This window comes from Marinobacter sediminum (assembly GCF_016820575.1).
GTDB classification, from domain to species: domain Bacteria; phylum Pseudomonadota; class Gammaproteobacteria; order Pseudomonadales; family Oleiphilaceae; genus Marinobacter; species Marinobacter sediminum.
Map to the genome: position 1 here is coordinate 515,756 of NZ_JAEMQH010000001.1, position 57,671 is coordinate 573,426.

At 60.4% G+C, this 57,671-nt stretch carries 52 protein-coding genes and 1 tRNA gene (2 of these 53 running past the window's edge); 29 read left to right on the forward strand and 24 right to left on the reverse strand.

All coding sequences use genetic code 11. The annotated features are described in order from the left end of the window. A protein-coding gene (locus FGO67_RS02335) for an alpha/beta hydrolase (RefSeq protein ID WP_238942139.1) crosses the window boundary here: on the forward strand, positions 1-634 show its 3' portion. The gene continues 269 nt to the left of window position 1, outside the view; the window shows 634 of its 903 coding nt (coding positions 270-903); its start codon lies beyond the left edge, outside the window; the stop codon is at positions 632-634. A 6-nt stretch (positions 635-640) separates the two neighbouring features. Here the strand turns inward: FGO67_RS02335 and FGO67_RS02340 are convergent, their stop codons facing one another. Then, entirely contained in the window at positions 641-1,003 is a 363-nt protein-coding gene (locus tag FGO67_RS02340; RefSeq protein WP_203299121.1) for a DUF6164 family protein, read from the reverse strand. An 87-nt stretch (positions 1,004-1,090) separates the two neighbouring features. Here FGO67_RS02340 and FGO67_RS02345 point away from each other — a divergent pair, with 87 nt between their 5' ends. Genes FGO67_RS02345 through FGO67_RS02360 form a run of 4 tightly spaced genes read left to right on the forward strand, consistent with a single transcriptional unit; the run spans position 1,091 to position 5,624 of the window. After that, positions 1,091-2,539, forward strand: coding sequence for a DUF2868 domain-containing protein (locus FGO67_RS02345; RefSeq protein WP_203299122.1), 1,449 nt, complete (start codon positions 1,091-1,093; stop codon positions 2,537-2,539). Next, on the forward strand, positions 2,536-3,966 hold the full coding sequence (locus FGO67_RS02350; RefSeq protein WP_203299123.1) for a GTPase/DUF3482 domain-containing protein: 1,431 nt from the start codon (positions 2,536-2,538) through the stop codon (positions 3,964-3,966). The genes FGO67_RS02345 and FGO67_RS02350 overlap by 4 nt, the downstream gene beginning before the upstream one ends. A gap of 50 nt (positions 3,967-4,016) precedes the next feature. Continuing rightward, a complete protein-coding gene (locus tag FGO67_RS02355; protein WP_138439788.1) occupies positions 4,017-4,412 on the forward strand; it encodes an ectoine synthase in 396 nt (131 codons plus the stop codon). Positions 4,413-4,421: 9 nt separating this feature from the next. Next, positions 4,422-5,624, forward strand: a complete 1,203-nt coding sequence (locus FGO67_RS02360) for an MFS transporter (RefSeq protein ID WP_203299124.1) — start codon at positions 4,422-4,424, stop codon at positions 5,622-5,624. A 135-nt stretch (positions 5,625-5,759) separates the two neighbouring features. On the opposite strand, the gene FGO67_RS02365 is transcribed toward FGO67_RS02360, so the two are convergent. Further along, entirely contained in the window at positions 5,760-6,935 is a 1,176-nt protein-coding gene (locus FGO67_RS02365; RefSeq protein ID WP_203299125.1) for a type III PLP-dependent enzyme, read from the reverse strand. 218 nt (positions 6,936-7,153) lie between these two features. Between FGO67_RS02365 and FGO67_RS02370 the strand changes: the two genes are divergently transcribed. Beyond that, positions 7,154-9,505 carry a fatty acid cis/trans isomerase gene (locus tag FGO67_RS02370; RefSeq protein ID WP_203299126.1) on the forward strand — a complete coding sequence of 784 codons (2,352 nt, stop codon included), beginning with the start codon at positions 7,154-7,156 and terminating at the stop codon, positions 9,503-9,505. A gap of 26 nt (positions 9,506-9,531) precedes the next feature. On the opposite strand, the gene FGO67_RS02375 is transcribed toward FGO67_RS02370, so the two are convergent. After that, on the reverse strand, positions 9,532-10,350 hold the full coding sequence (locus tag FGO67_RS02375) for an ATP-grasp domain-containing protein (protein ID WP_203299932.1): 819 nt from the start codon (positions 10,348-10,350) through the stop codon (positions 9,532-9,534). Between the two features lie 151 nt (positions 10,351-10,501). Here FGO67_RS02375 and FGO67_RS02380 point away from each other — a divergent pair, with 151 nt between their 5' ends. Further along, positions 10,502-11,344 (forward strand): eIF2B alpha/beta/delta subunit family protein, encoded by an 843-nt coding sequence (locus tag FGO67_RS02380; RefSeq protein WP_203299127.1) that lies wholly within the window; start codon positions 10,502-10,504, stop codon positions 11,342-11,344. Here FGO67_RS02380 and hrpB read toward each other — a convergent pair. The 6 genes from hrpB to FGO67_RS02410 form a co-directional block, all read right to left on the reverse strand. Then, a complete protein-coding gene (hrpB, locus tag FGO67_RS02385; protein ID WP_203299128.1) occupies positions 11,310-13,808 on the reverse strand; it encodes an ATP-dependent helicase HrpB in 2,499 nt (832 codons plus the stop codon). The two genes, FGO67_RS02380 and hrpB, sit on opposite strands and share 35 nt — an antisense overlap. Before the next feature lie 182 nt (positions 13,809-13,990). After that, entirely contained in the window at positions 13,991-14,656 is a 666-nt protein-coding gene (locus tag FGO67_RS02390; RefSeq protein WP_203299129.1) for an SCO family protein, read from the reverse strand. 148 nt (positions 14,657-14,804) lie between these two features. Further along, positions 14,805-15,716 carry a heme o synthase gene (gene cyoE / locus FGO67_RS02395; protein WP_203299130.1) on the reverse strand — a complete coding sequence of 304 codons (912 nt, stop codon included), beginning with the start codon at positions 15,714-15,716 and terminating at the stop codon, positions 14,805-14,807. Further along, positions 15,713-16,720, reverse strand: coding sequence for a COX15/CtaA family protein (locus FGO67_RS02400; RefSeq protein ID WP_238942231.1), 1,008 nt, complete (start codon positions 16,718-16,720; stop codon positions 15,713-15,715). Before FGO67_RS02400 ends, cyoE begins: the two co-directional genes overlap by 4 nt. 112 nt (positions 16,721-16,832) lie before the next feature. Further along, a complete protein-coding gene (locus tag FGO67_RS02405) occupies positions 16,833-17,477 on the reverse strand; it encodes a hypothetical protein (RefSeq protein ID WP_238942140.1) in 645 nt (214 codons plus the stop codon). After that, on the reverse strand, positions 17,458-18,195 hold the full coding sequence (locus tag FGO67_RS02410; RefSeq protein ID WP_203299131.1) for an SURF1 family protein: 738 nt from the start codon (positions 18,193-18,195) through the stop codon (positions 17,458-17,460). Before FGO67_RS02410 ends, FGO67_RS02405 begins: the two co-directional genes overlap by 20 nt. 80 nt (positions 18,196-18,275) lie before the next feature. On the opposite strand from FGO67_RS02410, the gene FGO67_RS02415 reads away from it, so the two are divergent. Then, positions 18,276-18,482, forward strand: a complete 207-nt coding sequence (locus tag FGO67_RS02415) for a twin transmembrane helix small protein (protein ID WP_203299132.1) — start codon at positions 18,276-18,278, stop codon at positions 18,480-18,482. Between the two features lie 24 nt (positions 18,483-18,506). On the opposite strand, the gene FGO67_RS02420 is transcribed toward FGO67_RS02415, so the two are convergent. From FGO67_RS02420 to coxB, 4 genes are read right to left on the reverse strand one after another with little or no spacing between them, the layout of a single operon-like run. Then, the gene (locus FGO67_RS02420) at positions 18,507-19,394 is read right to left on the reverse strand and encodes a cytochrome c oxidase subunit 3 (RefSeq protein ID WP_203299133.1); all 888 of its coding nucleotides are present in this window, start codon (positions 19,392-19,394) and stop codon (positions 18,507-18,509) included. Positions 19,395-19,410: 16 nt separating this feature from the next. Continuing rightward, positions 19,411-20,013, reverse strand: coding sequence for a cytochrome c oxidase assembly protein (locus FGO67_RS02425; RefSeq protein ID WP_203299134.1), 603 nt, complete (start codon positions 20,011-20,013; stop codon positions 19,411-19,413). A gap of 12 nt (positions 20,014-20,025) precedes the next feature. Further along, complete coding sequence (gene ctaD / locus FGO67_RS02430; protein ID WP_138439775.1) at positions 20,026-21,609, reverse strand: cytochrome c oxidase subunit I; 1,584 nt, start codon at positions 21,607-21,609, stop codon at positions 20,026-20,028. 57 nt (positions 21,610-21,666) lie between these two features. Next, positions 21,667-22,791, reverse strand: a complete 1,125-nt coding sequence (gene coxB / locus FGO67_RS02435) for a cytochrome c oxidase subunit II (protein ID WP_203299135.1) — start codon at positions 22,789-22,791, stop codon at positions 21,667-21,669. 204 nt (positions 22,792-22,995) lie between these two features. On the opposite strand from coxB, the gene FGO67_RS02440 reads away from it, so the two are divergent. The 7 genes from FGO67_RS02440 to FGO67_RS02470 all read left to right on the forward strand — a co-directional run bounded on the left by FGO67_RS02440 (position 22,996) and on the right by FGO67_RS02470 (position 29,994). Then, positions 22,996-24,321, forward strand: a complete 1,326-nt coding sequence (locus FGO67_RS02440) for an MATE family efflux transporter (protein WP_238942141.1) — start codon at positions 22,996-22,998, stop codon at positions 24,319-24,321. 199 nt (positions 24,322-24,520) lie between these two features. Next, entirely contained in the window at positions 24,521-25,171 is a 651-nt protein-coding gene (locus FGO67_RS02445) for a hypothetical protein (RefSeq protein WP_203299136.1), read from the forward strand. A 16-nt stretch (positions 25,172-25,187) separates the two neighbouring features. Next, positions 25,188-25,823 (forward strand): methylamine utilization protein, encoded by a 636-nt coding sequence (locus FGO67_RS02450; RefSeq protein WP_203299137.1) that lies wholly within the window; start codon positions 25,188-25,190, stop codon positions 25,821-25,823. Further along, positions 25,823-28,186, forward strand: coding sequence for a putative bifunctional diguanylate cyclase/phosphodiesterase (locus FGO67_RS02455; RefSeq protein ID WP_203299138.1), 2,364 nt, complete (start codon positions 25,823-25,825; stop codon positions 28,184-28,186). Before FGO67_RS02450 ends, FGO67_RS02455 begins: the two co-directional genes overlap by 1 nt. Further along, entirely contained in the window at positions 28,183-29,058 is an 876-nt protein-coding gene (locus FGO67_RS02460; protein ID WP_203299139.1) for a DUF3034 family protein, read from the forward strand. The genes FGO67_RS02455 and FGO67_RS02460 overlap by 4 nt, the downstream gene beginning before the upstream one ends. Position 29,059: 1 nt before the next feature. Beyond that, positions 29,060-29,545 carry a group I truncated hemoglobin gene (locus tag FGO67_RS02465; RefSeq protein WP_203299140.1) on the forward strand — a complete coding sequence of 162 codons (486 nt, stop codon included), beginning with the start codon at positions 29,060-29,062 and terminating at the stop codon, positions 29,543-29,545. Positions 29,546-29,607: 62 nt separating this feature from the next. Beyond that, positions 29,608-29,994 carry a DoxX family protein gene (locus tag FGO67_RS02470; protein WP_203299141.1) on the forward strand — a complete coding sequence of 129 codons (387 nt, stop codon included), beginning with the start codon at positions 29,608-29,610 and terminating at the stop codon, positions 29,992-29,994. Positions 29,995-30,000: 6 nt separating this feature from the next. Here the strand turns inward: FGO67_RS02470 and FGO67_RS02475 are convergent, their stop codons facing one another. Next, positions 30,001-31,800 (reverse strand): sensor domain-containing diguanylate cyclase, encoded by a 1,800-nt coding sequence (locus FGO67_RS02475; RefSeq protein ID WP_238942142.1) that lies wholly within the window; start codon positions 31,798-31,800, stop codon positions 30,001-30,003. 162 nt (positions 31,801-31,962) lie between these two features. Between FGO67_RS02475 and FGO67_RS02480 the strand changes: the two genes are divergently transcribed. Both FGO67_RS02480 and FGO67_RS02485 read left to right on the forward strand, forming a co-directional pair. Continuing rightward, positions 31,963-32,193: a DUF1653 domain-containing protein gene (locus tag FGO67_RS02480; RefSeq protein ID WP_203299142.1), complete on the forward strand. Its 231-nt coding sequence runs from the start codon at positions 31,963-31,965 to the stop codon at positions 32,191-32,193. A gap of 114 nt (positions 32,194-32,307) precedes the next feature. Continuing rightward, positions 32,308-33,630 carry a Na+/H+ antiporter family protein gene (locus tag FGO67_RS02485; RefSeq protein ID WP_203299143.1) on the forward strand — a complete coding sequence of 441 codons (1,323 nt, stop codon included), beginning with the start codon at positions 32,308-32,310 and terminating at the stop codon, positions 33,628-33,630. Between the two features lie 366 nt (positions 33,631-33,996). On the opposite strand, the gene FGO67_RS02490 is transcribed toward FGO67_RS02485, so the two are convergent. Beyond that, positions 33,997-34,251 (reverse strand): YheV family putative zinc ribbon protein, encoded by a 255-nt coding sequence (locus FGO67_RS02490; RefSeq protein WP_203299144.1) that lies wholly within the window; start codon positions 34,249-34,251, stop codon positions 33,997-33,999. A gap of 57 nt (positions 34,252-34,308) precedes the next feature. Beyond that, entirely contained in the window at positions 34,309-36,354 is a 2,046-nt protein-coding gene (gene prlC, locus FGO67_RS02495; RefSeq protein WP_203299145.1) for an oligopeptidase A, read from the reverse strand. Positions 36,355-36,560: 206 nt separating this feature from the next. Here prlC and FGO67_RS02500 point away from each other — a divergent pair, with 206 nt between their 5' ends. Together FGO67_RS02500 and FGO67_RS02505 are read left to right on the forward strand one after the other, a co-directional pair. Then, a complete protein-coding gene (locus FGO67_RS02500) occupies positions 36,561-37,103 on the forward strand; it encodes a gamma carbonic anhydrase family protein (protein WP_203299146.1) in 543 nt (180 codons plus the stop codon). Between the two features lie 175 nt (positions 37,104-37,278). Then, positions 37,279-37,731: an Hsp20/alpha crystallin family protein gene (locus FGO67_RS02505; protein ID WP_203299147.1), complete on the forward strand. Its 453-nt coding sequence runs from the start codon at positions 37,279-37,281 to the stop codon at positions 37,729-37,731. A gap of 33 nt (positions 37,732-37,764) precedes the next feature. On the opposite strand, the gene FGO67_RS02510 is transcribed toward FGO67_RS02505, so the two are convergent. The 8 genes from FGO67_RS02510 to FGO67_RS02545 all read right to left on the reverse strand — a co-directional run bounded on the left by FGO67_RS02510 (position 37,765) and on the right by FGO67_RS02545 (position 44,558). Next, positions 37,765-38,082 (reverse strand): PA4642 family protein, encoded by a 318-nt coding sequence (locus tag FGO67_RS02510; protein WP_203299148.1) that lies wholly within the window; start codon positions 38,080-38,082, stop codon positions 37,765-37,767. Between the two features lie 158 nt (positions 38,083-38,240). Next, positions 38,241-39,074, reverse strand: a complete 834-nt coding sequence (locus tag FGO67_RS02515; RefSeq protein WP_203299149.1) for a flagellar motor protein MotB — start codon at positions 39,072-39,074, stop codon at positions 38,241-38,243. Between the two features lie 4 nt (positions 39,075-39,078). Then, positions 39,079-39,852 (reverse strand): motility protein A, encoded by a 774-nt coding sequence (locus tag FGO67_RS02520; RefSeq protein ID WP_203299150.1) that lies wholly within the window; start codon positions 39,850-39,852, stop codon positions 39,079-39,081. A 54-nt stretch (positions 39,853-39,906) separates the two neighbouring features. Next, positions 39,907-40,734: a shikimate dehydrogenase gene (gene aroE, locus FGO67_RS02525; protein WP_203299151.1), complete on the reverse strand. Its 828-nt coding sequence runs from the start codon at positions 40,732-40,734 to the stop codon at positions 39,907-39,909. Next, positions 40,724-41,653 (reverse strand): oxygen-dependent coproporphyrinogen oxidase, encoded by a 930-nt coding sequence (gene hemF / locus FGO67_RS02530; protein ID WP_203299152.1) that lies wholly within the window; start codon positions 41,651-41,653, stop codon positions 40,724-40,726. The genes aroE and hemF overlap by 11 nt, the downstream gene beginning before the upstream one ends. An 8-nt stretch (positions 41,654-41,661) precedes the next feature. Further along, the gene (gene tsaC / locus FGO67_RS02535; RefSeq protein WP_203299153.1) at positions 41,662-42,234 is read right to left on the reverse strand and encodes an L-threonylcarbamoyladenylate synthase type 1 TsaC; all 573 of its coding nucleotides are present in this window, start codon (positions 42,232-42,234) and stop codon (positions 41,662-41,664) included. A 45-nt stretch (positions 42,235-42,279) separates the two neighbouring features. Then, positions 42,280-43,473, reverse strand: a complete 1,194-nt coding sequence (gene dprA, locus FGO67_RS02540; protein ID WP_203299154.1) for a DNA-processing protein DprA — start codon at positions 43,471-43,473, stop codon at positions 42,280-42,282. A 68-nt stretch (positions 43,474-43,541) separates the two neighbouring features. Then, entirely contained in the window at positions 43,542-44,558 is a 1,017-nt protein-coding gene (locus FGO67_RS02545; protein ID WP_203299155.1) for a LysM peptidoglycan-binding domain-containing protein, read from the reverse strand. 448 nt (positions 44,559-45,006) lie between these two features. On the opposite strand from FGO67_RS02545, the gene def reads away from it, so the two are divergent. The 10 genes from def to FGO67_RS02595 all read left to right on the forward strand — a co-directional run. Further along, positions 45,007-45,510: a peptide deformylase gene (def, locus tag FGO67_RS02550; protein WP_041339780.1), complete on the forward strand. Its 504-nt coding sequence runs from the start codon at positions 45,007-45,009 to the stop codon at positions 45,508-45,510. 95 nt (positions 45,511-45,605) lie between these two features. Further along, positions 45,606-46,541, forward strand: coding sequence for a methionyl-tRNA formyltransferase (gene fmt / locus FGO67_RS02555; RefSeq protein WP_203299156.1), 936 nt, complete (start codon positions 45,606-45,608; stop codon positions 46,539-46,541). 1 nt (position 46,542) lies between these two features. Next, positions 46,543-47,844, forward strand: a complete 1,302-nt coding sequence (gene rsmB, locus FGO67_RS02560) for a 16S rRNA (cytosine(967)-C(5))-methyltransferase RsmB (protein ID WP_203299157.1) — start codon at positions 46,543-46,545, stop codon at positions 47,842-47,844. Further along, a complete protein-coding gene (gene trkA, locus FGO67_RS02565) occupies positions 47,841-49,244 on the forward strand; it encodes a Trk system potassium transporter TrkA (protein WP_203299158.1) in 1,404 nt (467 codons plus the stop codon). The genes rsmB and trkA overlap by 4 nt, the downstream gene beginning before the upstream one ends. Before the next feature lie 125 nt (positions 49,245-49,369). Further along, a complete protein-coding gene (glyQ, locus tag FGO67_RS02570; protein ID WP_138439743.1) occupies positions 49,370-50,395 on the forward strand; it encodes a glycine--tRNA ligase subunit alpha in 1,026 nt (341 codons plus the stop codon). Between the two features lie 2 nt (positions 50,396-50,397). Next, positions 50,398-52,479 (forward strand): glycine--tRNA ligase subunit beta, encoded by a 2,082-nt coding sequence (gene glyS, locus FGO67_RS02575; protein WP_203299159.1) that lies wholly within the window; start codon positions 50,398-50,400, stop codon positions 52,477-52,479. 30 nt (positions 52,480-52,509) lie between these two features. Beyond that, entirely contained in the window at positions 52,510-53,067 is a 558-nt protein-coding gene (gmhB, locus tag FGO67_RS02580) for a D-glycero-beta-D-manno-heptose 1,7-bisphosphate 7-phosphatase (protein ID WP_203299160.1), read from the forward strand. A 35-nt stretch (positions 53,068-53,102) separates the two neighbouring features. Then, positions 53,103-53,179: transfer RNA gene (locus FGO67_RS02585), tRNA-Pro, on the forward strand. A gap of 707 nt (positions 53,180-53,886) precedes the next feature. Continuing rightward, a complete protein-coding gene (locus FGO67_RS02590; protein ID WP_203299161.1) occupies positions 53,887-55,440 on the forward strand; it encodes a methyl-accepting chemotaxis protein in 1,554 nt (517 codons plus the stop codon). A 29-nt stretch (positions 55,441-55,469) separates the two neighbouring features. Continuing rightward, a protein-coding gene (locus FGO67_RS02595; RefSeq protein WP_203299162.1) for a sensor domain-containing phosphodiesterase crosses the window boundary here: on the forward strand, positions 55,470-57,671 show its 5' portion. It continues 174 nt past the right edge of the window; 2,202 of the gene's 2,376 nt are visible here — the first part of the coding sequence; its start codon is at positions 55,470-55,472; its stop codon lies off the right edge, out of view.

Below are 57,671 nucleotides of genomic sequence, written 5' to 3' on the forward strand. Positions count from 1 at the left end.
GGAGGACATGGACTGGATCGCCGAGGAGCTGGCCAGTCATGGCTTTGCGGTGCTGAACATCGACTACCGTTTTGCTCCCGACTTTACCTTCCCAGCCCAGTTGCATGATTTGCAGGTAGCTCGGACCTGGCTAAACCAGGCCGCCGACCGATACCGCCTGGACACCTCGGCAGTCAGTGGCTTTGGTTTTTCCTCCGGCGCGCATCTGGTGGCGCTGCTGGCCGTGGTTGCCAGCAGCGACAGCGAACTGAACCAGCCCTATGGCGGGCCGGACACCGCGCTGGAAGCGGTGGCGGTGGGCGGGTTGCCTTCTGATCTGATGGCTTTCGACTCGGGCCGTTTGATCCGTCAGTTCCTGGGTGGCAGTGCCCAGGACATTCCGGAGACGTACCGCAAGGCGTCCCCCATCACTCACGTCTCGCGCCAGGCACCGCCGTTTTTCCTGTTCCACGGCACCATGGATTCACTGGTGCCGATCCGGCAAGCAGAAGCCTTTCGCGACACCCTGGCCGAACACAGCGTCGACACCGAACTGTTCCGGATGCACCTGCGCGGCCACATCACCAGCTTTCTCACCGCCGGTGATGCCGTGGACGCGGCTATCCGTTTCCTGGCGAAGAAAGGCGATAGCTAACCTGGATCAGCCCAGGCGCACGAACGGCAGCAGGCTGACCCCGGCAATCACCACGATGGCAATCACCGCCGCCAGGGTGCGGACCGGGCGCCGTCGGATCATCGCCCAGATGCCACCGGTTTCACCGGCGGCCAGACTGGCCTCATAGGCTTGTCGCTGGGTCTGCAGACGCTGGCGCTGGTATTCATCCAACAGCTCCCGGGCGCGGGCAGCCTCGTCGTCATCATGAACCCAGAAGCCCCCCATGCTGATGCCCCACTTGCTCGGCGGGGTCTCGTAGTAGCGAATCTCGTGGTCTTCAAACAGCGCCCGGATTTCGTCGGCCTCGTCGTCGGGCACGTGACGCAGGTTCATCAGGTGATGGGGCATGGCAGCTCGTAAATTGGTATCGGTGGGCGGAATCCCTATATCCTAACATCAACGGATGAGACGCCGAATTCACCACCGGGATACTGCATGACAGACAGCCCCCTCCGACTGCTGCTGGATTTCGATGCCCGCAGCCAGCGAGACCAGGATCAGCCACCGGCCTTCCTGCACCGCCGCGATCGCAAATTCGCCCTGACCTGCGCGGAGCAGGGCCAGGCCCCGAATGCCCGGCGCTGGCTCGAGCACATGGCGCGTCTGAGCGGCCCCGGCAGCATAGCCAGCGCCGGCCAGAAAACCCTGCGTCTCTGGCGCCGGATCAATGCCGGCTTTGCCCTGGGAGGTGCCGTGTTCGGCTGCCTGACCATGCTCGGACTGCTGTTCTACGAGGGCGGCCAGCGCATCAACATCACCGTCATCCTGGCGTTTGTCGCGCTCCAGTTGCTGCTGGCCCTGTTCACCACCGCCCAGTCCCTGGCCGGCTGGCAGCCCTGGCGCTGGCTGGTGCGTCGGCTTGCATCAGAGCGCCACTCCGAAACCGCGTCCCGGCTTCAGCCCATGCTGATGACCCGGGCTGCCCACCTGGGCGGCATCTGCTTCGCGGCCACCGGCGTACTGACGCTGCTACTGATGGTGGCGGTGCAGGACCTGGCCTTTGGCTGGAGTACCACGCTGGATGCCGGTGCCAGCGGCTACCATCAACTGCTCACTACCCTGGCTACGCCCTGGGCGGCGCTCTGGCCAGCCGCGGTGCCGGATCTGGCCCTGGTGGAGGCAACCCGGTTCTTTCGGGCCGGGGCTGGCACCGGTGCCATTGCACCTGAACGCTGGGGCCATTGGTGGCCCTTTGTCACCATGCTGTGGATTAGCTGGGTGCTGATCCCGAGACTGCTGTTGTTCCTGGCATCAATCCTTTTGCTGCGGCGCAAGGCACGCCAGCTCCTGGCCAACCATCCGGGCATGCACGCGCTGCTGTACCGGATGGAAACGCCAACCCTGGATACCGGCAACCACCACAACGATGCCGCCGACCTGCCCGACACCGACACCCACACAAGCCTGCAGCCACTGCCCGACAGCAATCTGCTGCTGTGCTGGGCCGGCGCTGGCGAACCGGCGCTGCCGCAGACCCTGGTCGGCGAGCACACCCGCCTGTTCCGGGCCGGTGGCCGAGCCAGCCTGGCTGAGGACCAGGCGGCACAGACCGACATTGCCAATCAACTCGCCGCAAGTCCGGAACCCGCAGTGATTGTAATCACCCGCAGCTGGGAGCCGCCCACCGGTGAACTTGAGGACTTTCTTGCCAACGCCCGCGAGCTCTGGCCCACCGGAACCCGGGTCGCACTGGTGCCGCTGAGTCTGGACAGCGAACGGGAACCGGAGCCGCACCAGCTCAGCCAATGGCTGCGCTTTGCCGATCGGCTGGGCACCGGCTTTGCCAGTGTCAGTGTGCCGCGCCTGCACTGGCGGGATCCGCATACCGAATTGCTCCCCGAACCAGGCTTCGAGCCAGGTACAGAATCGAGGAAACTGCCGTGACGGCCGCCCCAGTCTTTGCCGTCGTCGGTCACCCCAACAAGGGCAAATCCAGTGTCGTGGCCACCCTGTCCCAGAACGATGCCATTGCCATTGCCCTCGAACCCGGCACCACCCGCCAGCGCCAGGCCTACCCATTGAGCGTAGACGGCCACACCTTGTATACCCTGGTGGACACCCCCGGTTTCCAGCGCCCGCGCCGGGTCCTGGAGTGGCTGCAGGCCCACAGCGTGTCGGCTTCCGATCACGCCCAGACCGTGCAGGCCTTTGTGACTCAGCACCAGGGCGATGGCCGGTTCACCGACGAATGCGAACTGCTGACGCCATTGGTAGACGGCGCCGGCATCATCTACGTGGTCGATGGCTCGGTGCCCTACAGCGCCGAGCACGAGGCCGAAATGACCATCCTGCGCTGGACCGGTCGCCCCAGCCTGGCGCTGATCAACAGTATCGGCAGGGACGACTACAGTGACACCTGGCAGGCTGCGCTCGGCCAATTCTTCCAAGTTGTGCGGAAATTCGACGCCGTTCGCGCACCTTTCGAACAACATCTCGGACTTTTGCGCGCGTTCGGACAACTGGAGCCGGACTGGGAAGCGCCCCTGGAGCAGGCCACGGATTTCCTCTCAGACCAACGTCTGAAACGCCGCGGTCAGTCAGCGGCGATCATTGCTCGTGCTCTGGAAGACCTGATGGCGTACCAGGAGAAACGCACCCTGACCCAGAACCAGAGCGCCGGCACCAGTGACGACTCCCTGGCCGAGCAACTGCGCCAGCGCTGGTACCGGCATCAACGACAACGGGAACAGTCCCTGCGCATCGACATCGAGCACCTGTACCAGCATCAGCGAATCCAGCGCCAGGAAGCGGAACTGGAGTGGCACAACGAGCACGACCTGTTTTCCGAGGACAGCCGCCGAGCCTGGTCGGTCAGCAAGCGTTATCTGGCGACCGCCGGCTTCGGTGCCGGCGCGGTCGGTGGAGCCGGCCTCGACGCCCTGACCCTGGGCCACTCCCTTGGCGCCGGGGCCTTGGTCGGAGGGCTGATCGGCGCCGCCGGCAGTTATTTCTACGGCGACCGGCTGATGCTGCCGGCCCTGCACATCGGGGCCCTGCAGGATGGCCTGAAAACTGCCACCTTCGGACCTGTACAGGACAGTCAATTCGGCTATGTTGTACTGGGTAGGGCAGTGGATCACTGGTGGCACATCAGCCAGCGCAACCATGCCGGACGCGAGCTTCTGGATCTGGAACCAGCAGACCATCACTGGCTCGAACACCTCGACAGGAGCAGCCGTCAGATCATTCAGCAGGTCTTCGACAAACGCCGAAAACGGCGGCCACTGGACGACCGTCAGCGACAGAAATTCATCACTGCCATCGAGCAAAGCATGGCCGCCTACGACCACTGGCGGTTGAATCGGGCGTAACAGGGATGTTTATACTGTTAGGCTGTTCCATCACACAATGGGGAATGTGAATGAAAATTGTACGAGTGCAAGACATCATTGGTACCGAACGCGAAGTTACCGGACCGGGCTGGACCAGCCGCCGGATGCTGTTAAAAAAAGACGGCATGGGTTTCTCATTCCACGAGACGATCATTCCTGCCGGTGCCGTACTGAACCTCTGGTACAAGCACCACCTGGAAGCGGTCTACTGCGTCGCCGGTAACGGCAAGATTCTGGACAAGGCCACCGGTGAGACCCACGAAATCACCGACGGCACCCTGTACGCACTCGACAAGCACGATCAGCACACCCTGTACGGCGGCACCGAAGACATGCGCCTGATCTGCTCCTTCAACCCGCCGGTTACCGGCCGCGAAGTGCACGACGAAGACGGCGCCTACCTGCCGGATACCAGCGAAGACTGATCTTTAACTGTGGCTGAAACACACGCCACAACCACACCGCCACCGCCAGCGCGACTGCTGCCGGTGGCGGTGCTGCTTTGGTTGGCCGGAGTTTACCTGCGCGTTCCGGTGTTAGTGGCGCCGCCGCTGGCACCCTTCATCAGCGACGAACTGGCGCTGTCCCAGGCTCTCACCGGCGCCCTGACCACCCTACCTATCCTGATGCTGGCCGTCGGCTCCATGCCCGGCTCGCTCTCCATCGCCCGCATTGGCCCCCGCAACACCCTGGCCCTGGCCATGGTAATCATGGTCATCGGCTCCGCCGGCCGCGGCCTGGTGCCCGACACCCTGAGCCTGATGATTGCCAGCGCCGTGATGGGCTTCGGAGTATCCATGATGCAGCCGGCACTGCCGGCCTTGCTGCCACGCTGGTTGGAACCGCATCATCTGGCGCTGGGCTCGGCGATCTATATGAACGGCATGCTGATGGGCGAATTCATCGGCGCCGGCATTACCCTGCCGGTACTGATGCCGCTGCTCGACAACAGCTGGCGCGCCACCCTGGTGGCCTGGTCATTACCGGCCCTGCTGGTGGCCGCCGCCCTGTTCCTGCCCAAACGGGACCGCGCCCGACCGGTACGGAAACCGGCCTGGCTACCGGACTGGCACAACCGACTCACGCTCCGGCTCGGCCTGCTGCTGGGCCTGTCCGGTAGCCTGTTCTTCGGCCTCAATGCCTACATGGCCAACCTGCTGGAGTCCCAGGGCCAGCTCGACAAACTGTCCGAGGCCCTGTTCTGGTACAACCTGGCCCAGGTCGCCGCGTCCCTGATCATGCTCAAAATGGCCCGACGCTGGGTCGGCCGCCGGGAAATCATCGCCACCCTCGCCAGTCTCGCCATCCTCGGCGCCATCGGCGCGGTTATCGCCAGCGGCTGGTGGTCCATCATCAGCGCCACCCTCATGAGCCTGGTCGCCGGCATGCTCCTGATCCTGCTGGTTGCGATCCCACCACTGGTGGTCTCCGCCGCCGAAACCGGCCGCCTGTCCGCCGGCACCTTCCTGGTCGGCTACACCGTCGCTTTCGTTGTCCCCATGACCGGCGGCCTCGTCGCAGACTGGACCGGCGACGCCCGCCACGCCCTGCTGATCATGATCGGCTACGGCCTGCTGGTGCTACCGCTGGCCTTCACTCTCGACCTGGAACGAAAAAAGGGCCAGCCTACAGGCTGACCCTTTTTTCGAACCTCACCTCCAAGGCTTGAAAGCCGTGGGGCGGGGTGCTTTTCCGCCGGGAAAAAGATGTCTGAGCGAAGCGAGTTGTTTTTCCCAGAGGAAAAGCACCCCGCCTCGCGGCCACCCCCAACTTTAGATGTAATAGTCCTTCAGCGGAGGAAAGCCATTGAACTCCACCGCACTGTAAGTGGTGGTATAGGCCCCAGTCGACAACCAGTACATCCGATCCCCAATCGCCAAGTTCAGCGGCAACGGGTACTTGTGATGCTCGTACATGATGTCCGCGCTGTCACAGGTCGGACCCGCAATCACACAGTCCTCGCCTTCACCCACCTTGTCAGTCCAGATCGGAAACTTGATCGCCTCATCCAAAGTCTCGATCAGACCGGAGAACTTACCAACATCGGTAAACACCCAACGGTGCAGGGCAGTGCGCGACTTACGGGAAATCAACACCACCTCACTCACCAACACACCGGCGTTGGAAATCAGCGAACGGCCTGGCTCAATGATGATCTCCGGCAGCTCGGCACCAAAATCCTCGTGCAGGAAGCGGGCAATCTCCTCCGCGTACACCTTCAGCTCGTTGGTTCGGGTGATGTAATTGGCCGGAAAACCACCACCCATGTTGATCATCTTCAGCTCAATGCCGTCTTCTTCGCGCAGACGCTCGAAGATTACCTTCACCTTGTTCAGGGCCGCGTCCCAGGCACCGATTTCACGCTGCTGCGAACCAACATGGAACGACACACCGTAAGGCACCAGGCCCAGATCACGAGCCAGGATCAGCAGATCCATGGCCATATCGGTCTGACAACCAAACTTACGGGACAGCGGCCAATCTGCCGTCAGCGTGCCTTCGGTCAGGATACGCACATACACCTTGGAGCCCGGAGCCGCCTTGGCAATGTTGCGCAGATCCGCTTCCGAATCAGTGGCAAACATACGCACACCTTTCTCGTAGAAGGTACGGATGTCCTTCGACTTCTTGATGGTGTTGCCGTAGCTGATGCGATCACCGGTCACGCCCAGAGCCAGAACCTTCTCCAACTCGTACACCGACGCGATATCAAAACTGGCACCCTTGTCCCGCAGCATGGTCAGTATCGGCTGAGCCGGATTGGCTTTTACCGCGTAGTACACTTTGGCGTACGGAAAGCCTTCCACCAGCTCGTTGTACTGACGATCAATAGTGGCGGTGTCGATCACCACAAACGGTGTTTCCTTGCCGTCGGCAAACGATTTGATGCGGTTAAACGTTTCGGCGTCGTAGTAATCGGCGATGTTGGCGTTGGCTGACTCAGTCATGGATAGTGTTTCCCTCCAATGGGCACACAGACATAAAAAAGGGGCACCACAGCATGGCTGCAGTCCCCCGGAATTGGCGCGATCATCGGGCTTTTTTAGGGTTCCGGATATGAGCATATCTACCCATAACCGAGCGCTTCCGGCACACTGACCGAGATCACCGGGCAAAGCGGTAACACCAGATTACTAACAAGCTGATTTAGAAAGGGAGTTTGAGCGTGGCAAAAGCATTTGCATTGGTATTTCTGGGCCTGATTCTGCTCAGTGGCTGTGCTGAAACGGTCGCCCCGCCCGAGACTCAGGCCCTGCCGACGCCCACCCAAACCCCGGTCAGTTTTAACGAAGACGTCCGGCCGATCCTGGAAACCAAGTGCCTGGCCTGCCACAGCTGTTTCGACGCTCCCTGCCAGCTGAAAATGGAATACGCCGATGGCCTGATCCGGGGCGCCCACCCGCAAGGGGTGTACAACGGCACCCGGCTGAACAAACAGGCCACCACCCGCCTCGGGATCGACGCCGAAACCGAACAACAGTGGCGGGACCTGGGCTTCTATTCCGTGCTGGCCCGGGGCGACCAGACTCGCAGCCTGTTCGAGAACATGATTCGCCTGGGCAAGCGCCACGCCTTTGCCCCCAACAGCAAGCTGCCTGAAGACATTGAGCTGGGCCTGTCCCGGAGCAACCAGTGCGTCAGCAACGACAACTTCGCCGACTACGCTGACGACCACCCTTACGAAGGCATGCCCCTGGCCGTGGCTGGGCTCACCGATGACGAGTACGCCACCCTGACCGGCTGGCTCAGCCAGGGCGGCGCCATCAGCCCCGTCAGCCCGGAAACCAGCACCCAGGAACAGGCACACATCGAGCGCTGGGAAACCTGGCTTAACGGTAAGTCCGATCGCCAACAGCTGGTCAGCCGCTGGCTGTACGAGCATCTGTACCTGGCGCACCTGTACTTCGAGGATGCCGGCGCCGACACCCGGTACTTCGAGCTGGTGCGTTCGCACACCCCGCCGGGACAACCGATCGACGTGATCGCCAGCCGTCGGCCCAACGACGCGCCCAATGGACCACTGCACTACCGGATCCGACCGGTGGCCGGCAGCATTGTGCACAAGCGTCACATCACCTTGGCCTTGGGCACCGAGGCATTCGAACGCACCCGCAGTCTGTTCGACACCGGCAACTGGCAAGTCGGCAGCCTGCCCGACTACAGCCGAAGCAGCCGCGCCAACCCCTTCGCCACCTTCAGCGCCATCCCGGCCCGGGCCCGCTACCAGTTCATGCTGGACAACGCCGAATACTTCACCCGCACCTTCATTCGCGGCCCGGTGTGCCGGGGCCAGATCGCCACCGATGTGATCCGAGATCATTTCTGGACGGTGTTCCACGATCCCGAAGACGACCTGTTCATCACCGACGCCGACTACCGGGACTCGGTCACCCCCTTGCTGGCACTGCCCGGCCAGGATGACGACCTGCTCGACCTGGGGGACAACTGGAGCCTGTACCGGGACAAGCGCAACCGCTACACCGAGCTGCGGAACCAGGCTTACCGTAACGCCTATCCTGAGGGTGCGGCACTGGACCACGTCTGGGACGGCGATGGCAGCAACACCAACGCCCTGCTGACCATCTTCCGGCATCACGACAATGCCTCGGTCCAACGCGGCCTTATCGGCCAGGTTCCGCTCACCAGCTGGTGGATGGATTACCCGCTGTTTGAGCGCACCTACTACGAACTGGTGGTGAATTTTGACGTCTTCGGCACGGTCGCGCACCAGGCCCAAACCCGCCTGTACTTCGATTTGATCCGCAATGGCGGCGAGCAAAACTACCTGCGACTGATCCCCCCGGGCGAACGGAATCAGGTCCTGCAGCGCTGGTACCAGGGCGCGGGCGACCTGAAGCTGAGCTTCAGCTACGCGGACATGGAGAACTCCGCACCATCCCAGGTGCCTTTCGCAACCAGCGCCTACAACGAAGAACTGGGCGCCCGCCTGCTGCTGAATTTCCGCCAGCTCAACGCCGAACGGGACGACCCGATTAACCGCTGCGGAGGCAAAGAGTGCGGGCGTAAAAACGAGGCACCGTGGATTCAGCGGGCTGATCGCCAGCTTTCAAGCCTGGCTGCGACCCGCGCCGAGTTCCTCCCAGGTATCCACTACCTGCCTGACGTCACTTTCGTTCGGGTCTGGAATAGCCAGGGCGAGCGCACGGTCTACACCCTGATCCGCGACCGTTCCCACAGCAGCGTCGCTTTCCTGTTTGGTGAAGACCTGCGTTACCAGCCCGAAAACGATCAGCTCACCATCTACCCGGGCGTGATTGGCAGCTATCCGAACTTCATGTTCGATGTGCCGGCGGATCAGCTCGGGCTGTTCACCGATCGTCTGGCGGCCTTAACCTCAGACCAGCAGGACAAGTTTGACCGCCTGGTGAGCCTCTGGGGTGTTCGTCGCACCCACCCCAGATTCTGGGAGACCCTGCACGACATCACCCAATGGCAGCGCGAACACCAGCCACTGCAGGCCGGCATCTTCGACATCAATCGCTACAAGAACCTGTAACCGGCTTTGGCGCGCCTGGCCCGGGCTCAGACCGCCGTTGGCCAGGCCGGTCTCGGGTCCGAGGGCTCCCGGGGGTCCGAAGGCTCACTGGACTGGCGCAGGTAGCCGAGGATGGCGTCCTGCAACTCGTGGCCGGCCGCCAGCCCCTTATTGCCGAACAGGCGATTGAACTCCAGGACATAGGGGTAGCCGTCAACCAGGGCGATATCGAAACCGGCGTGATCCACCCCCAGTTCCTTGGCCAGACTAAGGGCCAGGTCAGTCATCACCGCAGGCACCGGGCTGGTGTCGATGCGCCCACCCCGAGACACATTGTTGTAAAAACCTTGGTCGGCCTGAGTTCGCCAGTAGGCAGTCAGCACCTGATCACCAATCACCACCACCCGGGCGTCCCGGTCAATGGGCAGGTATTCCTGGGCGTAAAGTACATCGGTCACTTCGCAATAGCGTTGCCAGTCGGCCCGGGATTCGATCAGCCACACACCCTCACCCATGCTGGCTTTGGGCAGCTTGGCAACAAACGGATGCGGCATGGCCTGCCAGATTCGCTCCCGCTCGACCGGGCCATTGGCCTCGATCAAGGTCCAGGGCGTGTGTGCCGGTGCAACGGTCTGGAATGCTCGGGTCATCTCCACCTTGTCGTGGCCGATGTGGTAACTGGCCAGGCTTGGAAACACCCGGCATTTGAGGCCATGCACCAGGGCATTGAGCTGCCAGTATTCCGGGAACAGCACCCAATCCGCCTCTTGCAGCAGCTGTCGGTGTTGCAGGAACTGGTCTGGTTTTAGAACGGTGGTGTTGGGCAGGCCCAGGGTACGAAACACATTGAACGAAACGAGGTGCATGGTTACCGCCGCACGGTGGAAAAGTGAGCGCATTTTAACCAGTCCGGCCCCGCTGGCAAGCGTTTTATCAACACTTCGGTTCAGCCCCGCAATCGTCGCGAATTGGCGTTAGCCTGCTAAGCTTTGGATATAGCCACCGCGGACCGCGACCATGGCCAGACTCGATCCTGCTGCCCAAGCACTGCTCGATTCACTTCATGCCGATCACCAGTCGGGCGCTACCGAACTCACGCTGAAAATCCTGCGCGACTTGGCCGAGTATGTCCGCCTCGAACGTCCCAAACCTGGCAAGCTGACCGCCCTGCTAGACAAACTCCGGGACGCCCGGCCGAGCATGGTGGTCATCGCCAATGCCATGGCCCGGGTACAGGAGCGATTACAGGCACACAATAGTGAGCCGGTAACAGCCATTGAGGCGGTGCATGAGGAGCTTACGGTCGCCACGGACACCCTCATTAATCATGCCCGCAGCCATATTCCCGAAGGCGCAGTGATCATGACTCACAGCGCCAGCTCGGTACTGGAGCGGTTATTCCAACGCCTGATGGAGGAGCACGTTGGATTCTCGGTAATCTGCACCCAGAGCAGTCCCGGTCATGAAGGGCACCAGTTGGCCAGCGTGCTGAACAAGCTCGGCGTACCGGTAACCCTGGTCACCGATGCCCAGATGGGCATATTCGTCGCCACCGCGGATCTGGTGCTGACCGGTTGCGACAGCTGGCTGACCGATGGTCATTTCGTCAACAAGAGCGGTACCCGCTTACTGGCGTTGGCAGCCCGGGAACGCAGCGTTCCGTTCTGGGTCCTGGCCGACACCTTCCGGGACAGCAACGAGAGCAGCGATCGGGTCGTGCTGGAAGAGCTGCCAGCGGAGCAGCTCGGCGCCCCCAAAGGCCCGTTGATCATCGTGCGCAACGTCTACTTCGAGACCATTCCGCAACATCTGGTGACCGGGCGGATCAGCGAACAGGGCGTTTTTTCGTACCCTTTTTAGTACCCCGTTGCGCCTCCGCAGTGAACGGATCCTCGGGCCAGGGGTGCTTCGGGTAACGCCCGCGCATGTCCTTACGCACTTCAGGGTAGGCATTGCGCCAGAAACTGGCCAGATCGGCGGTAACCGCCAGTGGTCGCTGTGCCGGTGACAACAGATGAATCACCACCGGCACCTGACCACCAATCAGCGTAGGTGTTTCAGTCCAGCCAAACAGGGCCTGGAGCTTGGCAGCCAGCACCGGGCCATTGTCGGTGGTGTAATTGAGGGCCACCGACTGACCGGTGGGAATCGTCAATGCCTTCGGGGCCAGCGCCTCCAGCTGCTGTTGCTGATCGTAATCCAACAGACTTTGCAGCGCTTGTTGCAGATTCAGTCCTTGCAGGTCAGACCAGCGCTGCAGCCCGGGCAGGAAAGGGGCTAACCAGGATTCCAGACTGACCAGCAGGGCTTCGTCACTGACATCGGGCCAGTCATTGGGCCGCGTATTGGCCAACAACCGCACCCGTGCCTGCCATTGTCGGGCCGACTTGGTCCAGGGCAAGCTGGCCAGACCCTTTTGCCGCACGGCATTGAGCAAACCCTGCTGGATCAGTACTGGGTCCGGTTGCTTCAGCGCCTGCTCTGCCAGCACCAGCTCCCCCAGTTTGCGAACCCGGCGCGCAACCACCGTGCCTCGCTTATCATCCCAGACCGCTTCCTCGCGCTCATGGATATGGCTGGCGAGATCCTGTTCCAGATCCGCCAGGTCTACGGGTGCGGCCAGATAAATCATGGCTTCCCGCGCCTGGCCGTCCAGCTCGGCCGCCACCAGCCAGTCATGACGGGCGAAGGCATCGTCGTCCCGCAGGCTAGCGCCTCTGCCATTGCTAAGCTGGTACCGGGGCGCCTGACCGGCCCGACGCCGTCCGATCCGGTCCGGGTAGGCCTGGGCCAACAAGCGCCCGACTTCGGCTTCTGTCGAAAGCTGGTCGGCGCGATTATCTCTGACAGTAAGACGCTTGGCAGCCTGACGGACCGACTGCAGTCGCGCCGGATCGACACCGCCATGCCCACGCTCACCCTGAATCAGCCGGACCCGCTCGTGCAAATCCGCTCCCGCACCGGGCCGCAACAGATCCCGATCCCCCAGCAATGCCGCCAAATCGGCCGCCAAGGCGCCCAGCCCCAGGGCCCGGCCCCGCAAGACCATGTGCGCAAGGCGCGGATGCACCCCCAGATCCCGGGCCGCCTTGCCATGCTCGGTAATGGCACCGTCGGGCGCCAGCATATCCAGCCACTGCAACAACGCCACGGCCTGATGCCAGTGCGCCTGGGGGGGCGTATCGATCCAGGCCACCTGATCCGCTGAGCGCGCGCCCCACTGGGCCAGCTCGAGCACCAAGGGTGCCAGATCCGCCTCCTGGATTTCCGGCGGGGTAAAATCAGCCAGCCCAAACTGCTCGGATTCACTCCACAGCCGGTAACAGACACCCGGTTCAAGACGACCGGCTCGGCCCTTACGTTGCTCCGCCGAAGCCTTGGACACCCGACCGGTGATGAGCCGGGTCATACCACTGTTCGCATCGAACACCGCCCGGCGCTGCTGGCCGCTGTCGATCACCACCCGTATCCCCTCAATGGTCAGGCTGGTCTCGGCAATGGCGGTCGCTAACACCACCTTGCGCTGGCCTGGCATGGCCGGAGCAATGGCTCGATCCTGCTCGTCTGATTTCAGGTTGCCGAACAACGGTGTCACCACCACGTCGTCCGGGACCGCACCCTGCAACTGCTGAGCAACCCGACGAATTTCCCCGGCCCCGGGCAGGAATACCAGCACCGATCCGGTTTGCTCCTGCAGCGCCTCGTGAATGACCGCAACCACCCGATCAGCCATCCAGACCCGCCGAGCCTGAGCCGGCGCCGGCCGGTACAACACCTCCACCGGAAACGCACGGCCTTCGCTGCGCAGCACCGGCACCTCGCCAAGCACCCGGACAATAGGCGCGGTATCCAGCGTCGCCGACATCACCAGCACCCGCAGATCCTCCCGCAACGCCTGCTGGGATTCCCGCACCAGCGCCAGCCCCAGATCTGCCTGCAACGAGCGCTCATGGAATTCATCAAACAACACGGCGGCGTAATCTTCCAGCATCGGATCGGCCTGAATCAGCCGGGTCAGAATGCCCTCGGTCACCACCTCAATCCGGGTGGCTGACGACACCTTGGTATCCAGCCGAGTCCGATACCCAACCGTTTGCCCTGCCTTTTCGCCCAGCTGCTTGGCCATGAACCGAGCCGCCGACCGAGCCGCCAGCCGCCGCGGTTCCAGCATCAGAATAGTCTTTTCATTCCGCCAGGGCGCATCCAACAGCGCCAGCGGCACCCGCGTAGTCTTACCGGCACCAGGCGGCGCCTGCAGCAGCGCAGTGGTGGACCGTTCCAGGGTTTGCTTGAGTTCGGAGAGGATTTCGTCGATTGGGAGCATTTATTAGTTTGTGATTGAGGCCAGAATTGTCTTTACCAGCGATATCGGTTTCGTCAGCTAGAGAGGGATGGCGGGGTATTTATCCGCCAGAAATGGATGTCTGAGCGCAGCGAGTTCCATTTCCAAGGAAAAATACCCCGCCACCCCGATCAATCCCATACCCAACCAGTCCTAAAAAAGAATCAAGACCCCAACCGCTCCCGATTCTCCCTCGCCCACTCATAAATCCGCTCAAACGCCTCAGCCAGATCCTCAGGCTTGTGCGGCGGCTGCAGCACCGCGGCCAGCTTGCCATCGGGATTCAACAGCGCGAAGTGGCCACTGTGGTCCACCAGTAGCTCACCATCCACATCACGGTGAATGAACACCGCATTCAAGCTCTTCGCCAAAGAACGCAGAGTATCCAGATCGCCGGTCAGGCCGTGGAAGTTGTCCCCGAAGAAGTCGGTGTAGGCTTGAAGCTTCTCAGGAGTGTCGTGTTCCGGATCGGCGGTGACCAGCAGATAGTCCGGTTGCGGCAGCTCGGGTGACAGCAACTGGTCGGTGCGGCGCAGGTTGGCCATGGCCGCCGGACAGATGTCCGGACAATTGGTGTAGCCCACGAAGGCGAAGGTCCAGCGGCCCCGGAGACTTTCCCGGGTGACCGTTTCGCCCTGTTCATTGGTGAGGGTGAACTCCACCAGCTCCCGGGGCTGGTCATAAACATAGGTGTTCAGCTCGGCCAATACCGGCGCCGGCTCAGGTTCCTGGCCGCCGACCATGTAAACCTGACGCCCGATCACCAATCCAAAGATCAGAATAACCAGGAGCAGAAGCAGAAACAGTGTCAGGCGAATAGAGCTGTTCATTGGGGTTCCAATACCGAAGTCAGAGAAGCAGGCGGGAAGCGCCATCCGAAACCGTGCGGAGCCATGGATGGCGGAGCCGAGCGTACACGGACGTATTCACAGCGTGTTTCGGATGGCGCTTCCCGTTTGCGCAGGCACGGTGCCTGCGTCAGAAGAATACAAAATGATCGACAAGCAAGACCACAAATAGTGCCATCAGATAGGTAATCGAGTACTTGAAGGTCTTAAGCGCTACCCGGCGATCGTCGCCTTTCCAAAGGCGGATGGCATAGTGCAGGAACCGCAAGCCCAGCACCAGGGCGCCGATCAGGTAGATACCACCGGACATGCCGGTCACAAACGGCAGCAGGCTCACTGCCAACAGCATGAAGGTGTACAGCAGGATGTGCAGCTCGGTGAAGTGGTTGCCGTGGGTTACCGGCAGCATCGGAATGCCGGCCTTGGCGTATTCTTCCTTGCGGTGAATCGCCAGGGCCCAGAAGTGCGGCGGGGTCCAGGCGAAGATGATCAGCACCAGCAGCAGGGCATGGCCTTCCACCTGACCGGTGACCGCCGTCCAGCCCAGCAACGGCGGCATGGCACCGGCAAGACCGCCAATGGTGATGTTCTGTGGGGTCGCACGTTTAAGGAACAGGGTGTAAACCCCGGCGTAACCCACCAACGATGCCAGGGTCAGCCAGGCGGTCAGGGCGTTTACCTGCCACATCAACACCACCATACCCACGCAGGCCAGCAGGGTGGCGAACAGCAGGGCGTCCACCGGGGCAATCTTGCCAGTCGCTACCGGGCGTTTACGGGTACGGGCCATCACGGTATCGATCTTCTGGTCCACCACATGGTTTACCACCGCGGCAGCACCGGCCAGCAGGGCAATACCCAGGTTGCCATACAACAGCACCTCCCAGCCCGGAACCCCGGGGGCCGCCAGCAGCATGCCGATCACCGAGGTGAGGATCATCAGCGCTACGACTCTAGGCTTGGTCAGCTCCAGAAAATCGCGCCAGGTAATGGATTCGTTTGCAGTTGTCTGGGCCGGCAATGCTTCCACTCGTTCACTCATGCCGTAACCTCCCGGTTAATTGTTGTTGTGTGTATTGCACTCGCGGTGTTCAGTTCCGGTAACCGATGGTGGCGCCAGATCAGGTGCACCACCGTCACCAGCAGCCCCGCGCCCATCGCGTTGTGGGCAACGGCAATGGCCAGGGGGATATGCAGGATCACGTTGGCCAGCCCGAGCAGGATCTGCACGCCAAGTGCCAGCGCCACCAGGGCGATGGCCTGGGTCAGGCCCGATGCCTGCCGCTGGCGCCACATCAGTGCCAGCAAGACAGCGAAATAACCCAGGACAACCATGGCGCCAATGCGATGGGTCATATGAATAGCCACCCGGCCATCGGCGGTCAGCTGGCCACCCAGATAGTTGGGGCCAACCTGCTGGGTCACATCAAAGCCGTGCTGGAAGTCCATGCCTTCCGGCCACCACTGGCCCTGGCAGGTGGGCAGATCGGTACAGGCCACGGCGGCGTAATTGGCGGCAGTCCAGGCACCAAAGGCGATCTGCATCACTACCAGCAACAGGCCGCCATAGAGCCAGGGCCGGAAGCCTTGCCGCGGTGCGCCGGTGGTCCGGGGTTCCGGAGTTGCCTTCGTATGTCGGAGCCGAAGGGTGAGCAGGGCCAGCAGACTGAGGGTGGTGAAGCCGCCTAGCAGGTGCATGGCGACCACCTGGGGCCAGAGTTTGAGGGTAACGGTCCACATGCCAAAGGCGCCCTGAAGGACAATAAAGCCGGCAATGAATAGCGGCAGTTTGACCGGAACACCGAGCTTACGATGACGAAACGCATAGGCCGCCAAGCCAAACACCACCAAGCCGAGGGTGCCGGCGGCATAGCGATGAATCATTTCCGGCCAGCCTTTCTCGACATCCACCGGGGTGTCCGGGAAGCGAGCATTGGCAATGGCGATACTGGATTCGCTCTGGGGAACAGTGAGAAAACCGTAGCAGCCGGGCCAGTCCGGGCAACCCAGCCCGGCATGTACCAGTCGGGTCCAGGCGCCAAGCATGATCACCACCACAGCCAGCAGGGTGGCAAACAGGGCCCAGTTAAACAGGCGCCGGGCCTGGGGCGAAGAAGCTGACGACTGCTGATTCACACGCGAGTCCTCCACGGTGCGGTCATCCGATCTGGGAAATCTTGAGCAGGTGCTTGAGGTCCTTGAGCAGTTCTTTGCCGGTATTGTCGGAGCCGTAATGCATCATCAGATTGCCAAACGGGTCGACCAGCAGAATGCGCGGCTGGGACTTCGGATCAATGCCCTTGGGCCAGGCTGGCGTGGTGCCGGGCGCCGGAACCAGCCGTTCCATCAGGCTGTACTCCTTCTGCCAGCGGGCTCCCAGCTCCGCCGGGACACTGCCCAACACCGCTGCGCGAGACACCCGGTTGGCGTTCTTACCCAGGGCAATGTTGACCTGTCGTGCCAGATACAGCAGTTCCTCGCACTCGCTGGTGCAGTCGCCCGCGGCTACCAGCAGCAACCACTCGGGCTCGACCTCGTCCGGGCCAAACCGATCCGCCAGCGGCTTGCCCGCTGCAGTTTCAAGGTTCAGGGTTTGCACCGACACAACCGGCTGGATCAGGGTGCCATTGTTGGTATGACCGGCAGGATTCAGCCAGCCGGTGTAGAACATGATGGTGGCAAACACCATAGGGCCGAACCCGATGGCAAACAGCAGAATGGCGGTACGCCGACCCCGGCGGACCTGCTCGGGAGACGGTCCGTTGTTGTCATCGGATGCCTGGTTAGCCATTGTCGTTGTCATTATTGGCTCCTGTCTTTCGGTAGCTCGCAGCTACCGTCAATATACCCAGTGCGAGCGCCAACGCAAACCATTGTGTGGCATACCCGTAATGGGTTTGTGGTCCCATCCGATCGGGTGCCCAATCGGCGCGAAAAGCACCGGGCTGATCGCTGTCGGCCAATCGGATGATCGCCTCGGGAATGTCGGTGATTTCGTCGGCCACTACGGCCCTGGGCAGGCTTTGCACGCGCCGTGGCCAGCTGGTTTCAGCCGGGGTCTGATCATTCAGCACGGGCGGTTCCGGATACTCGCTGATGCGGCCAGACACCTCCAGCACGCCCTCGGGCGACGGCACCCTTGGCAGCTCTTCGCGGTGCCGAGGCGCCTGAACCCAGCCCCGGTTGACCACCACAGGCGGGCCTTGCAACGGCAAGAACAGGGTCAGGACCTCATAGCCGGGCATACCATCCCGGGTGCGGTTGTCCAGTAGCCAGTTATAGTCACCGAAACGCCCGGTCAACGTCACTGGCCGCCCCGAATCCAGACCTCGACTAACCAGCTCTGGCCAACTCAGGTCCAATGCTTGCTGCTGCCACTGTTCCAGCTGTGCCTGCTTTTGTCCGGCCCGGTCCAGCTGCCACAGCCCCAGACCAATCAGCAACGGCAAGAAAACCCCGGTGAACAGCATCAGCCGCCAGTCCAGGTGCCAGTGACGGGCTCTGCCCTGCGGATCAGACATGCTCTGCTATAGTGATCTCTGGGGTTGCGTGGTTGCCGCCGGCCCACCCGTTCACTTCATCTGCAGCACCGGGATATTCCATGTTGAAAGCCGTAATCGTTGTGTTAATGCTGGCCGTGGTGGTCAGTCTGTTCAGTGGCCTGTTTTTTCTGATCAAGGATGGCGGTAAAACCAATCGGGTGGTGAACTCCCTGGCGGTCCGGGTCACGCTTAGCATACTGCTCCTGGCCTTGATTCTGATTGCGCTGTGGCAAGGGAGCCTGACCCTGAATCCGACTCCCTTTTAACCGTCTTAATCCCGTTAATCCTGCTCAAATGATGTAAACGAAGATGAACAACCCCAACCAGACCACGTCCACGAAGTGCCAGTACCAGGCTGCAGCTTCGAAACCGAAGTGGTTGTCAGCAGTAAAGTGACCCTTGTTGATGCGCAGCAACATGATGATCAGCATCAGTGAACCCAGCAGGACGTGAGCACCGTGGAAGCCCGTCAGCATGAAGAAGGTGCTGCCGTAGATCCCGGAAGCCAGGGTCAGGTCCAGATCACGATAGGCGTGGATGTACTCGTAGCCCTGGACAAACAGGAACACCAGGGCCAGGACGATGGTCAGGCTAAGCCAGAGCTTGGTCTTTGTCCGATTGCCCGCCTTCAAGGCATGGTGGGCCACCGTCACGGTGAAGGAAGAGGTCACCAGCAATAGGGTGTTGATCAGGGGCAGACCCCAGGCACTGATGACCTCTTTGGGTCCAGGGAACGCCTCCGGGTTCGGGTTTTCTACCAGTGGCCAGGTTGCCCTGAAGCCGTCCCAAAGCATGGCCGAACTGCCGCGATCACCTTCACCACCCAACCAGGGCACGGCGAACACCCGCACGTAAAACAAAGCGCCAAAGAAGGCGGCAAAGAACATCACTTCTGAGAAAATAAACCAACTCATACCCCAGCGAAAAGACCGATCCATCTGATCACTGTAGAGCCCGGCCCGGCTTTCCTGGATGACATTGCCGAACCAGCCGAACAGCATATACGCCATGATCACGGCGCCTATCATAAACAGGAACCAGGAGCCGTCAGTGCTCTCGCCCTGCTTGCTGTTCACCATGATCGATGCCACCCCGTAAAGGGTTAAACCCAGGCCGACGGTGGCAATGATTGGCCATTTGCTCTGTTCCGGAACGTAGTAGCTCTGATTATCCGCCATGACAATCTCCGATGGCTTAGCCGTTTTCGTTTGTTGTTGTGATAGGTCGATCCGTGTCTGACACCGTGGCCGTTTTACTCTGATCGTAGAGCGTATAGGACAGGGTCAGCTTGGTAATGTGCTCGGGCAGATCCCGGTCAACGATAAACACCAGCGGCATCTCGGTACTTTCACCCGCCGCCAGGGGTTGCTGGTTAAAGCAGAAACACTCGGTCTTATGGAAATACAGGGTACCTTCGGACGGCGACAGGCTTGGAACCGCCTGGCCTACCATCGCTGCTCCGGTCGGGTTCTGGGCGAAGAAGGCAACGGTCACCGGCTCACCGGGATGAACGTCGATGCTCCGGGTCACCGGCCGGAAGGTCCAGGGCATGCCCGGGCCGTTCTGGGCCAGGAACTGCACCTGCACCGTGCGGGTGACATCGGCCTCGGCCGCCGCTACTGCCTCGTACCGGCCACCAGTCTTGCCGTTGATGCCGGTGATTTCGCAGAACACGTCGTACAGCGGCACCAGGGCAAAGCCAAAGGCAAACATGCCCACCACACCGGCCAGGCACCAGGACACCACCCGCGCATTGGTGCGAGGGCGTGCTTCGGGTGCCGGAGTGCGCTCGTCCATCTCGGGCCTCGCCTACTTCACTTCCGGGGGCGTGGCGAAGGTGTGGTAGGGCGCAGGTGACGGAACCGTCCACTCCAGGCCTTCGGCACCATCCCAGGGCTGGGCGGCAGCCGCCTTACCACCACGAACACATTTCACCACAATGAACAGGAACAACAGCTGGGTAGCCCCGAACATGAAGGCGCCAACACTGGAGACCATGTTGAAATCGGCGAACTGCAGGGCGTAATCCGGAATCCGCCGCGGCATGCCCGCCAGCCCCAGGAAGTGCATCGGGAAGAACGCCAGGTTCATGCCGATGAACGACAGCCAGAAATGGGTTTGGGCCAGGGTTTCGTCGTACATGTGGCCAGTCCACTTCGGCAGCCAGAAGTAGGCAGAGGCAAAGATACCGAAGATCGCACCGGGCACCAGCACGTAGTGGAAGTGTGCCACCACAAAGTAGGTGTCGTGGTACTGGAAGTCAGCCGGAGCAATGGCCAGCATCAGGCCCGAGAAACCACCGATGGTGAAGAGGATCACGAAGGCGACCGCAAACAGCATCGGGGCCTCGAAGCTGAGCGCGCCGCGGAACATGGTGGCCACCCAGTTGAACACTTTCACCCCGGTGGGCACCGCAATCAGCATGGTGGCGTACATGAAGAACAGCTGGCCGGCGATGGGGATACCCACGGTGAACATGTGGTGGGCCCAGACCACGAACGACAACAGGGCAATAGCACCCACCGCGTACACCATGGAAGCATAGCCAAACAACGGTTTGCGGGAGAACGCCGGGATGATGTGGGAGACCGCGCCGAACGCGGGCAGGATCATGATGTAGACCTCGGGGTGGCCGAAGAACCAGAACACATGCTGGAACAGCACCGGGTCGCCGCCACCGGAGGCATCAAAGAAGCTGGTGCCGAAGTTGATATCCATCAACATCATGGTGACCACACCCGCCAGTACCGGCATCACTGCAATCAGCAGGAACGCGGTGATCAGCCAGGTCCAGACGAACAGGGGCATTTTCATCAGGGTCATGCCCGGGGCACGCAGGTTCAGAATGGTGGCAATGACGTTGATCGCGCCCATGATCGAGGAGATCCCCATGATATGGACGGCAAAGATAAAGAAGGTGGTGCTCGGTGGCCCATAGGTCGTCGACAGGGGTGCGTAGAAAGTCCAGCCGAAGTTGGGCGCACCGCCTTCCATGAACAGGGTCGAAACCAGGATCAGGAAGGCACAAGGCAGCAGCCAGAAACTCCAGTTGTTCATCCGCGGCAGCGCCATGTCGGGGGCACCGATCATCAGCGGCAGCATCCAGTTAGCCAGGCCGACAAACGCCGGCATGACGGCCCCGAACACCATGATCAGACCGTGCATGGTGGTCATCTGGTTGAAGAATTCCGGTTGCACAATCTGCAAACCGGGCTGGAACAGTTCCGCCCGAATGACCATCGCCATGGTTCCGCCAAGCAGGAACATGGCGAAACTGAAGATCAGGTACATGGTACCTATATCTTTGTGGTTGGTGGTCAGCAGCCAGCGGCTGAAACCTTTAGCCGGGCCGTGATGATGATCCTGGGCGTGGGTATCTGCAACCGCACTCATGAAAACCCCCGTTACCGCCATTTATTGTGGCTGGTGATATCTGTTATCTGGCGTTGATTACTGCTCGTTCTTGTAATCAAAAATCTCTTTCGGCGTGACCATTTCGCCGGTGTTGTTACCCCAGGCGTTTCGCTCGTAGGTAATCACCGCCGCCAGGTCCACCTCGCTCAGCTGGTTGCCGAAGGCCTGCATCGCAGTCCCGGACTTGCCGTTGACCACGATATCGATGTGGGCGGCCATGTCCTCGAGCGCAATCTTGCTGCCCTTGAGGGCCGGGAAGGCCGGGGGCGCACCGCTGCCGTCCGCCTGGTGACAGGCCGCGCAGGCAGTCTGGTAGGCTTTCTCGCCGCGTTCCATCAGCTCGGCCATGGTCCAGTCTTTCTGGGTCAGCTCACGCTCTTTTTCGGCCGCAACTTTCTGCTCAGCCACCCAGGTGTCGTATTCCTCCTGGGGTACGGCCTTCACCACCACCGGCATGAAGCCGTGGTCCTTGCCGCACAATTCGGTGCACTGTCCACGATAAGTGCCGGGCTCATCGACCCGGGTCCAGGTTTCGTTGATGAAGCCGGGGATGGCGTCTTTCTTCACGCCAAAGTCTGGCACCCACCAGGAATGAATCACGTCATTCGCCGTCAGCAGGAAACGCACTTTCTTGCCCACAGGGATGATCAGGGGGTTGTCCACTTCCAGCAGGTAGTTCTCACCTTTGGCCTGCCGGTTGTTGATCTGGTCACGAGGCGTGGAGAGGTTGGAGAAATAGCCGAAATCTTCGTTGATGTACTCGTACTGCCATTTCCACTGGTAGCCGGTGACCTTGATATCGACATCGGATTCGGTGGTGTCGTACATGTCAACCAGGGTGGCGGTGGCCGGGATGGCCATGACAACGAGGATAACAAAGGGAATGATCGTCCAGAGAATCTCCACCAGCGTGTTCTCGTGAAAATTCGCAGGCTTGTAACCCTGAGATTTTCGATGGGCGAAGATGGACCAGAACATGACTCCGAACACCACGACGCCAATGGCGACACAGATCCAGAGAATGATCATGTGAAGGCTGAATATTTCGTTACTGATGCCGGTCACCCCGGGGGTCATGTTCAACGTCCAGTCCGCCAGGGACACGGCCGGGAACATAAGACCACCTATCAGGGCACCTGCCCGCTGAGCGTGCACGCGCATACTGTGTCTCCACAGAGTGTTATTCTTGTCGGATTTGCGTTATCCCACTGATTTTTCGGGCGCTCGCATACACCCTGGAATCAGTGTGGAAGCCTGCTTATGGATACCTCAGAAACGAGTATAGACACAGATCCGAAAAAGGCTAAAAAATCATTTAAATCCAATACTACTAACCAAACCTTTTTAAAAAACAGAGCGATATAGATGTTCCACCTGCCTGCCGTCGACCGGCGTCTCTGGGCGCTAGCCTGGCCATTGATGCTGACCAACCTGACCGTGCCGCTCCTGGGCCTGGTCGATACCGCGGTGCTTGGCCACCTGGAGAGCCCGGAATACCTCGGCGCGGTAGCCGTCGGCGCTAACCTGTTCAGCATCCTGTACTGGACCTTCGGCTTCATGCGCATGGGCACGACCGGCCTGGCCGCCCAGGCCTGGGGCAAACGCGACCGGTTCGGCCAGGTCGCTCTGCTGCTGCGCTCGGTGCTGCTGTCGGTGGCCATCGGGCTGCTGCTGATCCTGTTGCACCAGCCGCTGATTGCCCTGGGCCTGAATCTGATGAACCCCAGTCCGGACGTCAGTAGCCTGGCCGCCGAGTACGCCGCCATCCGGATCTGGAGTGCCCCAGCGGTACTGTGCCAGTACACCCTGGTGGGCTGGCTGATTGGCACCCAGTTCGCTCGCGGCCCGATGATCATGTTGATCGTGGCTAACGGCGTGAACATCGTGCTGGATATCCTGTTTGTCACCGGTCTGGGTTGGAACAGCCGGGGCGTTGCTATTGCCACGGTGATTGCCGAATACGGCGCTGCCGGCATTGGCTTCGCCATCGTGCTGACCCGGATGCCCGAGGGACAGCGCCTGACCCGGGCCCTGTTCGGCCAGCTGAGCGACTACCTGGCCATTCTCCAGGTCAACCGCTTCATTATGGTTCGCACGATTGCCCTGCTGCTGGTGCTGGCGTTCTTTACTGCCCAGGGTGCCCGCCAGGGCGATACCATCCTGGCCGCCAACGCGGTGCTGCTGACCTTCCTGCTGCTCATATCCAACGCCCTGGATGGCTTTGCCAATGCTGCCGAGGCCCTGATCGGTGAAGCCATCGGTAAGGGCAGCCGGAGTCGGTTCCGGGCGGTGTTCCGCAGTGCGATGCGCTGGTCGCTCTGGGGTGCCCTGTTGCTGACCGTCGTGTTTGTCGCCGGGGGCCGGGGCCTGATCGCGCTGCTGACCGGTATTGAAGAGGTTCGCACCACCGCCTGGCAATATCTGCCCTGGCTCTGGCTGCTGCCCTTTGCGGCGGTCTGGGGCTTCCTGCTGGACGGTATTTTCATCGGAGCCACCCGCACCCGGGACATGCAGAACACCATGCTGTTCTCGGCGCTGGTGGTGTTCCTGCCGGTGTGGTGGCTCACCACCGGCTGGGGCAACCATGGCCTGTGGTTTTCGCTGATCTGCCTGATGCTGGCACGGGCGCTCAGCATGGGCTGGCTGTGCTGGTCCCACAGCCGACACCAGCGCTGGTTTGAACGCGCCTGAACAGACAGCCGAAGCACACTCACTCACGCTCGTTTTTTCCTGGTATTGAACCGGCAAGGCGCAAAATGTCGACTACACTTGTCGGAAATGGCAGGCCTGTAGTGGACCGTCCGCCGCTGCTTACCTGCCCAGATACGGTATACGGACTACGGGAGGGGCCTTGCGACCTCAATTCGTTACAACATCGGCATCTCCTGACATGACACCACAGGTGGTTCTCGAGATCATTGATCAAGCACGACGCAAGGAAGCACGTTCGGGCATCTTTCTCCAGCAACTCCGGGAGAAGGCGGCCTGCCTGCCTTCGTCCGTCACTATTGAGGGCTATCAACCGGCCACCTCGCTGTTCCAGTTCGCGGTGGAATACATCGAAATGGCACCCCGTCTGATCGAATGTGTCGAAGCCTGCGCCCGGGAAGCCGGCAAGGCCGAGCTGTTCGCGCCGTTTGTGGAAGCTGCCACCCAATACTTCACTCGTCCGTCAGCGCTGATCGTGAAATACGATGGCCTGGATGGCTTACTGATCCGGGCCTATCTGTGTCATCGGTTGATGGAGGAAATGTACGAGAATAATCGCTCCATTCGCGCCAGCGATTTGGTGGATCTTGAAGCCACCCGTGCTAACCTGTTGACTCATCAGCTTATTGGCGAACCCTTCTCGAATGAGTTGGACGATGCCATCACCATCACCGTGCTTCAGATTGCCGGTACGCCAGACTACTATGAGCTGAACCTGGATCCGTTCGTAGAGCAGGTGAACAATGCCGCCTGGGACTGGATGCGGCATTACTGGGAAAATTTACTGGTTCGGAACCACATTCGATTTTCCCTGGGGTCCGGAATAGCCTGATAGGGTCAGACGTTTCATGAGAAAAGTAGTAGTCGCAGCGCTGGCGTTCCTGTTGTGGCCGATGTCAGCAACGGCAGCCAACCTGAGTCTCACCGTCACTACCTCCGACAGCAACGCTCCGGTCGCCGGTGCCGTGGTCTACCTGGATCGCGTGGACGAAGTAGCGCCAATAAGCGCCGAAATTTATCAGAAAGATCGCGAATTCCAGCCAAAGATCCTGATCCTGCCGGTTGGCTCACAGGTCGAATTCCCCAACCGTGACAACACCCAACACCATGTGTATTCGTTTTCCCCGGCCAAGACCTTCAATATTGAGCTGTACGCAGGCAAGCCCCCGACCCCGGTGCTGTTCGACAACCCCGGTATTGTCGAGCTGGGCTGCAATATCCACGATCACATGCAGGCTTTTATCGTAGTCAGCCAAACCACCGCCATCGGTGAGACTGATGCCAACGGCCGCGTCACCCTGCCGGTATCCGATGCCGGTCCGCAGACATTAAAAATCTGGCACCCACGCCTGCTCGACAATACCCAGCCCATTTCCCGGACCTTGGATGACGATAGCGACCGGTCAGTGAGCATCGGCCTGGCGCCGGAGCTGCCAGCCGACGACGCCATGGATCTTCTTCAACAACGTTTCCAAGAGCTTTAATGAGACCGCAAACCCATATGGGCTTCCGAGGCCGGCTGATTACCGTGATGATCGCACTGGTGGTGCTGGTCAGCCTGACCATGGCCGCTCTGTTCATGGTCTATCTTTTTGAAGATGAAAAAAAACGAGCCAACGAGCAGCTCAACATCGGCGAACGAATGACCCGGGAAGTCCTGGAACGCCGAACAGACCTGGTACTGTCCCGACTAAAGGTTGTGGTCAAGGACTTCGGCTTTCGCTCCGCCATCGCCAGTGGCGATCCCGGCACCATCGACAGCGCATTGGAAAATCACAGCCGCCGGGCCCAGGCCGATTTTTCGGTTCTGATCAATAACAAGGGCGAGCTGATTGCGTCTACGCTGAATCAGCAGGCTCCGAAAATCGCGGATGCCCTGGTTCATCATGGAACCGGCCAGGGGTTTGCGAGAACCTTTGCCTACCTGGATGGCCAGGGCTATGAGATTCTGCAGGTCCCGGTTCAAGCTCCGGGGCTTCGGGCCCAGCTGGTGGCCGGCTTTGCCCTCGACCAGGCGCTGGCGCTTCTAGTCGCCCGCCTGAGTGGCACTGAGGTGGTGTTCCGGGCGCGCTCCGATAACAACGACGCCTATCAGATTTTCGCCGCTACCAATGCCCACGACTTTGACCTGGATATGGAGCGCGAGCTCACTCAGGCCGACGACGCACCACGGATGTTGCTGAACCGCCAGCACTACTTCAGCCGCGCCATCAACCTGGGTAACGACGACTCGGGCGACATCCAGGCCGTGCTGCTGATTAGTCGGCAAGCTACGCTGCAGAGCTATTACACCCGGACACAAGTCATCGTGGTGTTGGTGGTGGTCATCTTGTTGTTCGCCATCGTGCTGGCCCTGGTGATGGCCCGAACCCTGGGCCGCCCAGTGCTACAACTGGCGGATTACGCCCGGGCCGTCGGGGAGGGTCAGAGCCCGACGCCGCCTGAAATACGCACCGGTGGCGAATTAAAACAACTGCGGGATGCCTTACGAGACATGCTGGTCCGCCTGCGGGAGCGAGAAGCCGAAATCCGCTATGCCGCAGCTCACGACGAGGTCACCAAGCTGGGCAACCGGAACGCACTGATGCAGTCGGCCCAGGCCCTATTTGATGATGGCGGCTCCTGCACACTGATCGGCTTGAAGCTGAACGACCTGGCCGACGTCAACGACACCCTGGGCCTGGAATTCGGCGATTCGGTGCTACAGGGCATTGCCCGGCGGTTACAAAGTGAATTGCCCGACGCCCAGCTGATTGCCCGCACCGGCGGCGGCGAGTTCCTGGCCCTGATCCCGGCACGCCATCCGGACCAGGTCGACACTCTGGCCCGTCACCTGCTGGACGTGATTCAATCCCCTCTGCAGATCAACAACAGTCCTTTTTCCGTCCGTGCCATCATGGTCACCATGGAATTGCCGAGCGATGCGACCAGCACCAACGAACTGCGCCGGCGTCTGAACCTGACCTTCGAACAAGCTGAGGATCACCCGGAACCGGTTACCCGATACCGCCCGGGCCAGGACGAAAGCCACTTGCGCGAGCTGCAACTTACGGCCGACTTGCACTCCGCCATTATCAATCGTGGCCTGCATATGAACTACCAACCCAAGCTGAACACCCGTACTGGTGAGCTGGTGCAGGTCGAGGCCCTGGTCCGCTGGATCCATCCAGAGCTCGGTTTTGTATCACCAGAAGAGTTCATTTTCCTGGCCGAACAGTCTGGCCAGATCCACAACCTGACCGCCCATATCCTGGAGCGCGTGGCCGAGGATGCTCGGGCCTGGGCCGAGCAGGGAGTCAACGCCGGTGTCGCCATCAATCTGTCGGCCATGGACCTGACCTGGCCTGAGCTTACCGATCACCTCACCAGGGCCTTCGGAAACTGGCACCAGGGCATGGAACGAATCACCCTGGAGGTGACTGAGAGCGCCCTGATGAAGGACCCGGAAGAGGCGATGGCGACCCTGAACCGGCTCCGGGCACTGGGCATGACCCTTTCGGTCGATGATTTCGGCACTGGCTACTCCTCCCTGTCGCAGCTGCGCAAGCTGCCGGTTCAGGAGCTGAAAATCGACAAATCCTTTGTTCTGAATCTGGACACCGAACCCCAGGACCAGCTGATCGTGAAGTCGACCATCGACATGGCCCACGGGCTGGGCCTGAAAGTGGTGGCCGAAGGCATCGAGAACCTGGCCGCTTGGGAGCTACTGCAGCAGTGGCGGTGTGACCTTGCCCAGGGCTTCTACCTGAGCCGGCCGGTAGCCGCTGACCAACTGGTCGAAACTGCCCAGACATTGGCGAGCCGCCGCCAAGATTTAACAGAATACCTGCTGGAAGATCATTCATGACCCACCGCCTGCTGATACTGGCCACGCTGTTTGCCCTTGCCTGCCCACCCGCATCCGCCGCCATCGGCAGCCGGATCTGGGCCACCGGTGGCGTATCCACCATTGAGGGCAGTGCCGGCGGCGGACTGGTGCCCTGGGCGCTGCTCGGCAGTTACGCCAGCGACGAGGAGTGGGGCGGCACCCTCGCGCTCAGCCAAGCCGAGACTGATGACTACAGCCTGTCGGTCACCGGCGCCGGGGTGAACTGGAATAACCGGATTGAGCTGACCGTGGCTCGCCAAACACTCGATCTGGACGAACTGGTGTTCTCCCTGAAAGACGGTTTCGGCCTGGAGCAGGACGAGCTCAATCAGGACATTATCGGCGCCAAGGTGCGGCTGGCCGGCGACGTGCTCTACAGTCCCTGGGGTCAGTGGAGCGCTGGCGTCCAGTACAAGCGCCAGCGCGATTTCACCGTCCCGGACGCCATCGGCGCCCGGGATGACAGCGGCACTGACCTGCTGCTCAGTGCCAGCAAGTTGATTTTCGCCGCCGTGTTCGATCGCAACCTGCTGGTGAACGCCACCGCCCGTGCCACCAAAGCCAACCAGGGCGGCCTGCTGGGTTTTGGCGGTGATCGCAATAACGGTTATGAAGTGATGGCGGAGGCCAGTGTCGGTGTGTTCGTGAACCGCCAATGGCTGGTAGGTGCTGAGTACCGACAGAAGCCCGACAACCTTAGCTTTGCCAACGAGGACGACTGGTGGGACCTGTTTGTCGCCTGGGTGCCGGACCGGCGCCTGGCGGTAACCGCAGCCCTGGTTAATCTCGGCGATGTCGCCACTCTGGACGACCAGCAAGGCCTTTACCTGTCGCTGCAGGGGAGTTTCTGACATGTGCCATCACACCACACCCCGGTTCACTGGTCTGGCCCGCCGTGTCCTTATGCTGCTTGCCGGTTTCGCCCTGGCCGGCTGCCAGGCCCTGACCACTGCCCCGGACAGTGAGACCAACAGCAACACCGAACCGACGCTGTACCAGCAGCTGGGTGAGCGGGCCGGACTGGCGCAGATTGTCGAGGACCTGCTCTATCTGATCGTAGACGACGAGCGCATCAACCATCAGTTCAAAGGCGTGAACGTGGCCGAGTTTCACCGCCACCTGACCGATCAGCTGTGCCAGCTCAGCGGTGGGCCCTGCACCTACAGCGGCCGGTCCATGCGCAAGGCCCACGCCGACATGGCCATCACCGAGACCCAGTTCAACGCCCTGGCGGAGAACCTGATCCTGGCCATGGAGCAGAACGGAATCGGTACCGGCGCCCAGAACCGCCTGCTGAAACGCCTGATTCCGATGCACCCCGACATTCGTAATCTATAAGCGGCTCCCGCAACAGGGTATGCTTGTGCCCCTTGATTCACCGACACTGGGAGACACTGATTTTGCTGGAAAATGTCGATCTGGGAAAACTGATTATCCGCCTGACCCTGGGCGGGCTCATGCTGTTCCACGGCATCGCCAAACTGCTTAATGGCATCGGCTTTATTGAAGGTGAGCTGCTTAGCCACGGCTTACCCGCGGTGCTGGCCTACGGCGTATTTATTGGTGAGTTACTGGCGCCGCTGATGGTGATATTGGGTTATCACACCCGTATTGGTGCGTTGCTGATCATCTTCAACATGCTCGTCGCGATTGCCCTGGTGCATGGTCACCAGCTGCTGTCGCTGGGCAGCAACGGCGGCTGGGCACTGGAGCTGCAAGGTTTCTTCCTGTTTACCGCGGTCGCAGTCATTTTCCTCGGTCCGGGCCGCTACAAGCTGAAAAACTGAGTGGTGTTATTGATCGCCCGCGGACACCGTGCGGAGTCCGCGGTAGGTCATCACCCGGTTCCGGCCAGCACCCTTGGCGCCATAGAGTGCGGCATCGGCACGCCGAACCAGCTCATCCGAAGCCACATCCTGAGTCGGCATCACGGTGGCAACGCCAACACTGACGCTGAGACTGACCGCCGCTTCCTGCGCACCCGGATACACCGTGGCGTTCTCTACTGCCTGCCTCAGGCGCTCCGCCACCTGCTCGGCCCCCTCCGCCGGCGTGGCCGGCAACAGCACCGCAAATTCCTCACCGCCGTAGCGCGCCAGCAGATCCCCGGAACGCTGGATTTCGTTGGCACAGATGGCGGCAACGGTAATCAGGCAGTCGTCCCCTACCAGATGGCCATAGCGGTCGTTCACCGACTTGAAGTAATCAATGTCCAGCAGTAACAGACTCATGGGCAGCTTCTGACGACCAGTCCGGCACCACTCCTCCTTCAGACGTGCATCAAACTTGCGCCGGTTGGCGACCTGAGTCAGGCCATCGGTCAGGCTGATCGCTTCCAGCCTGCGGTTGGCCCGCTGCAGTTCCTCGGTGCGCTCCCGAACCCGTTCTTCCAGGGTCTGATTGGCCTGGCGTTGAATGCCCAGAGCCTGTTCCTGGGCCCGTAGCCGGCGCCGACGCTCCAGGTTAATCCGGTAGGCCAGAGCAAACGACAGCAGGATGACCTCAATGGCGACGCCAATCTGGGGTCCGAATTCGGTCAGGAACGTGGTTGGCAGGTAGCCCAGTTTACTGACGGCCAAAATCAGGTGGCCCAACAAAAGCGGCGTCCAGGCCAGCACGTAAATACCCGCCAGTTTCTGGCCCCTGGACCAGACATAGATGCCGACCAGCCAGGCGGCCGGGGTTGCAATCGCCGCTAATACCGCCACCAGGGTGACGGCCGTCTGGTACGCGCCAAACGCGCCGATCACGATGCTGACCCCGGCACCCACCATCAAGACTTGCAGGAATCGGTAACTGGCCCTGCTGTAGCGCGCAACGGCCAGGAACTGAAGACTGAAAACCAGCGCCGCGATCATGGTCAGGCCGGTGAGCGGAATGGTGACGTATCGGTTCAGCCCGGGCAATTCCGGCCACAGCCATTGGAACAGGAGGCCCTTGAAATGCAGGTGCACCAGCCCCGACAGCACCACGGTCAGCACATACCACAGGTAGGTGGGTTGCCGGACGATGGTGAACAAAAACAGGTTGTACAACGCCAGTGCCAGGATGATGCCCAGGAACATGGTCTGCCAGCCATAGGACAGTTGCTCACCGGCCAGGAACTCCACCGCTGTTTCCACCTCCACCGGTACCTGGACGGCACCCTGGGTTTTCACCCGCAGGACGGCGGTAATCGGTTCGGTGTTGGAAGGTACCGGGAAGACGAAATTACGATGGTCGACGGGACGGTTGGAAAAGGGCCGGGCATCACCGGTTTGGTAGCTGCGAATGACCCGGCCATTGAGTACCCAGAAAAGGTCGACCTCATCCAGCAGCGGGTAGCTGATCTCCAGCACCTGGTTCTCCGATGTCGGTGTCACCACCACCTGAATCCAGTAGGTACTGTCGCTGAACCCCAGGTTCAGCCCCCGGCCGGCAGCCATCGATTGCCACCGATCAGGCTCCCGAGCCAGGACCTCATTGATATTCAACGGCTGGCCCGCATCCTGGAACCAGCGGATTGCAGCGGGATCAGCATTGGCCTGGTTCACGCTCATAAGCGTGACCACTACCAACCAAAACAGGGCCGCAGAATTGGCGGTGTACTTCATAGACAGGTTCCGGTTTTCGGGCCCGATGACATAAACTACACTGCGTGGGCCCTAAACAAGTTTTAGCGCGTCCGCTCAGAATGTATTTTTAGTCTAGACCTTCGGGGCGATACCGTCCCGTATCCGATGTTCCAATCCGGTTTGTTTTCAACGAGGCAGCGCATGACCGACTCCCGACACACCATCCGACCCGGTCGCTACCGCCATTACAAGGGCAAGGACTACCAGGTCATCGACCTGGCCCGACACAGTGAGACCGAAGAATGGCTGGTGGTTTATCGCTGTCTGTACGGCGATCACAGCCTTTGGGTGCGGCCGCTGTCGATGTTTCGGGAAACCGTAGAACTGGCCGGTGAACAGGTACCCCGGTTTTCCCGCATCGGTGACGACTGAGCGCGCCATCGCGCTTTGACTGTAGCGATCATTTCCTGCACATTAGCCCGCTTTTCGTGAACCCGGTCCCCTGAACGGACCGGACAAACCTGTTATCCCTATTCGGAGTCTGCCATGAATGCCGTTGTTGCCGCGGTTGCGATCATGCTCGTCCTGAGTTTGAGTCGCATCCACGTTGTTGTTGCCCTGATCATTGGTGCCATTTCCGGCGGCCTGATTGCCGGCATGTCCCTGGACGCCACCATTGAGGCCTTCAACAATGGCCTCGGCGGCGGTGCCACCGTAGCCCTGTCCTACGCTACTCTCGGGGCGTTTGCCGTCGCCATCGGCAAATCCGGCCTGGCCCACGCCCTGGCGGATCGTGCCCTGGCTCTGGTCGGTCGGCAGGAGGATGGCGCTGCCGTCACCGGTATGCGATTCCTGATCATTGGGCTGCTGCTGGCAGTGGCCATCTCGTCCCAGAACATCTTGCCCATCCACATTGCCTTTATCCCGCTGGTGGTGCCGCCACTGCTGTACGTAATGGCAAAACTGAACATGGACCGCCGCCTGGTAGCCTGCGTCCTGACCTTCGGTCTGATTACCCCGTACATGTTCCTGCCGATTGGCTTTGGCGGCATCTACCTGAACGAGATTCTGGTCGCCAAGATCAACGCCAACGGCGTCGATGCCTCAGACCTGAACGTGATGAAAGCCATGGCACTGCCGGCACTGGGCATGCTCTGCGGCCTGCTGATTGCGGTCTTCTTCAGCTACCGCGGTGGCCGGGACTACGACATGGAGGCACTGACCAAAGCCGAGCGCGTGGATGCCAGCTACAGCCCTCGCACCCTGGTAATGGCACTGGTCGCCATTGTTACCGCGTTCGTGGTGCAGCTCTGGCTCGGTTCCATGATCCTCGGCGCCCTGGCCGGTTTCGTACTGTTCAACCTGTCCGGGGTGGTGCGCTGGAAAGAAGCCGATGACCTGTTCACCGAAGGCATGAAGATGCTGGCGATGATTGGTTTCATCATGATCGCCGCTTCTGGCTTTGCCGAAGTCATGCGCGAAACCGGTGAAATCGCCACCCTGGTGGACAGCTCCGTCGCCACCATTGGCGAGAACAAGGCCTTGGCGGCCCTGCTGATGCTGGTAGTCGGCCTGCTGATCACCATGGGCATTGGCTCGTCCTTCTCGACCATTCCCATTATCGCCGCCCTGTACGTGCCGCTGGCCCTGCAACTGGGCTTCAGCCCCCTGGCCATCGTCGCCCTGGTCGGCACCGCTGGCGCCCTGGGTGATGCCGGCTCTCCGGCTTCCGATTCCACCCTCGGCCCCACCGCTGGCCTGAACGTGGATGGCCAGCACAACCACATCTGGGACACCGTGGTACCCACGTTCCTGCACTACAACCTGCCGCTGCTGGGCTTTGGCTGGTTGGCGGCTATGGTTCTCTGACTTTTTTGGAAGTGGCCTAAAAAACGTAGCCTGCTGGTTTGGCGGGCTGCGCGGTCGCGGGGGACCTTTTCTTCTGGGAAAAACAACTCGCTGCGCTCAGACATCTTTTTCCCGGCAGAAAAGCACCCCCACACCCTCGCTTTCTGACTGCACAGAAATATCATCAAGAACTGACGCAGGGCCGGGCATCTTGCCGGTATAGACAGGTTTTTAAACCAGAAATCTCTGAAGAGTCTGACGTGAGGGGGTTGGGGGATTTTTTACCGCCAGAAATGGATGTCTGAGCGCAGCGAGTTCCATTTCCAAGGGGAAAACATCCCCCTGCCCCCTCGCAGCCCCCAGACCAACCAGTCCAAGAAAAAAACCTCAGTCATCATCCCCAGACTTAAAGAACACCACCTGCTTAACAGTGTGGTCATCCTCATTCTTACGCTTGTTCACCCGCGTCTCCAACTCAGGATTGGAGGACGGCTGCTCGGCATCCGACACCGCGTCGGTAAAGCCGCAGGCCACGCACTCTCGCACCTGGTCGTCGTCATCGGTGGTGTACATCATGATCTTGTCCATCTCCGCGCAGCGGGGACAGACAGCGCCGGCGATGAAGCGTTTTGGGCTCGCCATAACTAAACTCCGGAAATAGGTGACCGACAGTCTTTACGACTGCCGGTACACATTGGCTCAGGCAGCTTCGTCCGTGATGCCGGATTGTTTCAACAGGGCGTCTACCTGGGGTTCACGACCGCGGAAGGCCTTGAACAGTTCCATCGGCTCCTGGGAACCGCCTTTCTCCAGGATGTTCTGGAGAAATGAGGTACCGGTCTCGGCGTCAAAGATGCCCTTTTCCTCAAACAGCGAGAAGGCATCGGCCGCCAGCACTTCGGCCCACTTGTAGCTGTAGTAACCGGCCGCATAGCCGCCCGCGAAGATGTGCGAGAACGCGTTCGGGAAGCGGTTAAATTCCGGGGCCTCAATCACGGCAATTTCTTCGCGCACCTTACGATGCATGTCCAGCGGATTAGTGGGTGCTTCCTCACTGAATTCCGCATGCAGGCGGAAATCGAACAGGGAGAACTCCAGCTGACGCACCATACCCATGCCGGATTGGAAGTTCTTCGCCGCCAGCAGCTTCTGCAGCAGATCCTCCGGCAACGGTTCACCGGTTTCGTGATGCGAGGCAATCAGCGCCAGCGACTCCGGGTTCCAGCACCAGTTTTCCAGGAACTGGCTCGGCAGCTCGACCGCATCCCAGGCCACGCCATTGATGCCAGAAACATCCAGTACATCGACCTGGGTCAGCATGTGGTGCAGGCCATGGCCGAACTCGTGGAACAGGGTGGTGACCTCGTCGTGGGTCAGCAGCGACGGCTTGCCGTCCACCGGCGGCGTGAAGTTACAGGTCAGGAAAGCCACCGGCAACTGCAGCTGGCCGCGCAGGTTGCGCCAGCGCACCCGGCAATCCGCCATCCAGGCACCACCACGCTTGCCCTGACGGGCAAACAGGTCGAGGTAGAACCAGGCCAGCGGCTCGCCGTTACGGCTGATGCAGTAGGCGGTGGCGTCTTCATGCCAGGTTTCCACCTCGGGCTTGGCTTCAATCTGCACGTCGAACAGCCTCTCTGCCACCCGGAACAGCCCCGGCACTACCTTGTCGACCGGGAACCAGGGACGCAGGGTTTCCGGGGAAATGTCGTAGCGCTGTTGGCGCAGTTTTTCGCTGTAGTAGCCCACATCCCAGGCCTGCAGATCGTCGACACCGTACTCATCGCGAGCGAAGGCCTTGAGCTCGGCAAACTCGTGCTCGGCCACCGGCTTGGACTTGTCCGCCAACTGGTTCAGGAAGTCCAGCACCTCGTCGGTGTTGCGGGCCATCTTGGTGGCCAGCGACCGCTCGGCGTAGTTATTGAAGCCCAGCAGCTTGGACAGGGAGTGACGACGCTTCAGGATTTCCGCCATCAGCGGCGTGTTGTCCCAGGTGCCGGCATCCGGGCCCTGATCGGAGGCGCGGGTGACAAACGCCTCGTACACTTCCCGACGCAGGTCCCGGTTGTCGCAATAAGTCATCACCGGGAAGAAGCTGGGGAAATCCAGGGTGATGACATAGCCATCCAGTTCCTTCTGCTGGGCCGCCTGCTTGGCGCCGTCGAGGGCACTCTCCGGCACGCCAGCCAGCTCACTGGCATCGGTGATGTGTTTGTACCAGTTCTGGGTCGCGTCCAGAACATTGTCGCTGAAGCGGTTGGACAGCTCCGCCAGTTCCCGGGACAGGGCGGCGTACTGCTGTTTCTGTTCCTCGGGCAGATCGACGCCGCCCAGGTGGAAGTCACGCAGGGTGTTTTCCACCGACTTGCGCTGGGCTTCACTAAGATCCTTAAAGTCGTCGCGCGCGGCCAGTTTCTTGTACGCCTCGCACAGGGCAGCGTTCTGGCTCACCTCGGTGCTGTACTCGGTGAGCTTTTCAAGGCAATTCTTGTAGACCTTGCGCAGCTCATCGGTGTTCTTCACGCCGTTCAGGTGCGAGATCACCGACCAGGCATTGCTCAGGTGGTCGTCCAGCGCCTGCATCGGCTGTGCCAGGGTTTCCCAGGTCGGATCGTCCTGTTGCGCCAGGGTGGCGATTTTCATCCGGTTCTCACTGAGAATCTGATCAATGGCCGTTTCCATGTGCTCGATACGGACATGGTCAAACTTCGGCAGAAGATCTTGAGTCAGTAACGGGTTATTCATAGGTCCCCTTCTCAGCTGTTCGTGGGTAAGGTAGCTTCTTAAAATCTTGCTTCGGGGCAAGGCACCTGAGGGAAGATCTTTTCAAAACCCGCTCAAGCACGTCCATGTGACGCTTGAGCTCCGCCATCCATGGCTCCGCACAGTTTTGAAAAGATCTTCCCACAGGCACCCCGATCCACCGGGTAATTCCAGTAAGGATATATGTAATGGCGAATGTACGTTCTCACAAGGGCAAAGCACCACAATTTGGTGAACGCAGCTGGATCGATCCCAGCGCCGTGGTGATTGGCGACGTCCAGACCGGCGACGATTGTTCGATCTGGCCGATGACCGTGGTACGCGGTGACATGCACCAGATCCGCATCGGCGACCGCTGCAGTGTTCAAGACGGCTCGGTGCTTCACATCACCCACGCCAGCGACTACAACCCCGGTGGCTACCCGCTGACCATTGGTGACGACGTCACCATCGGCCACAAAGCCCTGCTGCACGGCTGCACCGTGGGCAGCCGGGTACTCGTCGGCATGGGCTGCATCATTATGGACGGTGCCGTGGTGGAAGACGAGGTCATCGTGGCGGCCGGATGCCTGGTGCCACCGGGCAAAACGCTGGAATCGGGTCACCTGTACGTCGGTTCACCCGCCAAGAAGGCACGGGCATTAACCGACAAAGAGCGGAGTTTCTTCACCTACACCGCCGCCAATTACGTCCGGCTGAAAGACGAATACCGGGCGGAGCAGGAAGACTGACCGAGATCAAAAAATAGACGACAGGGTCCTTGAAAACGGTTCTGGCGATCCTACATTCGCTAATAGCAGGAGTTCACGGATAACCATCCGGCAGGCGCCACCGGTGTGAGGCAGTTCCGCGAGCGAAGCTGAGACGCTGTAAACAGATTCGTAATCGTGATGAGGAGGTATCGCCATGAGCAACCTAACCCGCTGGAATCCGGTCCGAGAATTCGACGACCTGATAAACCGGTACAACCGAATGTTCGGCTCGAATTGGGCCAGTGAACGTGAAGGCAAGGATCTGTTCAGCCGGAGCGACTGGACACCGGCGGTGGACATCAAGGAGACCGCCGAGGCCTTCACCATCGATGCCGAGCTTCCGGGCATGTCAAAAGACGACGTCAAGGTGACCGTGCACGACGGCGTGCTGACCATCGAGGGTGAACGCAAGCACGAAGAGGAAAGCACCGACAAGAAGCAGCATCGTATCGAACGCTTTTACGGCAGCTTTATGCGCCGGTTTACCTTGCCGGAAAATGTCGATGAGAACAGCGTGAAAGCCAACTTCAAGGACGGGCTGTTGACTCTCACGCTGCTGAAAGCTGAACCGAAGGAGCCCAAGGCCATCGAGGTGGATGTCCAATAAGCTCAAGCGCACTCAGCTGGTGACGCCGGGAACTCAGTTCCCGGCGGTCGCCGACCGTTTGGCACCGGCCTGTTCCAAGGCCTGGGCGTAATCAACACTGCGGCGATGCTCGGAAATCAGGTCGAGAATGGTTTCGCCCCGCTCGTTCACCGCATACAGATCCCGCCCAGCCTCAACAAAGAATCCGATAAAGCGCTCGAAGTCCCCGGCACGCATGGCCTGATAGGCTTTGAACAGGGCGTTGTAATCGGCATTCTTGCTGCTGTCATAGGGATCAAGGGCGAGAAAGCTTTTTACACGCTCATCGCTCCATTCCTCACCGATGACTTTGGGCTTGTCGGGTCCGCTCATAATCGCTCTCTCATGATTCAATACTTTTGGGGTTCGGCGCCACACACCATGGCTCTGCCACAGGCCGCACAGTATAAGGCCCAAAAATCGGATCAGTTATATGATTTCTCTATGAGAATCTTTGCCTTAAGCATAAGGCGAGGACGTGCCACCGGCCGCTAGGGAAGAATTTCGATGGGCTCGTCACCGGCCCGGGCGGCCTCCTGGCACTGAGGATCCCGGATGGCAATCTCGACCCGGCGGTTCAGTGCCCGGTTTTCCGGCGAGTTGTTCGGCGCCAGCGGATTGGTCTCCGCCCGACCGGCGGCCACCACCCGGTCAGCCGGTACCTGGCGATTAAGCACCAGTTCGTGCACCACCGACACCGCCCGGGCCGCTGACAGATCCCAATTGGAGCGGAAACGGTCGCTGGAAATCGGCCGGTCATCGGTGAAACCCGAGACGAAGACATTACCGGGGCAGTCAGCCAATACCCCCACCACCCGCTCGATGATCGGAATCATCTCCGGCTTGATATCCGCCGCCCCGGAACGAAAAGTCGCCTCTTCGGAGAACCGGATAACTACCTGTTGCTTGTCGTAATTGATGTTCAAGGCGTTGGATGCCACCTCGGACTCCAACTCACTGACCAGCCGGCTGGCCAGGTCGATAACGCCGCCCGGAATCTTGGTGTCGGTCTCAGCCTCGGCGCGTTCGTCAATGAACTCCGGGACCATTGGCTGACTGTCACTGGGTTCGGGCAGGGACACGGTGTCCGATTCGATCAGGGTGATCGGCGAACCACCTACGTCCTGGCCCACCACGTTGCTGGAGCCGAGGGCCACAGCCATGGAATTGGCCATGGCCCGGTACTTATCCACATCCATCTCGGCAAACGACAGCAGCAGAATAAAGAACGTCAGCAGCAGCGTGGCCAGATCGGCAAAAGTAACGATCCAGGCCGGGGTGGAGTTCTTCAGCCGGCTGCGGTTCTTCTGCTGAACGACTTCCAAAGCCTCAGGCCTCCCGCTCCGGCGCCAGAGCCGTGCGATGATCGGGATGGACGAACGAGGACAGCAGTTCAGTCATGACCCGCGGGTTCTCACCACGCATGATGTTTTTGATCGAGGTGATGATCAGCATTTGATTGCGGGTCTCGTCTTCTGCCTTGAGTTGAAGCTTGTCCGCCAATGGCAGGGCGATCAGCTGGGCAATGAAGGCGCCGTACAAGGTGGTCAGCAAGGCAATGGCCATGGCCGGGCCAATGGAGGAGGGGTCATCAAGGGTATTGAGCATCTGCACCAGGCCGATCAGAGTGCCGAGCATGCCAATCGCCGGGGCCGATTCGCCGATACCGCGGAACACCCGTTCCGCCACTTCGTAACGCTCGGATATCTGCTGGGCTTCCTGAGCCAGGGCCTCTTCAACCAACTCCGGCGGATGGCCATCAACGCACAGATTAATTGCCTTGCGTAAAAAATCGTTGTCAGTGTCATGGTTTTCCAGACCCAGGATACCTTCCTTGCGAACCACCAGGGCCAGGGCACCAACCTCCCGTACCAGTGCCGCCGGCCGCGCCACCCGGTCGGTGAAGGCGGCGCTGAAAGCCAGTCGGAAGGCACTCATGACCGAGGGCATGCGGAACTTGATCAGGGTAACCGCGAAGGTGCCGCCAAGAACGATCGCCAGGCCCGGCAAATTCAGGAATGTCAGGAATGAGGCGTTGGCCAGCATGGCCATGGCCACGATCAGTACACCAGCAACCAGCCCGACGAGGGTGAGTATGTCCATTGAAACCCCTTTAGGAAGATGACCTTGAGCCTAGCCCAAAACCCGACCGCAGGCTTAGTCGTTTCGTAACTCTTCGATAACCGGAGCGGTTTCCGGCCGCACGCCACGCCAGATCCGGAACGATTCGGCCGCTTGTTCCACCAGCATGCCCAAGCCATCGAACACTCGCCCAGCCCCGTTATCCAGGGCCCACTGGTTAAAGGTTGTGGTCTGCAAAGAGTACATCATGTCGTAGATGACCGTTTCACTGCCGATCACAGTTGGCGACAGCGGCGGCAGATCGCCCTGAAGGCTGGCGCTGGTGCCATTAACGATCAGGTCATAGGGCTGGTCCGGCTGCTCGAAGCCAACCGCGTTTAGCGCCACGCCCGGAGCCGCCGGTGCGAACAACTGTGCCAGCGCCTCGGCCTTGGCCACGGTCCTATTAGCGATGGTCACCGAGGCCGGCTGTTGCTCCAGAATCGGACCCAGCACGCCCCGGACCGCACCGCCGGCGCCCAGCACCAGCACCCGAGCCCCATTCAGGCGCACACCATGATTGCTGGTCAGATCCCGAACCAGACCGCAGCCATCGGTGTTGTCAGCAACCAGACGGCCCTGGTCATCCCGGTACAGAGTATTAACGGCGCCGGCCTTTTCGGCCCGCTCGGTGCGGACCTCTGCCAACTGCCAGGCCTGTTCCTTGAACGGCACCGTTACGTTCAGGCCTTTGCCACCGCGCTGGAAGAACTCCCGGACCGTGCCGGAAAAATCCTCCAGCGGGGCCTGGATGGCGGTGTATTCAACCGCCTGGGCGGTCTGCAACGCAAACAGGCTGTGTATCCGGGGCGACTTGCTGTGACTGATGGGGTGGCCGACAACGGCGTACAGATCATTGTTCATGGTTGGTCTCCAGCCAGTTGCGTCCGGTCAGGAAAAACTCGGTCAGCCGAGCTTCCTCGGAGCCCGGCTCCGGTACCCGGCCATAGTCCCAGCGCACCAGCGGCGGCAGCGACATCAGGATGGACTCGGTACGGCCTCCGGACTGCAGGCCAAACAGGGTGCCCCGGTCATACACCAGGTTGAACTCGACGTAGCGGCCCCGGCGATAGAGCTGGAAGTCCCGCTCGCGCTCGGTATAGGGCTGCGACATGCGGCGGCGGACAATGGGTTCGTAGGCGTCGATGTAACTGTTGCCCACCGACTGCATGAGCCCGAAGTCCTGGGCGAAATCACCGGTGTTGTGGTCGTCGAAGAACAGACCGCCGATGCCCCGGGGTTCATCCCGGTGCTTGAGGTAGAAATAGTCGTCACACCAGTGTTTGAAGTGGTGATAGAGGCCATCCCCGAACGGCTGGCAGGCTGCCCGCGCAGTCTGGTGCCAGTGCACACAGTCGTCCTCGAAGCCGTAATACGGGGTGAGATCGTAACCACCGCCAAACCAGTACACCGGCTCGGCGTTCGGAGGCGTCGCCATGAAAAACCGCACGTTGGCGTGGGACGTCGGCACGTAGGGGTTGTTCGGATGCATCACCAGAGACACGCCCATGGCCTGCCAGGGTGCTCCGGCCAGGTGCGGACGATGGGCAGTGGCGGACGCCGGCATGGTTTCTCCCATTACGTGGGAAAAGTTCACCCCGCCTTTTTCAAACACCTTGCCATCGGTGATGACCCGGCTGACCCCGCCGCCACCCTCAGGCCGGTCCCAGGCATCACGGACAAAGGTAGCCTCGTCCTCGAACGCCTCCAGACGGCTGCAAATGCGCTCCTGCAAGCCTAGCAAGTAGTGTTTGACGGCGTTGATGTCCGGACTTTGTGACATGAATTCTCCTAGCGAAGCTGCTGACCACTGACAATATCAATAATCCGGCTGGGCTGGCGATTGCCACCCAGGGCCCCGGGCACAATGCGGTCCAACTGGTCGCCAAAGTAACGGCGAACCTGCCAGGAATACCGGGCTGGCTGGCGGCCGGCGGGGTTGCAGGATGTGGAGACCAGGGGACGGCCCGCCTTTTCGCACAGGGCGCGCACCACCGGATGATCGCTGACCCGCACCGCGATGGTGCTGTGGCGGCCGCGCACCCACTCGGGCACCTGTTCGTGCACATCGGGCAGCAAGCAAGTGACTGGCCCTGGCCAGTGCTGCTCGGCTTTACGCTGAATCTCTGGGGGCAGGGCATCAAGCAGGAACCGGACCTGTTGCACCGACGCGGCAACGAGGATCATGCCTTTGTCCATCGGCCGTTGCTTCAGTTCGAGAATGCGTTCCACCGCCTCCTCGTCCCAGGGATCACAACCCAGCCCCCAGACCGCTTCTGTGGGGTAGGCGATGACTCCACCGCCAGCAAGGGTTCGATAAGCACACTGTAACTGCCAGTCACTGAGGGGGTTGGGTGCCGTCATGTTGATCTTCGTCAGCTGAAATCGAAAGTGAATCTGACACTGGGTTCAGGCGATGCGCAGAAAGCCGCCCGGAGCCGAGCCCACCAGCCCCTGTAACTCCAGCAGCAGCAGGGCCTGCATGAGCTGATCCGCGGGCAGTCCCGTCGCCGAACTCAGTGCATCGGTTGACTGCGGATCATACCCTAAAGCCTCAAACACCGCGATTTCCCGACTGGCCAGACCGGCACCCGGTTTTACCGCAGGCGTGGCTGTGGTCAAGACATCACTCGAGCTGGTGTCCGCGCTGCACTCACCCTGAAACGACCACCAGGTACCCAGCTCTTCCAGGATATCATCAACGGTTTCCACCAGCCTTGCGCCCTGCTTGATCAGATGGTGGCAGCCACGGGCAACCGGGCTGTGTACCGAGCCCGGGATCGCGAACACTTCCCGGCCCTGCTCCAGCGCCAGCCGAGCGGTGATCAAAGAGCCGCTTTTCAGGCCGGCCTCGACCACCAGGATGCCCCGGCTCAGGCCACTGATGATCCGGTTGCGCTGGGGAAAGTGGGCAGCCCGGGCAGGAGTACCGGGCGGGTACTCCGACACCATCAAACCCTGAGCAATCACTCGCGCCGCCAGCCGCCGGTGCTGGCTCGGGTAGACCCGGTCGAGACCACAGCCGATTACCGCCACAGTGGGCGCGCCTGCATCCAGCGCCCCGGCATGAGCAGCGCCATCAACCCCAAGAGCCAGACCACTGGTGATCACCAGATTGCGGCGGCTGAGTTCCGCGGCGAAGGTGCGAGCATGATCCAGCCCGGCCCGGGTGGCGTGGCGACTGCCAACCACCCCGATCTGGTCCTGGCTGAGCAGGTGCGGGTCGCCCTGGGTGTAGAGCACCAGGGGCGCATCGTGAACATGGCGCAGGGGATCGGGAAACAGTGGGTCAGATGACGTAATCACGGCAATGCCCAGGCGTTCGCAGTCCCGCTGGATCGTCGCCACCTTTGCCGCCACCGGGTGCTGGCGGTCACCGCCTTGCCAGGCCTGGATCGCGGCGGAGGTTTCCGAAGGCAGGCCAAGGGCCTTCAGGGTCGCGGGATTCAGGGCCAGTACGTCGGTGAGATTAGGGTAGATGGTGCTGAGGTCACGGCGCAGACGCCGCCCGAACTTGGGCAAGCAGCTCAACAGCAGCCACTCGGCCGTGGTGCAGCCGGAGGCACCCGAAGCCCGGGTGTCAGGGAAGGGTTGATCGGTCACGTTGTCATCCTTGTAAACGAAAAAAGCCGGGCCATCCTGGCCCGGCCATATTCTTTAACCCCAATGCTTCAGGGGTTGGTCACCTTGTCACCCACCGACAGTGGGCGAGTGGCCTGCAGCACCAGGCCATAGCTCATTTTCTCGTAGGCCTGGAAGATCATCATCAGACCGGCGCGCTCGGACGGCAGTTCAATGGTTTCCCCGGTGACCGGGTCCCGAACCATGTTGCCACTCTTCAGTACCGACATGACGTTGCCCGGCTCCAGGCCATCACGCTCACCACGGTTGATGGTGACCACGTCGTACTGGCCGATCTGGCTAACACCGCCGTCCACAGCGATCATCTGGCCCTCTACGTCCTGCTCCGGCGCGCTGGGCACGAAGCTGGTGGCAATTGGCCGGTTCACGCTGGTCAACAGGCGGTCGCCAATGCGGATTTCCTGGTTCGACTTGGTCAGCCGCAGAGTCAGTACGTCGCCGTTTTCGGCGGTGACATTGCCGGCACCAATGCTGCGAGCTTCCAGGCCCAGGAATTCCCCGGACTCCGGATCAACAAATTCCTTCGTGCGCCGGAAGATCCCGACCTTGTCGGCGGGCTTGTCGCCGCGAGCGTAAACGCGATCACCGGCACCGGTAATGATGCGACCGTCTTCACCCTCCAACACGTAGGGTGCGGCGTTCAACTCGGCCGGGGTTACAATGCGGGTGTCGGTCAGGAAGCTGCTGATGGCGTCCAGCGGAATGGCCGGGATCGGCGTATCAATGGCTTCGGAGCGAATCTGCGGTGACAGCTTGACGACATCGCTGGAGGCAACCTTGGTCACCCGAGGTTTGCCATCGATGTACACCAGGGCTAGGCGATCACCCGGGTAGATCAGGTGCGGGTTCTTGACCTGAGGATTAACGTGCCAGATCTCGGGCCAGTACCAGGGGTTGTTCAGAAATCGGCCTGAAATATCCCACAGCGTATCACCCTTCACGACAGTGTAACGCTCGGGATGGTCGGACCTCAGCTCCGGTGCAGCGTGGGCCCAGGAGGTGAACAGCAGCGTAAATGCTGCCAGAGCGTACAGCAGTTTCCTCATTGTGTAAGTCCTTGATCGCGTGCCTTGAGTCTTTGCATTCTGTTGGGATGCAGCCTGTTGCTTGCAGCTTATTACGTTGTTATTCCTGATACTATAGAAGAAGTCCCGGAATTTGTGATGTTATCTTTTGTTCTTCCAGTAAATTCTACCCGGACATTGAAAGATTTTAGCTATTAACTGATCAGTTTGTACTCAATCGACGAATTATTGGATAATAGCAGTATCGCGTAAGCGCGGCCGGCAACCGTTGAATCCTGCGGTTGCATCCCGATTATATTAGGTAACGGGTGATTTTTTGCGCAGTACGCTGTCGCATTTTAGCGATCAGTTGCACTTGCTTTCAGAAAGTTACACACCCGAATCTGCAAGGACTATCTAGCAAGAACTATGTAAAAGGGATAGTAGCGCCAACACTGAACACAGTCAGACAGGTTTAAACACGAGCGACATGATACTAGATATTCTCGAATACCCGGATCCCCGACTGCGCACCATTGCCAAGCCGGTGGACGAGGTCACAGACGACATCCGTACGCTGATCGACGACATGTTCGAGACCATGTACGATGCGCCCGGCATAGGCTTGGCGGCGACTCAGGTCAACGTGCATAAGCAGATCATCGTGATGGATCTGTCCGAAGACAAGAGCGAGCCCCGGGTGTTCATCAACCCGTCGGTTGAAGTTCTTGATGGCGATCTTGAGGACATGCAGGAAGGCTGCCTGTCGGTACCCGGCTTCTACGAAGACGTCAGCCGAATCGAGCACGTTATGATCCGAGCCATCGATCGGGACGGCAAGCCCTACGAACTCGAAGCGCGGGGTTTACTGGCGGTCTGTATCCAGCATGAGATGGACCACCTGAACGGCAAGCTGTTCGTCGATTATCTCAGCTCCCTGAAGCGCAACCGGATTCGCAAGAAGCTGGAAAAACTGCATAAACAGAGCGCCTGACTGGCAAACGGTTCGCCGTTCTTGCAGGACTACAGACCTCGGACCGGGTTACGACCCGGTCTTTTCGTATTCAACGAGACAGAGACTTCAGCACCGTGCGACTTGTTTTTGCCGGCACCCCCGATTTTGCTGCCACCGCCTTGAGAGCCCTGTTGGGCACCCATCACACCGTTGTCGGCGTTTATTCCCAGCCGGACCGGCCCGCCGGTCGTGGCCGCAAGCTGATGCCGAGCCCAGTCAAACAGGTGGCCCTGGACGCCGATATCCCGGTGTTCCAACCGGAAAACCTGAAGTCCGAGGCAGCTCAACAAGAGCTGGCCGACCTCAAGCCGGACGTGATGATTGTGGCCGCCTATGGCCTGATCCTGCCCCAGGCCGTGCTCGACATTCCCACCCACGGCTGTCTTAACATTCATGCCTCCTTGCTGCCGCGCTGGCGCGGTGCCGCGCCGATCCATCGCGCCCTGGCCGCAGGCGATCGGGAAACTGGCATTACCATCATGCAGATGGACGCAGGCCTGGATACCGGCGCCATGCTGCTGAAAACGATGACCGCCATTGACGCCAGCGATACCGGCGGCAGCTTGCACGACCGCCTGGCCGATCAGGGTGGGGAGGCCATTGTCGAAGCCCTGCGATTGCTGGAAAAGGGCGAATTGACCGGTGAAGCCCAGAATGACGATTTTGCCTGCTACGCCCACAAACTGGTGAAAGACGAAGGCCACATTGACTGGACCGGGAATGCCGCTGACATTGAACGCCTGGTCCGCGCCTTCAATCCCTGGCCCGGCACCTACACCGATCTGGATACCCAGCGCATCCGCATCCACGCCGCCACCGTGCTGGACGAAGACAACCAGCAGCCGGCGGGTACGGTACTGCGCAGGGAGCGTGAAGGCATCGACGTTGCCTGTGGTAACGGCACCCTGCGGATTTCCCGAGTGCAGCTGCCAGGCTCCCGGGCCCAGAGCGTGAACGACCTGATTAACGGCGGCAAACAGCTGCTGTTGCCCGGCCAGGAGCTGCACTGACATGAGCGATCAGCCCCAGCCCCTGCGGGCCATTGCCGCCAGTGTGCTGCTGGCGGTGGAAAACGGTCAGTCCCTGTCCCAGTGCCTGCCGCCAGCCCTGGCGCGTCTTCCGATAAGTGAACGGCCGGCGCTGCAAGCCCTGTGCTACGGCAGTTGCCGCTGGTTTCACCGACTCGACGACGAACTTCAGGGCCGCCTGAAAAAACCACTGCGTGCCTCCGACCGCGTTGTTCACCACCTGATGCTGGTTGCCCTGTTCCAGTTGCGTTTCAGCCAGCAGGCCAGCTACGCCGTGCTGAATGAAACCGTGGAGGCCTGCCGGGCCCTGGACAAACCGCATCTGACCGGGCTGGTCAACGGCGTGCTGCGCGTCGCCGAACGGACCGGGGCACCGGAACCGAGTAACGACGCCAGCCGGGTCAGCCATCCGGCCTGGATGGTGGAAAAACTTCGCCACAACTGGCCCGAGGACTGGCACGCCATCGTCGACGCCAACAACGCCCAGGCACCGATGACTTTGCGGGTTAATGCGCTCCGGTTCAGCCGGGACGAGTACCTGGCGCTGCTGACCGAGGCCGGCATCGACGCCGTGGCCACCCGGTTTGCGCCCAACGGCATCCAGTTGCAACAGCCGGTGCCGGTTGACCGCCTGCCGTGGTTTGCCGATGGCGCAGTCAGTGTTCAGGATGAAGCCGCCCAGCTGTGCACCACGGTACTGGATCTTGCTCCGGGGCAGCGGGTACTCGATGCCTGCGCCGCGCCGGGTGGCAAGACCTGCGCCATCCTCGAGGCGTGCAGCGAGCTGGCCGAGGTGGTGGCCATTGATGAATCAGAGGCCCGGCTGCCACGGGTGCAGGAAAATCTCGACCGCCTGGATCTGGCCGCCACCCTGAAACAGGCCGACGCCGCCGATATCGATCAATGGTGGGATGGCGAGCCCTTCGACCGGATCCTGCTGGACGTTCCCTGCAGTGCCAGTGGCGTTATCCGGCGCCACCCGGACATCAAGCTGCTGCGGCGTGAGTCGGATATCGTCCCCCTCGCCAGTATCCAGCTTGGGCTGCTTGAGGCTATGTGGTCTATTCTCAAACCCGGTGGTCGCCTGGTGTACGCAACCTGCTCGGTCTTCCCCCAGGAGAACCACCGTATAATCCAGCGCTTCCGCAAACAGCAGGAAGCGGCCCTCCTTATGGAACCCGAGGTTTCGTGGGGACGGGACATGGGCCCGGGGCGTCAGTTACTCCCCGATCCGAACAGCCATGACGGCTTTTACTACGCCGTACTGGAGAAACCCGAAGCATGAAGATCCTCATCCTCGGTGCCGGCCAGGTCGGTGGCACACTGGCGGAAAACCTGGCCAACGAAGCCAACGACATCACCATCATCGACAGCGACGGGGCCCGACTCCGCGAGCTGCAGGATCGTCTGGACATCCGAACGGTGCAGGGTGAAGCCTCGTACCCGACCTCGCTGCGGCGGGCCGGTGCCGAAGACGCCGACATGGTGATTGCGGTCACCAGCAGTGACGAGACCAACATGGTGGCGTGCCAGGTCGCCAAGCTGCTCTACAAGACCCCGACCACCATCTGCCGGGTACGCGCCAGTGCCTATCTGGCCAAGTCGGACCTGTTTTATCAGAAGGATCGCACCAAAGACCTGGACAGTCTACGCGGCTTTCCCATTGATGTTCTGATCAGCCCGGAGCACCTGGTCACCAAGCACATTACCCGGCTGATCGAGAACCCGGGCGCCCTGCAGGTGCTTGAGTTTTCCAAGGGCCTGACCCGGCTGGTAGCCATCCGGGCCATGGAGGGCGGACCGCTGGTCGGCCATGAGCTTTCGTACCTGCGCACCCACATGCCGCGCATCGATACCCGGGTAGCGGCGATCTTCCGGAAAGACCGGGCAATCATGCCCCAGGGCGACACGGTGATCGAAGACGGCGACGAGGTCTTCTTCATCGCCGCCTCCGACCACATCCGGTCGGTGATGAGCGAACTCCAGCCCCTGGTGAAGAACTACAAGCGCATTTTCATCTGTGGCGGTGGCAACATCGGCCAGCGCCTGGCGCACACCCTCGAGAACCGCTACCAGGTCAAACTGCTGGAGCGAAACCACGAGCGCTGCGTGATGCTGTCGGAAAACCTGCGCAAGACCGTGGTGCTGGAAGGCAACGCCGCCAACAAGGACATCCTGCTGGAAGAGAACATCGAGAACACCGACGTGTTCTGCGCCGTCACCAACGATGACGAGGCCAACATCATGGCCTCACTGCTGGCCAAGCGCCTGGGCGCGCGCAAGGTACTGACCCTGATCAACAACCCGGATTATGTTGACCTGATCCAGGGCGGCGACATCGATGTTGCGATCTCGCCCCAGCAAACCACCATCGGCAGCCTGCTGACCCATGTTCGTCGCGGCGACGTAGTGAATGTTCACTCCCTGCGCCGGGGCGCGGCGGAAGCCATTGAGGCCATAGCCCATGGCGATCACCGCTCCTCGAAGGTGGTCGGCAAGCGGCTGGATGAGATCAATCTGCCCGAGGGCACCACCATCGGGGCCATCGTGCGCCGGAGTGAGGTCCTGATCGCCCACGATCACCTCCGGGTTCAGCCCGATGACCACGTGATCCTGTTTCTGGTGGATAAAACCCGGATCCGGGAAGTGGAAAAACTGTTCCAGGTGGGACTGACTTTCTTCTAGTTCAAAATCAAGGCAGTGAACTGCACTTAGAAATACCGCTTTGGCAGGCGTATAATGCGCCTTTTTTCAGAGTGTCCCGGGCCAACTCGGGGCGCCACATTCAGATCGATCAGTAGGCAAACGTCGTGACAGACAAGGCAACCAAGCAAACTACTCCGGACATCAAGACCTTTCAGGGCTTGATTCTGGCTCTGCAGAATTTCTGGGCGCAGCATGGCTGTGTGGTCCTCCAGCCACTGGATATGGAAGTGGGTGCCGGTACCTTCCACCCGGCGACGTTCCTGCGGGCCATCGGGCCGGAAACCTGGAACGCCGCGTATGTCCAGCCGAGCCGTCGGCCGACCGATGGTCGCTACGGTGAGAACCCAAACCGCCTGCAACACTACTACCAGTTCCAGGTGGTCCTGAAGCCATCACCGGACAACATTCAGGAACTGTATCTGGATTCCCTGAAGGCCCTGGGCCTGGATCCGCTGGTACACGACATCCGGTTCGTGGAAGACAACTGGGAATCGCCCACCCTGGGTGCCTGGGGCCTGGGCTGGGAAATCTGGCTGAATGGCATGGAGGTGACTCAGTTCACCTACTTCCAGCAGGTTGGCGGTATCGAATGCTTCCCGGTCACCGGCGAGCTGACCTACGGCCTTGAGCGTATCGCCATGTACCTGCAGGGCGTGGACAGCGTCTACGACCTGGTCTGGACCGAAGGTCCGGATGGCGTTGTTACCTATGGCGACGTGTTCCACCAGCAGGAAGTGGAAATGTCGACCTACAACTTCGAGCACGCCGACACCGAGTTCCTGTTCCACAGCTTCGACGTGCACGAGCGCGAAAGTGCCCGGCTGATCGAAGCCGGCCTGGCGCTGCCGGCCTACGAGCAGGTGCTCAAGGCTTCCCACACTTTCAACCTGCTGGACGCCCGGCACGCCATCTCGGTGACCGAACGCCAGCGTTTCATCCTGCGAGTTCGCACCCTGGCACGTTCTGTCGCACAGGCCTACTTCGACAGTCGCCGTAAACTTCGTTTCCCGCTGGCCCCCGAGGCTCTGCGCGAGGAAGTACTGGCCGCGGCCGACGCCGCCGATGATAAGGCCAAAGGCAAGAAAGGCAAAAAAGCGAAGAAGGCTCAGCAGGAACAGGGGAACGCGTAATCATGGCAACACAGGATTTTCTGGTCGAACTGGGCACCGAAGAGCTGCCCCCGAAAGCACTTAAACCACTGTCCGATGCCTTCACCCAGGGCATTGCCAAGGGTCTGGAAGTCGCCGGTATTGAGTTTGGCAAGGTCGAGGCCTTCGCCGCGCCCCGCCGCCTGGCGGTTCGTATCCGTGACCTGGCCGATGCCCAGCCGGACAAGCCGGTTGAGAAACGCGGCCCCGCGGTCAAAGCCGCCTTTGACGATGCCGGCAACCCGACCCGGGCGCTGACCGGCTTTGCCACCTCCCTGGGTGTCACCCCGGACCAGCTGGACACCCTGGAAACCGACAAGGGCGCCTGGGTGGTCTACCGTACCGTGGAGCAGGGCAAGCCCACGGTGGAATTGCTGCCGGAACTGGTCGACCAGTCGCTGGCGGCGCTGCCGATTCCCAAGCGCATGCGCTGGGGTGCGCACCGGACCGAGTTTGTGCGTCCGGTCCACTGGGTGATCATGCTGTTCGGCAACAAGGTGATCGACACTCCGATCATGGGCCTGAAGCCGGGCAACAAGACCCGGGGCCATCGCTTCCACTGCCCGAAGAAACTGATTGTGCCCACCCCCAGCGACTACGAGGTGGTGCTCAAGCAGGAAGGCTACGTGCTCGCCGATTTCGCCGAGCGCCGGGCCCAGATCCGCGCCGGTGTGGCCGAACTGGCCGAATCCGAAGCCGGCGGCAAGGCGGTGATCGACGAGGAACTGCTGGATGAAGTCACCGCCCTGAACGAGTGGCCGGTGCCATTGATGGGCCGGTTCGAGGACCGCTTCCTGGAGGTTCCGGCAGAAGCCCTGATCTCCTCCATGAAGGAGCACCAGAAGTACTTCCACGTGGTCGGTGCCGATGGCGCCATGCTGCCGCTGTTCATTACCGTGGCCAACATCGAGAGTAAGGATCCGGCCCAGGTGATTTCCGGCAACGAGAAGGTCATTCGCCCGCGCCTGTCGGACGCCGCCTTCTTCTACGAAACCGACCGCAAGAGCCGCCTGGAAGATCGTATCGATCGACTCAAACCGATCGTATTCCAGGAAAAGCTGGGCAGCATCTACGACAAGTCGGTTCGGGTCGCGGCCCTGGCCAGCAAGATTGCCGCAGCCATCGACAGCGATCCGGCCCTGGCCGAGCGCGCGGCCATGCTGGCCAAGACCGATCTGGTCACCGAGATGGTGCTGGAGTTCACCGACCTGCAAGGGATCATGGGCCAGTACTACGCCGCCAACGATGGCGAGGCCGACGACGTCGCCAAGGCCCTGAACGAGCAGTACATGCCCCGGTTTGCCGGCGATGACCTGCCCACCACCGCCACCGGCTGTGCCGTGGCCATTGCCGATCGCCTGGACTCACTGGTGGGCCTGTTTGGCATCAACCAGCCACCGTCCGGCACCCGGGATCCGTTCGCCCTGCGCCGGGCGTCCCTGGGTGTGCTGCGCATCATCATCGAGCGGGAACTGCCGCTGGATCTGCAAACCTGCTGCGAGTGGGCCGCGGAGAACTTTACCGTACTGACCGAGCCGGATACCGCGTCCACCGTGGTGGATTACATGCTCGAACGCTTCCGGGCCCATTACGATGAGCTGGGCATTGGCGCCGAAGTTTACCTGGCGGTGCACGCCCGTCGTCCGACCCGTCCGCTGGACTTCGATCGTCGGGTCAAGGCGGTGGAAGCCTTCCGTCAGTTGCCTGAGGCCCAGGCCCTGGCCAGCGCCAACAAGCGGGTCTCCAACATCCTGACCAAACAGGGTGGCGACCACATCGGTGAAACCGTCGACACCAGCCTGCTGCAGGATTCCGCCGAGCAGCGGCTGGCCGAGCAGGTCGAGCAACAGGCGGGCAAGGTAGTGCCGCTGTTCGAGCAGGGCGACTACGCCAGTGCGTTGCGCTCCCTGGCCAGTCTGCGCGAGCCGGTGGACAGCTTTTTCGATGAGGTGATGGTGATGGCAGAAGACGACGCCACCCGGAACAATCGTCTGGCACTGCTGAATCGCCTGCGTAACCTGTTCCTGCGAGTGGCAGACATTTCACTGCTGCCAAGCGCCGGCTAACGGACGAAGACGCAGGGGCGAAAAACCAAGATGCTGATCATCCTCGACCGGGACGGGGTCATCAACGAGTACGATGGCAACTACATCTGCTGCGCTGACGACTGGCACCCCATTCCCGGCAGCATCGAGGCGGTGGCCCGGCTGTGCAACGCCGGCCACCGTATCGCCATTGCCACCAACCAGTCCGGCATCGCCCGGGGTTATTACGGCCTCGCGGAACTGGATGCCATGCACGGAAAACTGAAGAGCCTGGTAGAGGCCGCCGGTGGCTGCATCGATATCATCGCCTACTGTCCCCACCATCCGGACGATCACTGTCACTGCCGGAAACCCTTAACCGGCCTGCTGGAGCAGATCCAGAGTCATTACCACCTGGACTCGCTGGACGGGGCCATCATGGTGGGGGACAGCCGTAAGGACCTGGAAGCGGGCGTCGCCGGGCACTGCCAGCCGGTGCTGGTACGCACCGGCAATGGCCAAGACACCGAGCGCCATCTGGACGCTCGACCGATCCCTGGAACCGAGGTCGCCGTCTACGATAATCTCAGCAACTTTACGGATGCGCTTTTGTCCGCCGAGGGCTGGTAAAACCAAAGTGAATCCGTATAATACCGGCCGTTGATCGGCGTGTGGCGCAGCTTGGTAGCGCACTTCGTTCGGGACGAAGGGGTCGCAGGTTCGAATCCTGCCACGCCGACCACTTTCCCGCTTTGACTTCCTTCTGTATCAAAACTGCCTGCTTAGCTGCAAACCTGCTGTCCATGGCACCACGTCATACTCGCTTTTGAACGAAGTCTGCCCCTGCGCAGGGTCCGTCGCCGTATAGTCGCTGAAAATATCGCCCTCATAAAAACTCGTGCGACAAACATGTCCACCGGCCAGTCGCCTGCCACGTCGCCAAACCGTGTATGAACCGACAGGTCGGCAGGCGCCCTTGCCATGCCCTGGGTCTGGAGGGAATCGCTTGAAAGAATGACCAGTACTTCATCGACGCCGCCTTTGTGGCCGTCTGCCTGAGCACCAAACGATGCAACGGCGATCAGTGCCGCCATGGTCAAGGTTTTTGAGTGATTTGATCATGATTGAAACTTCTTTTAGTCGATCGAAAAACGTCAGCTTCACAATAGCCGGCCGGGCTGGACCATGGTAGGAGGCGAAACAGCTGCCAACACTTTACTGGCACGGGATGCTGAGAGGTCATGAATGGATGGCCAAGCCAGCACGGCGGTCTGGCGCTCACTGATACCAGCCAATGGGGGAACCCTCTGTTCCGGCATTGCTGTACGCGGACGTTCGCGACCTACTTAAATCTTGTTCAAAACAAATCGCAACAAATCGTGGAAACGTTCAGGAATGAATGTATTCTGATGAGAAAACGCTGTCTCCGCTAACTTCCAGGAATTTGCGATGCGCAAAAACTTGCCCGTTACCGATATTGAAAGAACCTTCCATAAAACCCAGAAACTCATTTCTTCAACCGACCTGAAAGGCAAGATCCAACATTGCAACCAGGCTTTCGTGGATGTTAGCGGCTTCAGCCGCGAAGAGCTGATTGGCCAGCCTCACAATATTGTTCGCCATCCGGACATGCCTCCCGAGGCCTATGAAAACATGTGGTCCTGCCTGAAGGCCGGAAAACCCTGGATGGGTCTGGTCAAGAATCGGTGTAAGAACGGTGATTTCTACTGGGTCAGCGCCTATGTCACACCGGTCACCGAAAATGGCCACATTGTTGGTTACGAATCCGTCCGATCCTGTCCGGAGCGGAAAGACGTAGCGCGGGCCGAAAAGCTGTACCGATCAATCCGCGCGGGAAAATCGTCCACCCCACTCTGGCATCGCGTTCACCCGGCCAGCCTTTTCCTCGGTGCTGTGTTCATCGCCTCAGCCGTGCTTTTTCTGACGAATCACCAGTACCTGTCTGAGCTGGCACTTGCCACCGGTGTTGTGGTGTATGCCGTCTGGATGCATTTCTCCAAGAAGCGACTGATGCACTCAGTGATGCAGCTACTGGGGAACAGTTTCAGCGATGATCTTGCCGCCCGGAGTTACACCGATGACGACTCGGAGCTTGGACGCATCAAGGTCGCCGTGATGGCCCTGCAGTCCCACCTGGATGCGGTACTGACCAGAATGGAAGACGCCGCGGGGCAGGTGAAATCCTCCGCAGTCAAAGGGTTGGAGATCGCCTACGAAGCCCAGGAAACACTCCATAACCAACAGTCAGAGACCGAACAGGTGGCTGCGGCAGTTCATGAAATGTCCCAGACCATCGCCGATGTGTCTGCCAACGTTCAGTCAACGGCAGACAAAGCCGGAGGCGCCCGCGAGTTTGCTCAACAAGGATCAGCCGTCGTAGCTGGCACCCGCAAGGCCATCGAGAATCTCAAAAAAACAGTTCATGACATCAGCGCCTCCGTCGGCCAGCTGTCCACCCAAACCCACCAGATCGCATCAGCCGCCAAGATCATAGAAGACATTGCTGACCAAACCAATCTGTTAGCTCTGAACGCGGCCATTGAGGCGGCCCGTGCCGGAGAACACGGTCGCGGATTCGCAGTGGTGGCCGACGAAGTTCGCAGCCTTGCACAAAGGACACGAAACTCAACCAGCGACATCCACGGGATTGTCGAAGCTCTGATCAGCCGGTCAGCAGACTCCGTAACTATCGCGGATCAGGGCACAGCAGCAGCAGATGCCGGCCTTGATCAAATGCTGGAGGCAGAGCAAACCCTGAATGATATCGCCGACACTGTCAGCAACATCGCAGAAATGGCGATGCAAATGGCGGCCGCTGTTGAGGAGCAGGCCCAGGTATCGGACCAGATAAACGAGCAAGTGGAGAGAATTTCCTCTTTGGCAACGAACAATCTGGCCAAGGGCGAAGAATCCACTCATAGTGTCAGAGCGATGGAGCGCGTTGCGAGCGAACTTCACGAATTGGTTGTGAGGTTCAAATAATCGCTGAACCGTCTCCGGAGGTCAGGCCCATGGTAAACCCGAGCATCGAGAAACGCCGGTTAGCTGCGCTTGATCGGTTGGGCATTCTCGATACACCTCCAGAGGAGCGCTTTGAACGGCTGACCCGGATTGCAAAACACTACTACGGGGTAAAAACCTCGCTTTTCTCAGTTGTAGACGCCGAACGTCAGTGGTTCAAATCCCGCCAGGGACTGGACGCCTCGGAAACACCCCGCTCAATTGCTTTCTGTGACTATGCCATTCAGCAAGACAAGATACTGTTGGTGGAGGATGCCACCAAAGATCCCCGTTTCCGGAAAAATCCCCTGGTTACCGGTAAGCCGCACATCCGGTTCTACGCAGGGATGCCGGTTCGCGAACCCAGCGGTTTCAAGATCGGCACACTCTGCATCATTGACGACAAGCCGCGAAAATTCTCCGAGATTGAGCTGGACGTACTACGCAGCCTCACGAGTCTTCTGGAGGATGAACTTGAAAGGGCATTCCTCACCACGAGTGCCGGCGAATACGTCAAAGTTTCTCACCTCAGCCGTGCCATTCACCGGGCTCAGAACGTTTTTCTGACCAGCGACAACGAACATGCGGCCTTCGAGTTGATGCTCAGCGACCTGCTGACGCTGACCGGAAGCCAGTTCGGATTCATTGGCGAGGTACATGAGCGTGAAGGCGATACGCCTTTCCTGAAGATTGGCGCAATCACCAATATTGCCTGGAGCCCGGCAACCCAGGCGCTTTACCAACAGGTTGAGCGCCGGGGCATGATTTTCAATCGCCTCGACAATATCCTCGGTCTTCCAATGGCCACTGGCGAAGTGATTGTCTCCAACGAAATCGCCTCAGACCCCCGGCTCAAAGGACTGCCGGAAGGCCATCCCCATATAACTGCCTATATTGGTATTCCGGTACTCTCCGGCGACCGGCAAATCGGCCTGATAGGACTGGCGAACCGCCTCGGCGGCTATACCGCCAAACTGGCCGAGGAGCTGGAACCGCTGACCCAGACCTTGGGCAATCTGATCGAGCGGAAACGCCTCTATCAGGAAAAGCGGCAACATCAGAAACATCTCGAGCATGCAGCCAACTACGATGAGCTGACGGGCCTGCCGAACCGCCGCCGGATGACCGAACTGTTTGAACAAGAGTTGTTTGAAGCGGACCAGCGCCAAGGTGTGGTATCGGTGTGCTTTATCGATCTCGATGGCTTCAAGGAAATCAATGACCAACACGGCCATGCCGTCGGTGACGCCGTACTGAAATCGGTTGCCGGTCGGCTTCTTATGAGCGTCAGGACCCATGATGTGGTTGCGCGCCTTGGCGGCGACGAATTTGTGGCTATCTTAAGGGATGTCGATGATGAGCGAGTCTATTCGAGACTCCTGGAGGCAATCCGACAGCCCATCAGTTATAAACGCAATGTATTGCATTTGTCTGGCAGCATGGGTGTCACGATATACCCGGGCGATGACTCTGATGCCGATCAATTGCTTCGTCACGCGGACCAGGCCATGTACGCCGCCAAGGAGGCCGGCAAAAATCATTACGTGCTGTTTGATCTGGATTCTCACTACTCGCGGAAGGAGCGGATCAAAGTCCTTGAAAAAATGGACAGCGCTCTTGAGCTTGGGCAGCTGGAACTCTATTACCAACCAAAGATTCAGTTCGGCGACAGGTGTGTGGAGGGCTTCGAGGCGCTCATCCGCTGGAACCACCCCGACGATGGCCTCCTGAGCCCTGATCATTTCTTGGACCACATCGAATACACCGAGTATGCCCGCAAGGTTGGCAACTTCGTGCTGGCTGAAGCTATCTCACGCCTGCGGGAGTTTGAAAGCCAACAGCTACCCTACACCCTCAGCGTAAATTTGAGCCCCTCGCACTTTCTGGGATCGAGTTTCAAGGAGGATCTGGAGGCAGCCCTGTGCGAATGTCCGGACGCCATTCGCTCGCGCCTGATCCTGGAAGTTCTGGAAACGACAGCCCTGGACGGTACCGAACGCGTTCTTGAGAATCTCAGCGCCTGCCGTGAACTGGGCGTTGATGTCTCGCTCGACGACTTTGGCACAGGCTACTCGTCACTGGATCTGTTCCGCCGGCTGTCTGCCCAGGAAATCAAAATCGACCGCTCGTTCGTATTTGATATGCTCGAAAATTCCGATAACGATATGATCGTCAGCGCCATCATAAGCCTGTCGAAAAGCTTCAAGCGACGC

What these genes read in the sequence shown, in the direction of transcription:
- gmhB (WP_203299160.1), top strand. Translation starts at nt 52,510, where the DNA reads ATGCTGATCATCCTCGACCGGGACGGGGTCATCAACGAGTACGATGGC.
- tsaC (WP_203299153.1), bottom strand. Translation starts at nt 42,234, where the DNA reads ATGACGGCACCCAACCCCCTCAGTGACTGGCAGTTACAGTGTGCTTAT.
- FGO67_RS02340 (WP_203299121.1), bottom strand. Translation starts at nt 1,003, where the DNA reads ATGCCCCATCACCTGATGAACCTGCGTCACGTGCCCGACGACGAGGCC.
- FGO67_RS02490 (WP_203299144.1), bottom strand. Translation starts at nt 34,251, where the DNA reads ATGGCGAGCCCAAAACGCTTCATCGCCGGCGCTGTCTGTCCCCGCTGC.
- FGO67_RS02390 (WP_203299129.1), bottom strand. Translation starts at nt 14,656, where the DNA reads ATGAACAGCTCTATTCGCCTGACACTGTTTCTGCTTCTGCTCCTGGTT.
- FGO67_RS02450 (WP_203299137.1), top strand. Translation starts at nt 25,188, where the DNA reads ATGAGAAAAGTAGTAGTCGCAGCGCTGGCGTTCCTGTTGTGGCCGATG.
- FGO67_RS02405 (WP_238942140.1), bottom strand. Translation starts at nt 17,477, where the DNA reads ATGACAACGACAATGGCTAACCAGGCATCCGATGACAACAACGGACCG.
- hemF (WP_203299152.1), bottom strand. Translation starts at nt 41,653, where the DNA reads ATGTCACAAAGTCCGGACATCAACGCCGTCAAACACTACTTGCTAGGC.
- glyS (WP_203299159.1), top strand. Translation starts at nt 50,398, where the DNA reads ATGGCAACACAGGATTTTCTGGTCGAACTGGGCACCGAAGAGCTGCCC.
- FGO67_RS02465 (WP_203299140.1), top strand. Translation starts at nt 29,060, where the DNA reads ATGTGCCATCACACCACACCCCGGTTCACTGGTCTGGCCCGCCGTGTC.
- FGO67_RS02475 (WP_238942142.1), bottom strand. Translation starts at nt 31,800, where the DNA reads ATGAAGTACACCGCCAATTCTGCGGCCCTGTTTTGGTTGGTAGTGGTC.
- FGO67_RS02510 (WP_203299148.1), bottom strand. Translation starts at nt 38,082, where the DNA reads ATGAGCGGACCCGACAAGCCCAAAGTCATCGGTGAGGAATGGAGCGAT.
- ctaD (WP_138439775.1), bottom strand. Translation starts at nt 21,609, where the DNA reads ATGAGTGCGGTTGCAGATACCCACGCCCAGGATCATCATCACGGCCCG.
- hrpB (WP_203299128.1), bottom strand. Translation starts at nt 13,808, where the DNA reads ATGCTCCCAATCGACGAAATCCTCTCCGAACTCAAGCAAACCCTGGAA.
- FGO67_RS02440 (WP_238942141.1), top strand. Translation starts at nt 22,996, where the DNA reads ATGTTCCACCTGCCTGCCGTCGACCGGCGTCTCTGGGCGCTAGCCTGG.
- def (WP_041339780.1), top strand. Translation starts at nt 45,007, where the DNA reads ATGATACTAGATATTCTCGAATACCCGGATCCCCGACTGCGCACCATT.
- FGO67_RS02505 (WP_203299147.1), top strand. Translation starts at nt 37,279, where the DNA reads ATGAGCAACCTAACCCGCTGGAATCCGGTCCGAGAATTCGACGACCTG.
- cyoE (WP_203299130.1), bottom strand. Translation starts at nt 15,716, where the DNA reads ATGAGTGAACGAGTGGAAGCATTGCCGGCCCAGACAACTGCAAACGAA.
- aroE (WP_203299151.1), bottom strand. Translation starts at nt 40,734, where the DNA reads ATGAACAATGATCTGTACGCCGTTGTCGGCCACCCCATCAGTCACAGC.
- FGO67_RS02480 (WP_203299142.1), top strand. Translation starts at nt 31,963, where the DNA reads ATGACCGACTCCCGACACACCATCCGACCCGGTCGCTACCGCCATTAC.
- FGO67_RS02365 (WP_203299125.1), bottom strand. Translation starts at nt 6,935, where the DNA reads ATGACTGAGTCAGCCAACGCCAACATCGCCGATTACTACGACGCCGAA.
- FGO67_RS02345 (WP_203299122.1), top strand. Translation starts at nt 1,091, where the DNA reads ATGACAGACAGCCCCCTCCGACTGCTGCTGGATTTCGATGCCCGCAGC.
- FGO67_RS02400 (WP_238942231.1), bottom strand. Translation starts at nt 16,720, where the DNA reads ATGCTTGGCGCCTGGACCCGACTGGTACATGCCGGGCTGGGTTGCCCG.
- FGO67_RS02520 (WP_203299150.1), bottom strand. Translation starts at nt 39,852, where the DNA reads ATGGACATACTCACCCTCGTCGGGCTGGTTGCTGGTGTACTGATCGTG.
- FGO67_RS02420 (WP_203299133.1), bottom strand. Translation starts at nt 19,394, where the DNA reads ATGGCGGATAATCAGAGCTACTACGTTCCGGAACAGAGCAAATGGCCA.
- FGO67_RS02375 (WP_203299932.1), bottom strand. Translation starts at nt 10,350, where the DNA reads ATGCACCTCGTTTCGTTCAATGTGTTTCGTACCCTGGGCCTGCCCAAC.
- trkA (WP_203299158.1), top strand. Translation starts at nt 47,841, where the DNA reads ATGAAGATCCTCATCCTCGGTGCCGGCCAGGTCGGTGGCACACTGGCG.
- FGO67_RS02425 (WP_203299134.1), bottom strand. Translation starts at nt 20,013, where the DNA reads ATGGACGAGCGCACTCCGGCACCCGAAGCACGCCCTCGCACCAATGCG.
- FGO67_RS02455 (WP_203299138.1), top strand. Translation starts at nt 25,823, where the DNA reads ATGAGACCGCAAACCCATATGGGCTTCCGAGGCCGGCTGATTACCGTG.
- FGO67_RS02460 (WP_203299139.1), top strand. Translation starts at nt 28,183, where the DNA reads ATGACCCACCGCCTGCTGATACTGGCCACGCTGTTTGCCCTTGCCTGC.
- FGO67_RS02485 (WP_203299143.1), top strand. Translation starts at nt 32,308, where the DNA reads ATGAATGCCGTTGTTGCCGCGGTTGCGATCATGCTCGTCCTGAGTTTG.
- FGO67_RS02355 (WP_138439788.1), top strand. Translation starts at nt 4,017, where the DNA reads ATGAAAATTGTACGAGTGCAAGACATCATTGGTACCGAACGCGAAGTT.
- rsmB (WP_203299157.1), top strand. Translation starts at nt 46,543, where the DNA reads ATGAGCGATCAGCCCCAGCCCCTGCGGGCCATTGCCGCCAGTGTGCTG.
- prlC (WP_203299145.1), bottom strand. Translation starts at nt 36,354, where the DNA reads ATGAATAACCCGTTACTGACTCAAGATCTTCTGCCGAAGTTTGACCAT.
- FGO67_RS02380 (WP_203299127.1), top strand. Translation starts at nt 10,502, where the DNA reads ATGGCCAGACTCGATCCTGCTGCCCAAGCACTGCTCGATTCACTTCAT.
- FGO67_RS02545 (WP_203299155.1), bottom strand. Translation starts at nt 44,558, where the DNA reads ATGAGGAAACTGCTGTACGCTCTGGCAGCATTTACGCTGCTGTTCACC.
- FGO67_RS02415 (WP_203299132.1), top strand. Translation starts at nt 18,276, where the DNA reads ATGTTGAAAGCCGTAATCGTTGTGTTAATGCTGGCCGTGGTGGTCAGT.
- coxB (WP_203299135.1), bottom strand. Translation starts at nt 22,791, where the DNA reads ATGCGCGTGCACGCTCAGCGGGCAGGTGCCCTGATAGGTGGTCTTATG.
- FGO67_RS02500 (WP_203299146.1), top strand. Translation starts at nt 36,561, where the DNA reads ATGGCGAATGTACGTTCTCACAAGGGCAAAGCACCACAATTTGGTGAA.
- FGO67_RS02590 (WP_203299161.1), top strand. Translation starts at nt 53,887, where the DNA reads ATGCGCAAAAACTTGCCCGTTACCGATATTGAAAGAACCTTCCATAAA.
- FGO67_RS02445 (WP_203299136.1), top strand. Translation starts at nt 24,521, where the DNA reads ATGACACCACAGGTGGTTCTCGAGATCATTGATCAAGCACGACGCAAG.
- FGO67_RS02410 (WP_203299131.1), bottom strand. Translation starts at nt 18,195, where the DNA reads ATGTCTGATCCGCAGGGCAGAGCCCGTCACTGGCACCTGGACTGGCGG.